Origin of the sequence: Dongia sp. (assembly GCF_041909655.1) — a bacterium.
In the GTDB taxonomy this organism is placed as follows: Bacteria; Pseudomonadota; Alphaproteobacteria; order Dongiales; family Dongiaceae; genus Dongia.
Genome location: NZ_JAYRDA010000005.1, coordinates 277,058 through 334,161, shown reverse-complemented (window position 1 = coordinate 334,161; position 57,104 = coordinate 277,058). Strand labels below are relative to the sequence as shown.

Annotated in this window: 50 protein-coding genes and 1 tRNA gene (1 of these 51 cut by a window edge); 36 read left to right on the top strand and 15 right to left on the bottom strand. The window is 61.5% G+C overall.

Annotation, left to right across the window (positions count from 1 at the left end; all coding sequences use genetic code 11):
* Positions 1–20: 20 nt before the first annotated feature.
* A complete protein-coding gene (locus ACE3PR_RS12685; RefSeq protein WP_374372411.1) occupies positions 21–1,469 on the bottom strand; it encodes an MFS transporter in 1,449 nt (482 codons plus the stop codon).
* A gap of 266 nt (positions 1,470–1,735) precedes the next feature.
* Between ACE3PR_RS12685 and ACE3PR_RS12680 the strand changes: the two genes are divergently transcribed.
* Both ACE3PR_RS12680 and ACE3PR_RS12675 read left to right on the top strand, forming a co-directional pair.
* The gene (locus ACE3PR_RS12680; protein ID WP_374372409.1) at positions 1,736–2,089 is read left to right on the top strand and encodes a cupin domain-containing protein; all 354 of its coding nucleotides are present in this window, start codon (positions 1,736–1,738) and stop codon (positions 2,087–2,089) included.
* Between the two features lie 61 nt (positions 2,090–2,150).
* A complete protein-coding gene (locus ACE3PR_RS12675) occupies positions 2,151–3,353 on the top strand; it encodes an EAL domain-containing protein (protein ID WP_374372407.1) in 1,203 nt (400 codons plus the stop codon).
* 7 nt (positions 3,354–3,360) lie between these two features.
* Here the strand turns inward: ACE3PR_RS12675 and ACE3PR_RS12670 are convergent, their stop codons facing one another.
* The 4 genes from ACE3PR_RS12670 to ACE3PR_RS12655 form a co-directional block, all read right to left on the bottom strand.
* Positions 3,361–3,726: a DUF983 domain-containing protein gene (locus tag ACE3PR_RS12670; RefSeq protein WP_374372404.1), complete on the bottom strand. Its 366-nt coding sequence runs from the start codon at positions 3,724–3,726 to the stop codon at positions 3,361–3,363.
* Positions 3,727–3,813: 87 nt separating this feature from the next.
* The gene (locus ACE3PR_RS12665; RefSeq protein ID WP_374372402.1) at positions 3,814–5,214 is read right to left on the bottom strand and encodes an amidase; all 1,401 of its coding nucleotides are present in this window, start codon (positions 5,212–5,214) and stop codon (positions 3,814–3,816) included.
* Between the two features lie 32 nt (positions 5,215–5,246).
* On the bottom strand, positions 5,247–6,341 hold the full coding sequence (locus tag ACE3PR_RS12660; protein WP_374372399.1) for an extracellular solute-binding protein: 1,095 nt from the start codon (positions 6,339–6,341) through the stop codon (positions 5,247–5,249).
* A gap of 77 nt (positions 6,342–6,418) precedes the next feature.
* On the bottom strand, positions 6,419–7,915 hold the full coding sequence (locus tag ACE3PR_RS12655) for a CoA-acylating methylmalonate-semialdehyde dehydrogenase (protein ID WP_374372397.1): 1,497 nt from the start codon (positions 7,913–7,915) through the stop codon (positions 6,419–6,421).
* 305 nt (positions 7,916–8,220) lie between these two features.
* Here ACE3PR_RS12655 and ACE3PR_RS12650 point away from each other — a divergent pair, with 305 nt between their 5' ends.
* From ACE3PR_RS12650 to ACE3PR_RS12640, 3 genes are all read left to right on the top strand, one after another.
* Positions 8,221–10,038, top strand: a complete 1,818-nt coding sequence (locus ACE3PR_RS12650) for a sugar-transfer associated ATP-grasp domain-containing protein (RefSeq protein ID WP_374372395.1) — start codon at positions 8,221–8,223, stop codon at positions 10,036–10,038.
* Positions 10,039–10,197: 159 nt separating this feature from the next.
* Positions 10,198–11,061: a lysophospholipid acyltransferase family protein gene (locus ACE3PR_RS12645; protein ID WP_374372393.1), complete on the top strand. Its 864-nt coding sequence runs from the start codon at positions 10,198–10,200 to the stop codon at positions 11,059–11,061.
* 15 nt (positions 11,062–11,076) lie between these two features.
* Positions 11,077–11,406, top strand: coding sequence for a hypothetical protein (locus ACE3PR_RS12640; RefSeq protein ID WP_374372391.1), 330 nt, complete (start codon positions 11,077–11,079; stop codon positions 11,404–11,406).
* A gap of 18 nt (positions 11,407–11,424) precedes the next feature.
* Here ACE3PR_RS12640 and ACE3PR_RS12635 read toward each other — a convergent pair whose 3' ends face one another.
* Positions 11,425–12,924 carry a PAS domain S-box protein gene (locus ACE3PR_RS12635; protein WP_374372389.1) on the bottom strand — a complete coding sequence of 500 codons (1,500 nt, stop codon included), beginning with the start codon at positions 12,922–12,924 and terminating at the stop codon, positions 11,425–11,427.
* Between the two features lie 214 nt (positions 12,925–13,138).
* Here ACE3PR_RS12635 and ACE3PR_RS12630 point away from each other — a divergent pair, with 214 nt between their 5' ends.
* Entirely contained in the window at positions 13,139–14,362 is a 1,224-nt protein-coding gene (locus tag ACE3PR_RS12630; protein ID WP_374372386.1) for an amidase, read from the top strand.
* On the opposite strand, the gene ACE3PR_RS12625 is transcribed toward ACE3PR_RS12630, so the two are convergent.
* Entirely contained in the window at positions 14,359–14,874 is a 516-nt protein-coding gene (locus tag ACE3PR_RS12625) for an adenine phosphoribosyltransferase (protein WP_374372384.1), read from the bottom strand. The two genes, ACE3PR_RS12630 and ACE3PR_RS12625, sit on opposite strands and share 4 nt — an antisense overlap.
* Before the next feature lie 98 nt (positions 14,875–14,972).
* Here ACE3PR_RS12625 and ACE3PR_RS12620 point away from each other — a divergent pair, with 98 nt between their 5' ends.
* From ACE3PR_RS12620 to ACE3PR_RS12580, 9 genes are all read left to right on the top strand, one after another.
* A complete protein-coding gene (locus ACE3PR_RS12620; RefSeq protein WP_374372382.1) occupies positions 14,973–15,482 on the top strand; it encodes an Lrp/AsnC family transcriptional regulator in 510 nt (169 codons plus the stop codon).
* Positions 15,483–15,708: 226 nt separating this feature from the next.
* On the top strand, positions 15,709–16,965 hold the full coding sequence (locus ACE3PR_RS12615; RefSeq protein WP_374372380.1) for a type III PLP-dependent enzyme: 1,257 nt from the start codon (positions 15,709–15,711) through the stop codon (positions 16,963–16,965).
* A 77-nt stretch (positions 16,966–17,042) separates the two neighbouring features.
* A complete protein-coding gene (locus ACE3PR_RS12610) occupies positions 17,043–18,170 on the top strand; it encodes an ABC transporter permease (RefSeq protein WP_374372378.1) in 1,128 nt (375 codons plus the stop codon).
* A 6-nt stretch (positions 18,171–18,176) separates the two neighbouring features.
* Positions 18,177–18,947 (top strand): ABC transporter ATP-binding protein, encoded by a 771-nt coding sequence (locus ACE3PR_RS12605; RefSeq protein ID WP_374372376.1) that lies wholly within the window; start codon positions 18,177–18,179, stop codon positions 18,945–18,947.
* A gap of 60 nt (positions 18,948–19,007) precedes the next feature.
* A complete protein-coding gene (locus ACE3PR_RS12600; protein ID WP_374372374.1) occupies positions 19,008–19,946 on the top strand; it encodes an MlaD family protein in 939 nt (312 codons plus the stop codon).
* Positions 19,943–20,572 carry an ABC-type transport auxiliary lipoprotein family protein gene (locus ACE3PR_RS12595; RefSeq protein ID WP_374372371.1) on the top strand — a complete coding sequence of 210 codons (630 nt, stop codon included), beginning with the start codon at positions 19,943–19,945 and terminating at the stop codon, positions 20,570–20,572. Before ACE3PR_RS12600 ends, ACE3PR_RS12595 begins: the two co-directional genes overlap by 4 nt.
* A 29-nt stretch (positions 20,573–20,601) precedes the next feature.
* The gene (locus ACE3PR_RS12590; RefSeq protein ID WP_374372369.1) at positions 20,602–21,924 is read left to right on the top strand and encodes an aspartate aminotransferase family protein; all 1,323 of its coding nucleotides are present in this window, start codon (positions 20,602–20,604) and stop codon (positions 21,922–21,924) included.
* A 124-nt stretch (positions 21,925–22,048) separates the two neighbouring features.
* Positions 22,049–23,155, top strand: a complete 1,107-nt coding sequence (locus ACE3PR_RS12585) for a DUF2336 domain-containing protein (RefSeq protein WP_374372366.1) — start codon at positions 22,049–22,051, stop codon at positions 23,153–23,155.
* Positions 23,152–23,430 carry a hypothetical protein gene (locus ACE3PR_RS12580; protein ID WP_374372364.1) on the top strand — a complete coding sequence of 93 codons (279 nt, stop codon included), beginning with the start codon at positions 23,152–23,154 and terminating at the stop codon, positions 23,428–23,430. Before ACE3PR_RS12585 ends, ACE3PR_RS12580 begins: the two co-directional genes overlap by 4 nt.
* A gap of 13 nt (positions 23,431–23,443) precedes the next feature.
* Here ACE3PR_RS12580 and ACE3PR_RS12575 read toward each other — a convergent pair whose 3' ends face one another.
* Positions 23,444–25,285 carry a PHA/PHB synthase family protein gene (locus tag ACE3PR_RS12575; RefSeq protein ID WP_374372362.1) on the bottom strand — a complete coding sequence of 614 codons (1,842 nt, stop codon included), beginning with the start codon at positions 25,283–25,285 and terminating at the stop codon, positions 23,444–23,446.
* Between the two features lie 206 nt (positions 25,286–25,491).
* On the opposite strand from ACE3PR_RS12575, the gene ACE3PR_RS12570 reads away from it, so the two are divergent.
* Complete coding sequence (locus ACE3PR_RS12570) at positions 25,492–25,827, top strand: BON domain-containing protein (protein ID WP_374372360.1); 336 nt, start codon at positions 25,492–25,494, stop codon at positions 25,825–25,827.
* 35 nt (positions 25,828–25,862) lie between these two features.
* Here ACE3PR_RS12570 and ACE3PR_RS12565 read toward each other — a convergent pair.
* A tRNA-Pro gene (locus tag ACE3PR_RS12565) sits at positions 25,863–25,939 on the bottom strand.
* A 146-nt stretch (positions 25,940–26,085) separates the two neighbouring features.
* Positions 26,086–27,108, bottom strand: coding sequence for a polyprenyl synthetase family protein (locus ACE3PR_RS12560; RefSeq protein WP_374372358.1), 1,023 nt, complete (start codon positions 27,106–27,108; stop codon positions 26,086–26,088).
* A gap of 163 nt (positions 27,109–27,271) precedes the next feature.
* Between ACE3PR_RS12560 and ACE3PR_RS12555 the strand changes: the two genes are divergently transcribed.
* The 10 genes from ACE3PR_RS12555 (at position 27,272) to ACE3PR_RS12510 (ending at position 37,524) form a co-directional block, all read left to right on the top strand.
* The gene (locus ACE3PR_RS12555; protein ID WP_374372356.1) at positions 27,272–27,499 is read left to right on the top strand and encodes a DUF2007 domain-containing protein; all 228 of its coding nucleotides are present in this window, start codon (positions 27,272–27,274) and stop codon (positions 27,497–27,499) included.
* Entirely contained in the window at positions 27,496–28,242 is a 747-nt protein-coding gene (locus ACE3PR_RS12550) for a tRNA1(Val) (adenine(37)-N6)-methyltransferase (RefSeq protein WP_374372354.1), read from the top strand. The genes ACE3PR_RS12555 and ACE3PR_RS12550 overlap by 4 nt, the downstream gene beginning before the upstream one ends.
* 49 nt (positions 28,243–28,291) lie before the next feature.
* A complete protein-coding gene (locus tag ACE3PR_RS12545; RefSeq protein WP_374372352.1) occupies positions 28,292–28,525 on the top strand; it encodes a hypothetical protein in 234 nt (77 codons plus the stop codon).
* Positions 28,526–28,699: 174 nt separating this feature from the next.
* A complete protein-coding gene (locus tag ACE3PR_RS12540; RefSeq protein WP_374372350.1) occupies positions 28,700–29,581 on the top strand; it encodes a glycine--tRNA ligase subunit alpha in 882 nt (293 codons plus the stop codon).
* Between the two features lie 5 nt (positions 29,582–29,586).
* On the top strand, positions 29,587–31,701 hold the full coding sequence (glyS, locus tag ACE3PR_RS12535) for a glycine--tRNA ligase subunit beta (protein WP_374372347.1): 2,115 nt from the start codon (positions 29,587–29,589) through the stop codon (positions 31,699–31,701).
* A gap of 8 nt (positions 31,702–31,709) precedes the next feature.
* The gene (gene ppdK, locus ACE3PR_RS12530) at positions 31,710–34,397 is read left to right on the top strand and encodes a pyruvate, phosphate dikinase (RefSeq protein ID WP_374372345.1); all 2,688 of its coding nucleotides are present in this window, start codon (positions 31,710–31,712) and stop codon (positions 34,395–34,397) included.
* Positions 34,394–35,335 (top strand): ArgK/MeaB family GTPase, encoded by a 942-nt coding sequence (locus tag ACE3PR_RS12525; RefSeq protein WP_374372343.1) that lies wholly within the window; start codon positions 34,394–34,396, stop codon positions 35,333–35,335. Before ppdK ends, ACE3PR_RS12525 begins: the two co-directional genes overlap by 4 nt.
* A gap of 7 nt (positions 35,336–35,342) precedes the next feature.
* Complete coding sequence (locus tag ACE3PR_RS12520; protein WP_374372341.1) at positions 35,343–35,951, top strand: CDP-alcohol phosphatidyltransferase family protein; 609 nt, start codon at positions 35,343–35,345, stop codon at positions 35,949–35,951.
* A complete protein-coding gene (locus tag ACE3PR_RS12515) occupies positions 35,948–36,874 on the top strand; it encodes a phosphatidate cytidylyltransferase (RefSeq protein ID WP_374372338.1) in 927 nt (308 codons plus the stop codon). Before ACE3PR_RS12520 ends, ACE3PR_RS12515 begins: the two co-directional genes overlap by 4 nt.
* Before the next feature lie 2 nt (positions 36,875–36,876).
* Positions 36,877–37,524: a lysophospholipid acyltransferase family protein gene (locus ACE3PR_RS12510; protein ID WP_374372336.1), complete on the top strand. Its 648-nt coding sequence runs from the start codon at positions 36,877–36,879 to the stop codon at positions 37,522–37,524.
* On the opposite strand, the gene ACE3PR_RS12505 is transcribed toward ACE3PR_RS12510, so the two are convergent.
* The 3 genes from ACE3PR_RS12505 to ACE3PR_RS12495 all read right to left on the bottom strand — a co-directional run bounded on the left by ACE3PR_RS12505 (position 37,521) and on the right by ACE3PR_RS12495 (position 40,079).
* Complete coding sequence (locus ACE3PR_RS12505) at positions 37,521–38,024, bottom strand: cupin domain-containing protein (RefSeq protein ID WP_374372334.1); 504 nt, start codon at positions 38,022–38,024, stop codon at positions 37,521–37,523. The two genes, ACE3PR_RS12510 and ACE3PR_RS12505, sit on opposite strands and share 4 nt — an antisense overlap.
* Positions 37,988–39,103: a P1 family peptidase gene (locus ACE3PR_RS12500; RefSeq protein ID WP_374372332.1), complete on the bottom strand. Its 1,116-nt coding sequence runs from the start codon at positions 39,101–39,103 to the stop codon at positions 37,988–37,990. The genes ACE3PR_RS12505 and ACE3PR_RS12500 overlap by 37 nt, the downstream gene beginning before the upstream one ends.
* 67 nt (positions 39,104–39,170) lie before the next feature.
* On the bottom strand, positions 39,171–40,079 hold the full coding sequence (locus tag ACE3PR_RS12495) for a folate-binding protein YgfZ (protein ID WP_374372330.1): 909 nt from the start codon (positions 40,077–40,079) through the stop codon (positions 39,171–39,173).
* 77 nt (positions 40,080–40,156) lie between these two features.
* Here ACE3PR_RS12495 and ACE3PR_RS12490 point away from each other — a divergent pair, with 77 nt between their 5' ends.
* On the top strand, positions 40,157–41,248 hold the full coding sequence (locus ACE3PR_RS12490) for an ATP-dependent 6-phosphofructokinase (RefSeq protein WP_374372328.1): 1,092 nt from the start codon (positions 40,157–40,159) through the stop codon (positions 41,246–41,248).
* Between the two features lies 1 nt (position 41,249).
* Complete coding sequence (locus ACE3PR_RS12485) at positions 41,250–41,744, top strand: TIGR02444 family protein (protein ID WP_374372326.1); 495 nt, start codon at positions 41,250–41,252, stop codon at positions 41,742–41,744.
* Positions 41,745–41,748: 4 nt separating this feature from the next.
* On the opposite strand, the gene ACE3PR_RS12480 is transcribed toward ACE3PR_RS12485, so the two are convergent.
* Positions 41,749–43,221, bottom strand: coding sequence for a sensor histidine kinase (locus tag ACE3PR_RS12480; protein WP_374372324.1), 1,473 nt, complete (start codon positions 43,219–43,221; stop codon positions 41,749–41,751).
* Positions 43,222–43,444: 223 nt separating this feature from the next.
* Here ACE3PR_RS12480 and ACE3PR_RS12475 point away from each other — a divergent pair, with 223 nt between their 5' ends.
* Positions 43,445–44,614, top strand: coding sequence for an MFS transporter (locus tag ACE3PR_RS12475; RefSeq protein ID WP_374372322.1), 1,170 nt, complete (start codon positions 43,445–43,447; stop codon positions 44,612–44,614).
* On the opposite strand, the gene ACE3PR_RS12470 is transcribed toward ACE3PR_RS12475, so the two are convergent.
* Positions 44,611–45,246 (bottom strand): UbiX family flavin prenyltransferase, encoded by a 636-nt coding sequence (locus ACE3PR_RS12470; RefSeq protein WP_374372320.1) that lies wholly within the window; start codon positions 45,244–45,246, stop codon positions 44,611–44,613. The genes ACE3PR_RS12475 and ACE3PR_RS12470 overlap by 4 nt on opposite strands.
* Positions 45,247–45,494: 248 nt before the next feature.
* Between ACE3PR_RS12470 and ACE3PR_RS12465 the strand changes: the two genes are divergently transcribed.
* The 7 genes from ACE3PR_RS12465 to ACE3PR_RS12435 all read left to right on the top strand — a co-directional run.
* A complete protein-coding gene (locus ACE3PR_RS12465; protein ID WP_374372317.1) occupies positions 45,495–45,665 on the top strand; it encodes a YdcH family protein in 171 nt (56 codons plus the stop codon).
* Between the two features lie 201 nt (positions 45,666–45,866).
* Positions 45,867–49,037 carry a type ISP restriction/modification enzyme gene (locus tag ACE3PR_RS12460; RefSeq protein WP_374372315.1) on the top strand — a complete coding sequence of 1,057 codons (3,171 nt, stop codon included), beginning with the start codon at positions 45,867–45,869 and terminating at the stop codon, positions 49,035–49,037.
* A 410-nt stretch (positions 49,038–49,447) separates the two neighbouring features.
* Positions 49,448–51,145 carry a 2-isopropylmalate synthase gene (leuA, locus tag ACE3PR_RS12455; protein WP_374372312.1) on the top strand — a complete coding sequence of 566 codons (1,698 nt, stop codon included), beginning with the start codon at positions 49,448–49,450 and terminating at the stop codon, positions 51,143–51,145.
* A 167-nt stretch (positions 51,146–51,312) separates the two neighbouring features.
* Positions 51,313–53,214: a propionyl-CoA synthetase gene (locus ACE3PR_RS12450; protein ID WP_374372310.1), complete on the top strand. Its 1,902-nt coding sequence runs from the start codon at positions 51,313–51,315 to the stop codon at positions 53,212–53,214.
* 130 nt (positions 53,215–53,344) lie between these two features.
* Positions 53,345–54,691, top strand: a complete 1,347-nt coding sequence (locus ACE3PR_RS12445; protein ID WP_374372308.1) for a S1C family serine protease — start codon at positions 53,345–53,347, stop codon at positions 54,689–54,691.
* 205 nt (positions 54,692–54,896) lie between these two features.
* Positions 54,897–55,742: a substrate-binding periplasmic protein gene (locus ACE3PR_RS12440; protein ID WP_374372306.1), complete on the top strand. Its 846-nt coding sequence runs from the start codon at positions 54,897–54,899 to the stop codon at positions 55,740–55,742.
* Positions 55,743–55,750: 8 nt separating this feature from the next.
* A protein-coding gene (locus ACE3PR_RS12435) for an HD domain-containing phosphohydrolase (RefSeq protein WP_374372304.1) crosses the window boundary here: on the top strand, positions 55,751–57,104 show its 5' portion. The gene runs 1,643 nt beyond the window's last position; the window shows 1,354 of its 2,997 coding nt (coding positions 1–1,354); it begins with the start codon at positions 55,751–55,753; its stop codon lies off the right edge, out of view.

The window sequence follows — 57,104 nt, the reverse complement described above, 5'->3', positions numbered from 1 at the left end:
CCTGTGAGGCGCCCCCTACTTTAGTCGGGAATTCCGGCTCCAGTGTTGCGCCGCAACAAAGAGACGAAGCGCAGCACGAAGAAGAATCCGCACAAGGGGGCCAGCACACCGAGGCCCAATACCCAGGTGACGGCATGAGCAACGTCTGCGGCGCGGAGATCGTCGGTGAGGCCCATGGCATTGGCGACGGCACCTGCCGCTGCGGCCCCGAAGGCGATGCCGAGCGAGCGCATGGTCGGGATCGAGGAGGCGGTGATGGATTCCTCGCCCGGCGTCGCATGGCGCATCGCGGCGGCGACGATGTGGAGATTGGAACTGCCGAGCCCGATGCCGACCAGGGTGTTGAGCAAAGTGAGCACCCAGGCCGGCTGGGAGGTGACGCCGATGGCAAGACCGGCGAGACCGATGACGCAGAGCAGCATGCCGCCGATCATGGCGGCATTCACCGCACCACCCTGCCACCGCGCGGTGAAGACGGAGGCACTGGTCCAGCCGATGGCGAGTGCTGCCATCATGTAGCCGGCGGCGATCGGCGTCTCGCCTTTCAATTCTTGCAGGGCCAACGGCAGGAAGACGCCGATCACGGTATGCGTCATCGAGGCGAGGAACATCGCCCAATAGGCACTGCCCGTCGTCGTCATCGGCGAGAGGGGCCTGCTGGGGAAGAGCCGGTTCTCGCCGGCACGATCGAGGATGAAGGTGCCGTAAACCAGCAAGAGGGCGAGGAGGATGAGCCCGGCGCGGGCCAGGGCGCTGCCGCCTTCGCTGGCGATGCCGATGCAGAGCACACCGGCGGTCAGCAGGCCCATGCGCCGGTAAGGGAAGCCGAAGGTGGCGGGCCTCTCCGGCTTGTCGGCCGGCAGGCGCCGCAAGGCCGCACCGAGGAAGATCAGCACGAAGGGCAGGTTGAACCAGAAGGCACCGCGCCAGAAATCCACGGCGGCAAAGGAGCCGCCCAAAGCGGGGCCGATCAGCGCCGCCACACCCCAGGTCGATGAAATGAGGGCGAGGATCGGCTTCTTCATCGCCTCGGGAAACAACTCGCCAACCATCGCCATGGAGCGCGACAACACGATACCGCCGCCGAAGCCCTGAACGGCGCGGGCGAGGATGAAGAGCGCCATGTTGGGGGCCAGCGCGCAACCGATCGAACCCGCCAGGAACAGGATAGCGCCGATGCAATAGGCCTGGCGGCCACCGCGGGCTCGGCGCAAGGGCGCGGTCGCCGCCGCCCCCACGATCGAGGCCACCATGTAGAGCATGGTCGACCAGGCGTAGAAATGCGCCCCGCCGAGATCGCGTACCACGTCGGGCATGATGGTGGAGACGACGAAGACGTCGACCGCATGCAGGCCGATGCCGAGATTGAGCATGACGACATAGAGGCCGCGGCCGCCGCCGAAAAGCTGGCGCCAGGATCCGGCGCCGGCTTCGGCCGGGCCTTGGCGCGCTGTAGGCGGGGTGGTCATGGGGAAATCCTTGCGGTCGGCATGAGGCGCGCGGCGAATGTAGGTCGGGCGGTGCTCCCCGTCAAAGCCCAGAAGCCCTTATTTTCTGGCGGGATTACACACTTTCGTGGGGTCTAGGGTGTGGCGGCGGAGCCGTATTGGTGGTAGACATCCAGATGGCGTTCATGATGAACAGCCGCGCGCCTTTGGGGGCATGGGTGCACGCGTTGGGACGCCATTATTTGCGGGTGCGACCGTCAGCAGGCCGCGCCTTGAAGGGGATGAACATGACAGCGAAATTGATCCGTTTCGGCAGCAACCCGCCAGCGGTCGAGAACGGCGTGCCCGGCAACATTGTCAGCGGCAATCCGGCCACGAAACTTCAGAACTACTACAGCGATCCCACCGGCCAGTTTTTCGCCGGGATCTGGGAATCGAGCCCGGGTAAATGGCGCGTGAATTACGGCGAGGAGGAATTCTGCGCGATCCTTGCCGGCAAGGCCATTCTGACCGATGCAGATGGTCACGCGGAGACCTTCGGCGTGGGCGATGCCTTCATCATTCCCAAGGGCTTTGTCGGCACCTGGGAGACGATCGAGGCGGTGCGCAAATGGTACGTCATTTTCGAGCCGAAGGCGTGAGTGCCATCCGTGGCATACGGCGCCCGGTGCCACATATCGCCTGCCATGGATTGGATTCTTCATGCGCGTGCTAGTGGTCGACGAGCAGATGGTGCCGCGCCGCATGGCGGCAAAGATGATCAAGGATTGCGGCGTCGCCGAAGTGCTTGAGGCGGAGAGTGCCGATATCGCTCTGGCCCTGCTGGAGGCCGATGAGAAATCGGTGGATCTGATCGTCACCGATCTGCGCTTCGATGGCGTGGCCGGTGCCGAGTTGGATGGCATCGCCTTCGTGCGCCGCGTTGCCGAACGCAGCCTGGCCAGCCAGGTGATCCTGGCCAGTGCCACCGAGGATTGCGTCGTGCGGTCAGTCGCGGCAATGGCGCGGGCGCTTGGCCTCGATGTGGCCGGCCATATCCGCAAGCCCATCGTACCGGAAACATTGCGGCCTTTGGTGCTGCGTCAGCTGGCGCGGCGGATGGCGGCGCCGCTGCTCCGCGCGCGGTCGGTCCATGTCACCGCCGAAGAACTGCGTCATGCGATCCATGCAAAGCAATTCGTGCCCTATTTCCAGCCTCGGGTGCGTTGCGAAGATGGCGCGGTCACCGCCGTGGAGGCGCTCATCCGCTGGCGGCATCCGGAGCGCGGCTTGATTCCACCGGGGGCCTTCATTCCCCTGGCAGATGCCAGCGGGCTGCTCGACGACATCACGGATGTGGTCCTGGAGAAGTCGATCACCTGGGCGCGCACATGGCGCGACATGGGCATCGATATTGCCGTCTCCGTCAATCTGACCGAAGGTTCGCTCTCGCGGCCAGATCTGCCGGCGCGCATCGCCGCCCTGGCGGATCAGCATGGGATCGCGCGGGACCGGGTCATATTGGAAGTAACGGAAGCGGATGCGCTGACGGAATCGCCTTATGCCATGGAGACGTTGGCGCGGCTGCGCATGAACGGATTCGGCCTGTCGATTGACGATTTCGGGACCGGCGTCGGCACGCTGGAGCAATTGATGAACACGCCTTTCACCGAGGCCAAGATCGATCAATCCCTGGTGACCGGCGTCTTCGGCCAACCGCAATTCCTGGGCGTGCTGGAATTCTCGCTGCGCCTGGCGCAGGAGCTCAATTTGAAGACGATCGCCGAAGGCATCGAAAGCAAGGCGGATTGGGATCTGCTATGCGAGATGGGCTGCGACGAAATGCAGGGCTTCTACGTCGCGCGCCCGATGCCGGGGGAAGAAATCGAGGGCTGGGCCCTGGGCTGGCACCGCCAGCCCTTGTAACGCGCCGTCAGTCAGAGCGGTTCGCACAATAGATCGCTGCCATCACGGTACCCTTGACATAGGGCAGCAGACCCAACGTCAAGATCAGCGTCGCCGGCAGCCAGATCGACAATTGGACCCAGGTCGGCGGATGGGCGTAGACCTCCAATCCAAGGAGGCCGCTGACCACGATATGTCCAACGATCGAGATGGTGAAATAGGCCGGCGCGTCGTCGGCGCGCAAGGGCTCGAAGGGCTGGGCGCAGGTGGCACAGGTTTCACGGATGGTCAGATAGCCGCGGAACATCGAACCCGTGCCGCAATGCGGACATTTGCGCCGCCAGCCGCGCAACAGCGCGGTCGTCAGGCTCGGTCGGTCGGCAAGGCTGGTCATCAAGATCGGCTCCTGTGCGGAAACTGCCGCTTAACATAGATCAATGCCGGGCAAGCTCCATGCGGCCCGATGTCGCCCTCACACCATTTACGCAGCCAGGGGCGGGCGGGTAAAGCCATGATTCTGCTCGAATGCACGTGCCGCATTGAGGACGGCACGGTCCCCATAGAGCGGCCCCACGATCTGGAGACCGACCGGCAAGCCATGCTTGCCGAGCCCGCACGGAACGCTGATCGCCGGCTGCCGGGTGAGATTGAAGGGATAGGTGAAGGGCGACCATTCGCTCCATTGCGCAAGGCCGGATCCGGGCGGCACGTCATGACCAGCGGCGAAGGCGCTGATCGGCATGGTCGGCGTCACCAGCAAATCGAAGCGCCGGTGAAACTGGTTCATCGCGACGCTCAAGGCTTCGCGCGCTTTGGTGGCGGCCAGATGATCCATCAATGAGAAGCGGCGCCCTTGGGCGACGATCTCGGCGAGGCCCGCGTCGAGTGCGGCAAGAGATTGTTCCGGATATTGGCTGACGAGAAAAGCGGCGCCGGCGAACCAGAGTGTCTGGAAGGTGGCGAGGCTCGATTTCAGCGGGGGCTCGATAACCTCTACTTTCGCGCCCAGGGTCTCAAAAGTGCGTGCCGCCTGGGCAACGCATTTGGCCACATCCGCGTCGACCGGTTCGCCGCAGAGCGAAGGGGCATAGGCAATGCGCCAGCCGGCGATATTGCCATTGAGGGTTTCGTGATAATCAGGGCGCTCGATCGGAAGCGTATAGCAATCGCGTCGATCGGGACGCGATATCACCGAGAGCATCAGTGCCGCATCGCCCACAGAACGCGCCATCGGTCCCACATTGGCGAGGGTGCCGAAAGGGGACAGGGGGTAGGCCGGTACACGCCCGAAACTCGCCTTGAAGCCGACGATGCCGGTGAAACTGGCCGGGATGCGCACCGAGCCGCCGCCATCGGTCCCGATATGCAGGGCGCCCATGCCCATGGCCGCGGCCACAGCGGCACCACCGCTGGAGCCGCCTGGTGTCGTCTCGGGATTCCAGGGATTGCGCGTAATGCCGGTGAGGGGTGAATCGGTAACACCTTTCCAGCCGAATTCCGGCGTCGTGGTTTTGCCGAGGATCACCGCACCTTGTTCCCGGAGACGCGCGACACTGGGGGCGTCCTCGTCCCAATCCTGCTCTCGATTTACAAGGCGCGAGCCGCGCAAGGTCGGCCAGTCACGTGTGAGAATCAGGTCCTTGATCGATACCGGGACACCGTCCACCAGCCCGAGCGGCTCGCCCCGATGCCACCGGGCTTCGGCGGCCTGCGCTGCCGCCAGCGCGCCATCGGCATCGACCAAGCTATAGGCGTTGAGCCGGTCGTTGTGCCGCTCGATCGCCTGCAAAGCCGCTTGAGTGGCCTCCAGGGGCGAGAGTTTGCCGCTGCGGTAGAGCGCGATCAATTCCTGCGCGGTCAGATAAGCAAGGTCGGTGTGCATCGGCGATTCTGCCCCACGTTGTGGCGGTCGATCTAGGTGCGCTCCAGCATGTCGGCGAATTCGGTGCGGGCCTTGTCGAAATTCTCGGCCCACCATTGGCTGTCGACCAGAACCTGCTGGCTCATATTCTCGGGCTGCGTCGGGTCGTAATCGCGCAGGCTCCGCGGCATGGCCGCCGTCGCCTCCGGATTGGCGGGGCCGACATGACGCAACCCGGTAAACTCGATCTGTCGGCCGGCATCCTGCATATGAGCGATTAGTTTGAAGGCATCGATGCCGGCGGGGTTGCCTTTTGGCACAACCCAGCAACCCGGATAGAGGATGCCGCCGGCCCAGGTGAAGCCGATCTTGCCTTCGCTTTCGCTGGCCAGGGCGACGGCGCGGGTATGCCACAGGCAAGCCATCGAGATGGTCTTGTCGCGGAACATCTGTTCGATCTGCTGGCCGCTTTCCCAGGTCTGCAAGAGCGGCCGCAAACGTGCGAGGCGGCCGACAGCGCGGTTGATGTCGATCGGATAGGGATTGGTGAGGCCGTCGCCCTCGGCCATCATGGCTGCCTCGAAGCCGCCATTCATCCAGCGATAGACAGCACGGCCGCCAGGAAAATTGCGGGTGTCGAAGAAATCCTGCCAGGTCATCGGCGGCCGGCCGGCAAAGCGTTCGCTGTCGAAGGCCAGCACATAGGAATAGGTGTAGCCTGTGGCGCCATGGCTGAAGTTGAACGGCCGCATGATGCGGCTGGCATCCACCGTCTTGTAATCCATGGCGCTGAGGTGTCCCGATTGGCCGAGGCGGATGGCGGTATAGCCATCGGCATCGCAAACATCCCAACTGACATTGCCGGAATCCACCATGGTGCGGATGGCACCTTCGGCCGGGCCCGTGCCGTCGAACAGGATCGTGGTACCGGTCGCGGCCTCATAGCTTTTGCCGAAGGCGCGGGTGAGGCTCTTGATCTCGTCCCCGCCCCAACTCGCAAAGACCAGTTCCTTGGCCTGGGTTGCGGCGACGGTGGGCATCAGCGCGGTACCCGCGCCGGCGCCCAAGGCGGTCATGAATGCGCGGCGCGACCACCCGCGGCTCTGGGCCAGGGAAACGGCATCGGCGAGAAAGGGCGAGAGGGGCATTCGGGATGTCCAAAACGAAACGACCGGATCGGTGTAACCGATCCGGTCGCGGAGTCAAAGCGATATGGATTGCGGGCTTACTTCATCGTCGGCATGACGAATTCGGCGCCCGAACGGATACCGGTCGGCCAGCGCGCGGTGATGGTCTTCAGCTTCGTGAAGAAGCGGATGCCCTCCATGCCGTGCATGTGGTGATCGCCGAACAGCGAGCGCTTCCAGCCGCCGAAGCTGTTGAAGGCCATCGGCACGGGAATGGGAACGTTGATGCCGACCATGCCGACCTTGATCTTGGAGGCGAAGTCACGTGCGGCGTCGCCGTCGCGGGTGAAGATCGCCGTGCCGTTGCCATATTCATGATCGTTGATCAGCTTCACGGCGCTGGCGTAATCGGGCACGCGCACGACCGAGAGGACCGGGCCGAAGATCTCTTCCTTGTAGATCTTCATGTCCGGCGTCACCTGATCGAACAGGCAGCCGCCCAGGAAATAGCCGTTCTCATAGCCCTGCAGTTTCAGGGTGCGGCCGTCGACCACCAGCTTGGCGCCTTCCTTGACACCCTGGTCCACGTAACCTTTGACCTTCTCGAAATGCTGCTTGGTGACGAGCGGACCCATTTCGGCATCCGGATCGGTCCCCGGGGCCACCTTCATGCCACGTACGCGCGGGCTCAGCTTTTCGATCAGGGTATCGCCAACCTTGTCGCCGACAGCCACCGCAATCGAGATCGCCATGCAGCGCTCGCCGGCCGAGCCGTAGCCGGCACCCATGAGAGCGTCGGTCGCCTGGTCCATATCGGCATCCGGCATGACGATCATGTGGTTCTTGGCGCCGCCAAGGGCCTGCACGCGCTTACCGTGCGCGGTGCCCGTTGTGTAGATATATTCGGCGATGGCCGTGGAGCCGACGAAGCTTACCGCTTCGATGCCGGGATGGGTGAGGATTGCGTCCACGGCGGTCTTGTCGCCATGGACGACGTTGAACACGCCATCGGGGAGCCCAGCCTTCTTCAGCAGGTCGGCCACCATGTTGGAAACCGACGGATCACGTTCCGAGGGCTTCAGGATGAAGCAATTGCCGGCAACGAGTGCCATCGGAAACATCCACATGGGCACCATGGCCGGGAAGTTGAACGGCGTGATGCCGGCCACCACGCCCAAGGGCTGACGCACCGACCAGCTGTCGACATTGGTGCCGACATTCTCGCAGAATTCGCCTTTGAGAAGCTGCGGGGCGGCGCAGGCAAATTCGATCACTTCGAGGCCGCGGGTGAACTCGCCCTTGGCGTCGGAGAGAACCTTGCCGTGCTCGGCGGTGATCATCGCGACGATCTTGTCAGTGTTCGCTTCGGCGAGCTGCTTGAACTTGAACATGATGCGGGCGCGGGTCAGCGGCGGGGTCGCGGCCCAGGCCGGGAAGGCGGCGGCGGCATTCTTGACCGCGGCGTCAATCTCGGCCTCGCTGGCCAAAGCCACCTTGGCCTGGATTTCGCCGGTGGCGGGGTTGAACACGTCCGAAAAACGGCCCGAATTGCCGGCCACTTCCTTGCCGCCGATGAAATGATTGATGGTCCGCATGTGCTGCCTTCTCCCCGCCAGTCAGAATTTGCCTCGGCCCATCGGGCAGAAGGCGATTTCAAGATTCGGCGCATATAAAAGCAGTGTTGAGGTGTGGTCAAGATGTTAATCACCACGCTCAATATTCTGATCAAGCCGCGCTGGTTGCTCACTCCCGCGCATCATCTCGGTCTCTCCGATCTGCCACTTCTATCAGGGACTTGTTAGTGTCAGGGACTTGTTAGAGTCGATGTGAGAAGTTCTCCGCCGCCCGAGCAATCGGTTTGAAGCGCGTTTGCCCTGCCCAAGAGAGACAAGATCACCCCATGAAATTCGTAAGTTCCCAACGCATGGTCTCTCTCTTGCTGAGCGTGACGACGCTGGTCGCGCTTTACGTCGCGTTCCGGCCAGTGCCCGGCAATAGTTGGGTTTTGGATTCTCTGACCGGGATTGTCGCCGCCGCGACCGCTGTCGCTATTTGCGCGAGACTGGCACTGGTCACCCCGAGCAAGCTGGCGCACCAATACTGGCGGGTGGTGCTGCTTCTTCTGGCAATCGTCTCGATCAGCCAGTTCGTCGAACCCATACTAAATCAAATCGAGAAAAAATTCGGTCTTGATGGCGCGAGCGGCTATCTGGCCTTGGCGGCAGCCCTTGCGGTCCTGTGGTTGATTGCACGCCTCGATCCACTTCCGGTCGCGAGCCGCCGTGTGCTGTGGGGCGCTTTCTGCCTGCAGGTCGCCGGAACAATCATTGGCCAATGGGGTGATGGACAAGGTGCCGGTGACGATCTCGCCCCATGGCTCGTCGTCGCGGATTTTTTCCGCCTGATGGCGATGCAGGTCTATCTGCTGGGTGCGGTTTTGTTCGTCTCCTATCTGCGCCGGCAGATGTTCGTAACCAGCCGGCGCCCGAGCGATGTGGGCGATGTGGCGCGCTATCTGTTCGTCACGTCGCGGCTGTTCCAGCAGCACCGCTATCCTCGCATCCGAAATTTCGCCGCCCCTGGAGGTCATCTGGGCCTGGGGATTGCGCGCTTCTTTGCCTGGTTCATTCCCATGGGCCGGCGCGTCCGCGATCGCTTTCGACGCAGCCTGTGGCAGCAATTCCGCGACATCTGTGTGCTTGGATTCCGCCATGGGCTCGATGCTCAGGCCTATTACATGTTCGAGTTCTACCGGGCGGTCCCACGGTCGCGAGCCTCGGGCTATCTGACGCGATACGAGACCAAGAATGGCCTGTTCAAGGTCTTGAACTGGCAGGTTCCGAAAATTGGCCGGCGCACGCCGTTGGGCGACAAGCTGATAATGGAACAGCTCTGTACGCGACATGGAGTTCCATGCGTGCCGAATCTGGTCGTGGCCGAAGGTGGAAGGATACAGTTTAAGATCGACCAACCGGCCGCGCTGGAACGGGATCTGTTCCTTAAGCCGCGGCAATTGAAGGGCGCTCGCGGCACGGAACTGATCCGGTTTTCGGGTAATGCGTTCATCCGTGAAGATGGCGAGGTTCTGTCACATGATGGCTTGATGCAGCATGTGGCGAGGCGCTCGCAGGAAGCTCCGATCCTGGTGCAGCCCCGCATCGTCAATCATCCGGGTCTTGCCGACCTTGCCGAACAATCGCTGTTGCCGATTCGAGTCCTGACCTGCCTCGATGCGGATGGAAATCCGGTGATCACCCATGGCATGCTGCGTGTCTTGTGCAAGCTCGAACCGAGCTGGCCGACCGATATCGAGCTTGGTGCGCCCGTGGATCTGGAAACTGGCATTCTGGGCGAGATGACCGGCGACAAGCCCGAAATGGCTTTCGAATGGTATGCTGATCACCCCATTACCAAAGCCGGGATTGTCGGTCGGCAAGTGCCACATTGGGACGAGGTGCGCTCCATCGCCCTGGCAGCGCATGCGATATGCAAGGATCGGCTGCTGATCGGCTGGGATATCGCGATCGGTCCGACTGGCGCGGTGCTCCTTGAGGGAAATTCCTATCCTGACGTGGATTTTCCCCAGCGTGTGCATCGATGTGCGATCGGTGATTCGCCTTTGGGCCCGCTGCTGTTCGCGCGCGTGGTCGATCTTGAGCGGCGGATTGCGAATGATACGTTGCTCCGCGATCGAGATTTTCCAAAAACAGACAACTGAGGAGAGGCAATTCTGTCTGATCTCTCGGAACAACCGCCAGTCCCCGCCGATGCCGGGCCGGCGGGCAGCGACCGGATCACGCATCGAGCGCGCAAGCTATCGGCGCGGCCGGCCTGGCAATTCTCCGATATTCTGACAGCATTGGGATTGGCAGCGCTCGTGCTGCCTGCCTGGCTGCTGCCGGAACGCCTTTGGGGGCCGCTGTGGCGCGGGATCGCGCGCATTCCCGTCTTCACCAACCGGCGTGCGATCGCACGGAGCGCCGATACCATTCAGGCAGCTTTGGGTGAGGTGGATCGTCGGCGTGCGGAAGGAATCGCGCGCGACTTGAGGGCGGCGATCTACGAAATGCGCATGCAGGATCTGCGCGCATGGCGGCCCGGGGGATGGCGCCCGCGCATGGTGCTGGAAGGCGAGCAGCATTTGAAGGATGCCCTTGCCCTGGGGAAGGGCGCCGTGCTGTGGCTGGCGCCCTTCGTGTTCAACAGCGGCCCGACCAAGATCGCGATTCACGAGAAAGGCTATCGCGTTTCGCATTTGAGCAGCCCGCAGCACGGCTTCTCCGAAACGCGTTTCGGCGTTTCCTATCTCAATCGCGTTCGCTGCATCCCTGAGGATCGTTACCTGGCCGAGCGTGTCGTGTTCGACCGGCATGCACCGGCTAGTGCGATGCGACGCCTGATGCGCGCGGTGAAGAGTGGCAATGTCGCCTCGATCGTTGCCGCGTCGACCGAAGGCAGCGATCTGGTCAAAGGGCCGATTTTCGGCGGGCGGCTGCCCGTCGCAATCGGTGCTCCTCGACTGGCCGGATTGACGGGGGCGCCGATGCTGCCGGTGTTTACCGTGCGCGACCCGGCGCTTGGATTTCGGGTCATTGTCGAGCCACCGATCGTGCTAGACTTACATCTTGCCGCGGACGAGCGGGTGGTGGCTGCGGCGGCCGAGTTTCTGCGCCGCAGCGAGCCATGGGTGCGGCGCTACCCCGAGCAATGGCGCGCTTGGAGCAAATGGCGCCGAGCATAGGGCGGGGAGAGAATCATGCCATTGCGCGCGCAGCGATTTGGGGCCGGGGCGTTTACCGCGATGGCCTTCGCCCTTGCCATCGGAACATCAGGGCATTCCGTGCGCGCCGAAGAGCCCCAGGGCGAGGTCGATGCCGAGCGCCTTCTGGGCGAAGGCATGGCGACCCTGCTGCGCGGATTGGAGTTGCTGTTGAAATCGGTACCGCAATACGCGCCGCCGGAGGTGATGCCAAACGGCGACATCATCATCCGCCGCCTGCATCCGGAGGAAGATGAGGACGGCGAGGAGACGGCGCCGGACGATCGGCCCAATGATGCACCGCAGGAAGACAGCACCGAGACCTAGATCTCGGCGTGCTCCAGTTTACATGGCGCGAACGGTGGCGAGGAAGTGATCGACCCGTTCTTCCAGGTTGCCCGCCTGTTCGGCCAGGGTTGAGGCGATGCTGAGCATCTCGCCTGACGAGCGACCCGTGGCTTCCGCCGCCTGGCTGACACCGGTGATATTGACGGCGACTTCGCGCGTGGCGGCCGATTGCTCTTCCACCGCGCTGGAAATCGAGGTGCTGATTCCGCTCACTTGAGAGATGATCTGGCCGATCTCGCGGATGCTGCCGGCGGTGGTCTGACTGGCCTCCTGGATGCTGCGAATCTGCTGAGCGATTTCCTCGGTGGCGCGGCTGGTCTGGTTGGCAAGCGACTTTACTTCCGACGCGACCACGGCGAATCCCTTGCCGGCCTCGCCGGCGCGGGCTGCCTCGATGGTGGCGTTGAGGGCAAGGAGATTGGTCTGTCCCGCGATGGAGGTGATCATTTCGGTGACAGCGCCGATCTTCTCCGCAGCGTTCACCAGCGTGGCGACCATTGCTTCGGAACTGCGCGTGCGTTCGACGGCACCGTTGACGATGTTGCCGGATTCCGAGGTCTGGCGCGCGATTTCACCGACCGATGCCGACAATTCTTCGGTCGCGGTCGCCACAGTGGCGGTCTGGTGATTGGTCTGTTCGGCGGAAACGGCAAGAGCCTGCGCCGTTCCCTTCATCTGTTCCGCCGCGGCGGCCAGGGATTGAACCAGCGATTTCACGTTCACTTCGAAATCACTGGCGAGAGCCGCGTTCTCCTGTTTGCGCCTGGAGAGGTCGGTGGCGAATTTCACCACCTTGTAGGGATGGCCCTTGGCATCGAAGATCGGGTTATAGGAGGCTTCGATCCAGACTTCCTTGCCACCCTTGCCGATGCGCCGGTACTGCCCGGCCTGGAACTCGCCCCGGCGCAGCTTTTCCCAGAATTCGCGATATTCCACCGAATTGCGGTAGCCGGGATCGACGAACATGCTGTGCTTCTGGCCCTTGATCTCCTCCAGGCGGTAACCGAGTACATCGAGGAAGTTCTGATTGGCGTCGAGGATGGTGCCATCGAGATTGAACTGAATGACCGCCTGCGAGCGCTGCAGCGCTTCGATCTGGCCGAGAAGGTCGGCGGCGGCATTCTTCTTCTCGGTGATGTCGATGGCGTATTTGACGACCTTCGTCACACGGCCACGGCTGTCGACGATCGGGTTGTAGCTGGCTTCGATCCAGATCTGCCGGCCGCCTTTGGCCAGGCGCGGGAACTCCGCCGCCTGGAATTCGCCGCGACGCAGCTTGTCCCAGAAAAGCCGGTAGGTATCGCTGTCGCGGTCGGCGGCGTCGACGAACATGCTGTGATGCCGGCCTTTGATTTCCGCCAGGCTATAGCCCATCGCGCTCAGGAAATTGGCGTTGGCGGTGATGATCGTGCCATCCGGCTTGAATTCAATGACGGCCTGCGATCGATCGAGCGCCGACAGTATAGCGGCCTTGTCGCCATGGCTGATCCCAAACATTGTCGTCTCCACACGGTTCGAACTGGATAAGGTACGGTGTCGAAACAGCAAGCGCGGAGCGCAGTTTGGCCCACCTAAAATGTGCCGGATTGCTTGTTCGATGTAGGCGATACGCGATATCTGACAGGTGGATCAGTGTGGGTATAGTAATTCTAGAGTAGATTCACACATAAGTGTATCTACTCTAGAATCGGCGGCAAAGGGCGGATAGAGCATGACCAACAAGGAAGTCGTAACCGGCGCGGCGCGTCTCATTGAGTTGGGGGCTTTGGCGCCGGAGGGCGATTTCGCGCTGGCACCCACCGGCAAGGGCGTTCTCGACGGAACGACCTTCGCGATCAAGGATCTGTTCGATGTCGCCGGGCGCGTCACCGGCTGCGGCAATCCGGATTGGCGGCGAACTCACGAGCCGGCAAGGCAGCATGCAGCGGTGGTAGCGAGGCTATTGGAAGCGGGAGCCCGCGCCATCGGCAAGACCATTACGGATGAACTGGCGTTCAGCCTCAACGGTCAGAACTTCCATTACGGGACCCCCCGCAATTCGGCGGTACCCGAGCGCATCCCCGGGGGATCGTCGGCGGGCTCCGCTGCCGCCGTGGCGGGGCATGCCTGCGACTTCGCTTTAGGCACGGATACTGGCGGTTCGGTCCGTATTCCGGCTGCACTCAACGGCATCTTCGGCATTCGCCCCAGCCACGACGCGGTCGACGAAACGGGCTGCATGACTCTGGCCGAGAGCAATGACACGGTGGGCTGGTTCGCGCGCGATGCCGAGATGCTGCGCCGGGTGGGCGAGGTGTTGTTGCCGGTGGATATCGGTGGATCGACCACGTTCGGTGAGGTCTATCTGCCGCGCGATGCCTGGGCGCTGGCGCGGGATGCGGTCGCCGCGGCTTTGCAGCCGGCCCGCGACCGCGCGGTGGCCGCGATCGGCCCGGCCATCGGGATCACCTTGGCGACTGAGGCCGGCGGCCTTGCTACATGGCGCCAAACTTTCGGTTTTTTGCAGATGCGCGAGATCTGGGCCCAGCACGGCGCCTGGGTCGAGGAGACCAGGCCGCATTTCGGACCTGAGATCGCCGAGCGATTCGCTCTATCAAAAGAGACGGCTGCGGAACCGATGGGTGAGGCGGCGCAATTCCGCGAGACGATCACGCGGCGCCTCGACGATATGCTTTCCACCGGCGGAGTTCTGATTATACCGACCGCCGCCGACATCGCGCCGCTGAAATCCCTGAGCGCCGCCGATTCCGCGGCATTCCGCGCCAGCACGCTGTGCCTGACCTGCATCGCCGGACTGGCGCGCCTGCCCCAGGTGACGTTGCCGGTCGGCCGGGTCGATGGTGCTCCCATCGGTTTGTCGCTGATCGCCCGCAAGGGGCGCGACCGGGCGCTGCTGGAACTGGCCGCGCGTCTGGCGCCGCTGATCTGTCGTTAGCTGTCGTAGCTAAGGAGGGTATGGGTCGGGACCTTGAGGCGGTCTCGACCGTTGAGGAAGGTGAGCTCGATCAGGCAGCCGATGGCGGCCACTTCGGCCCCAACCTTCTCCAGCAGGGTGACGGCGGCGGCCATGGTGCCGCCGGTTGCCAGCAAATCATCGAGTACGATGACGCGCTGCCCGGTGGTAATCGCCTCGGCCTGGATCTCGATCACGTCCTGGCCGTATTCCAGATCATAGGCATGGCGGATCACTTCGCCCGGCAGCTTGCCGCGCTTGCGGATCATCACGAAGCCGGTCCCCAGCCGGTCGGCGAGGGGGGCTGCCACCAGGAAGCCGCGGGATTCGATGCCGACCAGCAGGTCCGGTTTGTAGGGCGCCAGGGTTTCCGTGAGCCGGTTGAGCGCCTCGTGCCAGGCCTCGGCATGGGCCAGCAGGGTCGAAATGTCATAAAAAAGGATGCCGGGCTTGGGAAAATCCGGTACGTGGCGAATATGCTTCTTCAGGTCCATTGGGGCTCTGCGGGCGAAAGGTGAGGGTGGCATCGGGTGGCCGAATAGCGCTAGGCCTATGGCTGTATAAGGTATCGAATCGGGCGGGGAAAGGGCGGATGGGCATGCGCAAGTCGCAGCGAGTGGACAAGGTCGACCTCAAGATTCTGACGGCGCTGCAATCGGCGGGCCGTATCAGCAACCTGGAACTGGCCGCCAAGGTGGGCCTCTCGGCCAGTCCCTGCCATGCCCGCCATCGCCAGATGGAGAAGCAGAAGATCATCCGCGGCTACCGGGCCGATATCGACCTCGGCAAGGTCGCAGATCATGTCGAGATCCTTTCCTTCGTGACGCTTCACAAACACGGGCGGGGCCAGCAGGGCGCCTTCGAGCAGCTGATCGAGGACACGCCCCAGGCGATCGCCTGCTACCAGATCTCGGGCAATTTCGACTACATCGTCCATTTCGTCTGCCGGTCGGTCGGCGATTACGTGACCCTCCACAACGCGCTGATCGAGCAGGATCCCAACATCGCTTCGGTCACCACCAACGTGATCATGTCTGAAACCAAGAAATTCGCCGGCTATCCGCTGAAGGAATTGATTGAGCCGGTGGAAGCGGCGTCATAGTAAAGGAATAGTAAATCAGGAAATTCTGCTTCTGCAGGACCCCTGACTGCGCAGAAATTCTGCGATCCGGCCGATCAAAAATCACAAATCCCGTGAATCCGTGCCTATCTTCTGCCTTGCCAAGACAGGCAGATCGCTGCGTCGGAAGCACCCTCACGGGTCCTCCCACGCGGCGATTTTTCTTTTTCCGGGGTTTTGCCCCCTTAAGCGCCGAAGGTTGCAGCCAATGACGAAGATTGCCACAGCCCGCGTGAAGGCTTCCCAGCCGCGACGAAGCCGAGATCTCCAGACCAGCCCGGTGCGCGCCCAATTGGCACCGCAGGCGGTGATCGCCAACGATGCCGGGCCGCGGCCCGAGCGCGCGCTGCAATTCCTCGCCGAGCACAAGCCGGCGACACCCTGCCTGGTGGTCGACCTTGACGTGGTCGAGCGGAAATACGCGGCGCTGCAAGCGGCCTTGCCACAGGCGGAGATCTTCTATGCCGTGAAGGCCAACCCGGCGCCGGAGATTCTCGGCCGTCTGACCGCTGCCGGCTCTTCCTTCGACACAGCCTCGTCCGGCGAAATTCGCGCGGCGCTGGCCGCTGGCGCGACGCCCAACCGTGTGTCATTCGGCAACACCATCAAGAAGCCGTCCGATATTGCCTGGGCGCATGCCGAAGGCATCGACCTCTTTGCCTTCGACGCGATCGAGGAATTGCGCAAGATCGCCGCCCATGCTCCGGGTGCGCAGGTCTATTGCCGCATTCTGGTCGAAGCCGAAGGCGCCTTGTGGCCGCTTAACCGGAAATTCGGCTGCGTCCCCGACATGGCGGTCGATCTCCTGATCGAAGCGCGGGCACTCGGCCTGAAGCCGGTCGGCGTCTCGTTCCATGTCGGTTCGCAGCAACTCGATCCCGCGCAATGGGACCGCGCGATCGCGGCTGCCAAAGGTGTTTTCGCGCGCTGCGCGGAAGCGGGCGTCGTCTTGCGCATGATCGACCTTGGTGGTGGCTTTCCGGCCGAATACGCGCCCGGTGTTGCCGGCATCGAGGCCTATGGCGCGGCGATTGCCGACGCTCTGAACACGCATTTCGGTGCCGAATGGCCTCGCCTGATCATCGAGCCCGGCCGCTACATGGTGGCCGATGCCGGTGTCATCGAAGCGGAAGTGCTGCTGGTCTCGCGGAAATCCGCCGAGGAAGAGCGGCGTTGGGTCTATCTGGATATCGGCCGTTTCGGCGGTCTGGCCGAGACCGAGGGTGAGGCGATCCGGTACCGGGTAGAAGCCCTGGATACCGTCGCCGCCGCCACCGGCCCGGTGATTCTGGCGGGTCCCACCTGCGATTCCGCCGATATCCTCTACGACAAGGCGAACTATCGCCTGCCGCTGGATCTCAAGGCGGGCGACCGGGTCCGGCTGCATTCGACCGGGGCCTATACGACGACCTATTCGGCGATCAATTTCAACGGCTTCGATCCCTTGAAGGCCTATTTTATTTGATCAGCGCCGGGTGATAGCGTTGTTGCCGACGTAAAGCGGGCTGCTAGACTGCAGCCCGCTTTGCATTTGAGGTATCTATGTCCGACCCCGGCTGGGTCAAATTCGCCGTCAGCGGCAATGTCGCCACCTGGTCGTTCGGTGGCGCCTGGACCATCGACCATGCCGCCAAGCTGTCCCGCGACCTGGCAGAGGCTGGTGCGCCCGGCAGTGGCGCGGCGGTCTTCGATCTCGGCAACCTGCAGCAATTGGATACCTCCGGCGCCTGGCTGATCACGCGGCTGGGGCGGGCGATGGACGCCGCCGGCATCAAGGTCGAAACACGGGCCGGGGATCCGGATCTCGCCGCCTTGTTGCAGCGTGTGGCGGAAACCCGCGACGTCCTGCCGGCGCATCCCCGCCGCCGCAATCTTAGCGACAAAATCGCCGAACTTGGCGCGGGGGTCGAAACGATCCTGCTGGACTCGCGCGATCTCGTCGCCTTTCTGGGCGCGCTGGTCCTGGCCCTGGGGCGTTTGTCTCTCACACCCTGGAAGCTGCGCTGGAACGCGATCTTTTCGCACCTGGAACAGACCGGCCTCAACGCCTTGCCGATCGTGGGCTTGATCAACATGCTGGTGGGCGTCGTGCTGGCCTTCCAGGGTGCCGATCAATTGGCGCGCTTCGGCGCGCAGACCTTCACCATCAACATGCTGGGCATTTCGGTCTTGCGCGAGATGGCGGTGCTGCTGACCGCGATTGTGGTTGCCGGCCGGTCTGGTTCCGCCTTTACCGCGCAGATCGGCACCATGCAGGTGAATGAAGAGGTCGATGCGCTGCGCACGATCGGCCTCAATCCGATGGATGTGCTGGTGGTGCCGCGCGTCATCGCGCTGGTCATTGCCCTGCCGCTGCTGACCTTCTTTGCCGACATGATGGGATTGCTGGGTGGCGGCCTGATGTGCGTCGTGTTGCTCGACATTTCGTTCCAGCAATATCTCAGCCTGCTCAATCAGGCGATTACCACCGACCAGTTTTGGGTCGGCATGTCGAAGGCGCCGTTCTTTGCGGTCCTGATCGCACTCGTGGGATGCTTCGAGGGCCTGCGCGTGAGCGGCAGTGCCGAAAGTGTCGGCCGGCTCACAACGCGTTCGGTGGTGGAGTCGATTTTCCTGGTGATCATCGTCGATGCGCTGTTTTCCGTCATGTTCTCCTATCTCGAGATCTGACGCGCCATGGCCAGCAATCCAGAGATCGCCATTTCACTGCGCGGCATCGTCAACCGCTTCGGCACGCAGGTCGTGCATGACGGGCTGGACCTCGATATCCGCAAGGGCGAGGTGATCGGCATCGTCGGCGGGTCAGGTACCGGAAAGTCGGTGTTGATGCGGACCGTCATCGGTCTCAATAGGCCGGCGGCAGGAACGATCACCGTGCTGGGTTCCCGCATGGATCAATTAAGCGACAAGGAGCGCATGAAGATCGAGGCGCGATGGGGCGTCCTTTTTCAGAACGGCGCCCTGTTCAGTTCTCTGACCGTCGCGGAGAACGTGCAGGCGCCGATGCGCGAACATACCGATTTGCCTGAAGACCTGATGGACGAATTGGCGGCGCTCAAGATCCGGCTGGCCGGCCTGCCGGCGGATGCCGGGGCAAAATACCCCTCGCAGCTATCGGGCGGCATGAAGAAGCGCGCCGGAATCGCCCGTGCGCTGGCGCTCGACCCGGATATCCTGTTCCTGGACGAGCCTACGGCGGGTCTCGACCCGATCGGCGCCGCCGAATTCGACGAGCTGATCAAGAACCTGCAGCGGAGCCTGGGTCTCACCGTTGTCATGATCACCCATGATCTGGACTCTCTGGTGGCGATCTGCGACCGTATCGGCGTTCTTATCGACCGACGCATTCGGGTTGGCACTTTGGCCGAGCATCTTAAGGACGAGCATCCGTGGATCAGGCAGTATTTTCACGGCAAGCGGGCACGCGCGGCCGGCATCGGCGCCTGACCGGCAGGCGCGGGCATCAAACGATAGACGAACGAACGGATTACGAGGCAATACGGCATCATGGAAACGCAAGCACGACATTTGGCGGTGGGCAGCTTTGTGCTGTTGCTGATGGCGGGCGTCTTCGTCTTTGTGCTGTGGGTGGCCAAGTTCCAGGGGCAGACCGTCTATGATTCCTACTATGCACGCTTTTCCGGATCGGTGTCGCAGCTCCGCGTCAATACGTCGGTGAATTTCGGCGGCATTCCAGTCGGGCGGGTCACCGACGTGCGCATCGATCCCGAAGACAGCGCGCTCGCGCGCGTCGATTTCGAGGTGCGCCGCGGCACACCGATCCGGGTCGATTCCCGCGCCACGCTGGAAATGCAGAGCATTGCCGGCGGTGTCGGTCTGGCGGTCAGTCGCGGCAGTTCGGAGGCGGATCTGTTGCCTCCGAACAGCGAAGTGACAGCGGCGCAATCGGCGCTGGAGCGCCTGACACGGCAGGCCCCGGATATTCTGGCCAAGGTCGACGGCATCGCGAACCATCTCAACGAGATGCTTTCGCCGGCCAATCGACAGGCGCTGAGCGATACGCTGAGCAATCTGCGCGATCTGTCGCAGGGCCTTAAAGAACGGACGCCGCAGATCGATGCTTTCCTGACCGATAGCGATCAGGCGGTGAGGGAAATTGCTGCCGCCGGCGCCGAATTTCGCAAGCTCGCGGAGGATCTGCAGGTGAGCCTCGGGCCGGCCACCAAAGAGGCACAACAGGCGATGAAAGCATTCGGCGACATGTCACGCTCGTTCGAAGCCACCTCCGCCGAGATGGCTGCCCTGCTGGCGGAGAACCGTGAGCCTTTGCGGCAGTTCTCCGGCACGGCGCTTTATGAGGCGACCGATCTCCTGGCGCAGATGCGCGAACTGGTCGCCTCCATGGCGCGGATCACCCAGGAGATCGAACGTGATCCGGCCCGTTTCTTTTTGTCCGATCGTAGCAAAGGCGTTGTCGCCCCATGATCCCAATGCGACCCACCCTCACCACGCGCCGGCATGCGCTGGTCCTGCTGGCCGGTTCGGCAGTGCTGGCTGGTTGCGGCGTTATTCCGGAAGTCAATGTACCGCTCAATCTTTATTCGCTGTCGCCGGACGTAGCACCGATCCAAAACCCGCCCACGCTCGATTGGCAATTGGTGGTGGCGACACCTGCCGCGGGTGCGGATCTCGGCACCAACCGCATAGCCCTTAGCCGTGCCGTCAATCGCATCGAATATTTCGCAGAAGGTGTGTGGTCAGACGCGGCGCCGGCTCTGGTGCAATCCAAGTTGATCGAAGCGTTCGAAAGCGCTGTGCCGGATCTTGCCGTGGGCCGCGATGCCGCGGGCCTCAAACCCGACTTCATCCTGCAATCCGATCTGCGCGACTTCCAGGCGGAATATTCGGGCGCCAGTGCCGAAGCGGTGGTGAAGATTGCGGCACGCCTGGTCAAGATGCCGGAGCGGCGCATCATGGGCACGATCACGGCCCAAGCACGACGCCCGGCCGCTGGCGGTGGCTTGCCGGGAATCGTGACCGCCTTTGAAGCCGCCCTCGGCGACGTGTTCGCACAACTCATCCCAGGCGTTCTCGCCGCCGCCAAGTCCTGATCCCGTTTCAAGAGAGTGATTTCCGCATCATGAGCCATGTTCTTCATCGCGATCTCAAGCACGCCTTGCCCAAGGCTGTGAAAGGCGAGGGCGCCTATATCTTCGACAGTACCGGCAAAAAATATCTGGATGCGTCCGGCGGCCCGGCCGTTTCCTGTCTCGGCCATTCGCACCCCAAGGTCATCGAAGCGGTGCGGCGGCAGGTCGGCGAGATCGCCTTTGCCTATTCCGCCTTCTTTACGCATGACGCGATCGAGCAACTGGCCGACAAGCTGGTCTCGCAGGCGCCAGCCGGCCTCACGCGCGCCTTCTTCGTCTCCGGTGGTTCGGAGGCAAGCGAAGCGGCGATGAAACTGGCACGGCAATACTTCCTTGAAATCGGTCAGCCGCAGCGGCGGCATTTCATTGCCCGCGAGCGCTCCTATCACGGCAATACCCTGGGCGCCTTGTCGCTCGGTCATGACTTTGCACGGCGCCAGACTTATGAGCCGTTGCTGCTGCCGGTGACGCATATCGCGCCCTGCTATGAATATCGCGAGCGCCGCGCGGATGAATCGGTGGAAGCCTATGGCCGCCGCGTCGCCGACGAATTGGAGACAGCGATCCTCAAGATCGGGCCCGATCAGGTGGCGGCGTTCTTCGCCGAGCCGGTCGCAGGTTCGTCTCTGGGCTGTGCCGAACCGGTGCCGGGTTATCTCGCGCGGCTGCGCGAGATCTGCGACCGCTATGGCGTGCTGCTGGTGTTCGACGAGGTGATGTGCGGCATGGGCCGTACCGGCCATCTTTTCACCTGCGCCGAGGACAATGTCGTGCCCGACATCCTGACCATGGCCAAGGGGCTGGGTGCGGGCTACCAGCCGATCGGGGCCTTCCTGGCCCATGACAAGATCGTGCGGGCGCTGGAAGATGGGTCGGGGCAGTTGAAGCACGGCCATACCTATGCCGGCCATACCATGGCCTGTGCTGCAGCTTTGGCGGTCCAGGAGGTGTTTCAGGAGGAAAATCTCATCCCTCGCGTGCGCGATCTCGGCGCCAAATTGCGGGCGCGCCTGGACGATTCCTTTGGCCAGCACCCGCATATCGGTGATATCCGCGGTCGTGGCCTGTTCATCGGCCTGGAAATGGTGGCCGATCGGGAGACGAAGCAAGCCTTTGATCCCGGCGAAAAAAAATGGCTGAAACTGCGGCAGGCGGCGATGTCGGTGGGCCTCATCTGCTATCCGGCCGGGGGCTGCATAGATGGTCGCAGCGGGGACCATATCCTGCTGGCGCCGCCTTTCAATCTGGCTGATTCCCAATTGGACGAGATCGTCGACAAGCTGGGCCAGGCGCTGAAACTCACCGTCGGGTAACCCGCTAAGTGTGTGATTGCGCAAAATTTTAAATGTCGACGGGTTTTGGCGTTATCGGTACTTTAACCAATAGGCCTTTACCTGATCGGCAGATGAGTGCCGCTGGATTCTGGAGATTGCGCCGATGGCTGGGATGCTGACGGAAGCCGATGTTCGCAAGTTGATGACCGATCCGTCGCCCGACGCCCGCGTCGAGACGGCGGAAAAGCTGTCGAAGGCCTTCTATGGCGGCGAACTGTCCGACAAAGAGCGTACTCTCGCGGCAGAGATTTTCCGCATCATGGTGCTCGATGCCGAAGTGCGTGTGCGCGAGGCCCTTTCGATCAATCTGAAAGCCAGTCCGGCCCTCCCGAGGGACGTGGCACTCAACCTCGCCAAGGATGTGGAATCCGTGGCGTTGCCGGTGCTCGAATTTTCCACCGTGCTGGACGATTCCGATCTCATCGATATCGTGCGTTCGTCGGGTGCGGAAAAGCAGGTCGCAGTCGCGCGGCGCGCCAATGTGTCCAACGATCTCGCCAACGCGCTCATCGATCATGGCCGCGCCGGCAAGGTGGTGGCGACCCTGGTCAACAATCCCGGCGCCGATCTCAAGGACATCGATCTTGAAAAGGCTTTTGCGAAGCACGGCACCGATTCATCGGTCTCCAATTCGCTGGTGAGCCGTCACAACCTGCCGCTCACGGTCGCGGAAAAGATCGTGGCGCGCGTCTCCGAAGCCTTGCGCGAGCATTTGCTGTCGCATCGCGAGATTTCGGCCGAAATGGCTGCCGATCTGGTGTTGCAGGCGCGAGAGCGGGCGACCGCCGGCCTGCTGCCGCCCGGCGTCAAGTCGGCCGATGTGGTTGAATTGGTCAAGCAGTTGCGCGACAACCAGCGCCTGACGCCCTCGCTCATTCTGCGCACGCTGTGCACGGGTGATATTACCTTCTTCGAGGCGAGCCTGGCCGTGTTGGCCAACATGCCGATCGTCAGTGCCTGCGTTCTCATCCATGACGAAGGCAAGCTCGGCCTGCAATCGATCTATCAGCGCACGCCGCTGCCCGCCAATCTGTTCCCGGCCTTCCGCGTTGCCTTCGATGTGGCGCGCGAGATGGAATATGACGGCGGCGACAATGATCGCCAACGCTTCTCGGCCCGCGTCATCGAACGCGTGCTCACGCAATTCGAGGATATCGGCAACGACAACCTCGAATATCTGATGAAGAAGCTGAAACAGCTCGCCGCATGAAGCATCTATACGGTTTGCTGGTAGCGGCAACGCTGTTCATCAGCGCGCCTGCATCGGCCTGTGACCAGCAGGAAGCGGTCGACCTCATGGTCAAGCTTTCGACCGCCTTGGGGCAGAAGGCCGGTGCCGCTCAGACGGAAGAGGAAAGTCTCGCCGTCGCGGCGGCAAATGCACGGGTCAATGAGGCCGGCGAAGCCCTGGCTGCCGGCGACACCGACAAAGCCTGCGAAATCTACCGTGCCGTGGCTGCGCAAGAAGGCATCAGCCTGGAGTGATCTGGGCCACCCATCAGCGTTGCAGGACATAGCGACCGGGCGCTGGGCCCAGAGAGGCGCCCATCGCCGGCGGCTTCACCTTGGCGCCGGAATGGGCTGCCAGCCAGGCCTGCCATTCCGGCCACCAGGATCCTTCCTTTTCCGGCGTGGCCGCGACCCAGCTTTCCGGATCCTGATAGCGCGCACCAGCCGCCTTGGTGGCGACGCGGTAATGCCGACCATCCTTGCCCGGCGGGCTGACGATACCGGCATTGTGGCCGCCGCTGGCGAGCAGGAAGGTGACGTCGGTCGCGGGATGGAAGGTGATCTTGTGGACCGAGACCCAGGGCGCCACATGATCCCGCTCGGTGCCGATCGCGAAAATGGGTGCACGGATATCGGCGAGATTGACGGGTCGCCCTTCCACCATGTGCTGGCCGCGCGCGAGATTGTTGTTGAGGAACATGCCGCGCAGATATTCCGAATGCATGCGATAGGGCATGCGTGTCGCATCGGCGTTCCAGGCCATGAGGTCGCTCATCGCCGGCTGCTGACCCAGCAGATAGAGTCGCAAAACCTGCGACCAGATGAGGTCGTTGGAGCGAAGCAACTGAAAGGCGCCGGCCATCTGCTTGGTGTCGAGATAGCCCTGTTCCCACATCATGTCTTCCAGGAAGCGAACCTGGCTGTCGTCGATGAAGAGCGAAAGTTCGCCGGCCTCGGTGAAGTCGACCTGCGCCGCCATCAAGGTGATCGAGTTGAGGCGCCGGTCGTTGTCACGCGCCATCGCCGCAGCCGCGGTGGCGAGCAGGGTACCGCCCAGGCAATAGCCCGCCGCATTGATCGGGCGTTTGGGGAAGGCCGCGGAAACGTGATCGAGCGCGGCCATGAGGCCGATCCGCCGGTAATCGTCATAGGAAAGGTCGCGGTCACCCGCGTCCGGATTCTTCCAGGAGATCATGAAAACGGTATGGCCGCGCTCGACCAGATATTTCACCAGTGAGTTCCGCGGCGAGAGATCGAGGATGTAGTATTTCATGATCCAGGCCGGGACGATCAGGATCGGGTCGGCGAAGACCTTGGGGGTTTGCGGTGTGTATTGGATGAGTTCGATGAGGTCGTTGCGATAAACCACCTCGCCGGGGGTCACGGCGACATTCTCTCCCGGCGTGAACTGCTCGCTACCGGTCGGCAATTTGCCGGCGATCTGGCGCTCCCAATCGGCCATGAATTGCTGGGCGCCGCGCTGCAGATTGGCACCGCCTTCGCGGAATGTGGTGGCCAGAACTTCCGGGTTGGTGGCGATGAAATTGGCAGGCGAGAAGACGTCGAGGATCTGCCGCGCGACGAAGGAAACCATGTCCTGGTGATGTGGGGAGACGCCGGGCACGTCATTGGTCGCGTTGTGCCACCATTGCTGCGTCAGCAGGAAGGATTGGTGCAGCAGGTTGAAGGGCCAGTCATGCCATTCCGGCGCGCTGAAGCGCTTGTCCTGCGGCAGGGGCGCGATGCAATCGGCGGCATCCTTGCCCTTCAAGGCACAGGTCTGTGCGTAATGCGCCAGGCGCAACGTCTTGCGAACAGCCTTCTGCAACAATTGCGCCTGCTTGCCGGGAGAGATGGCGAGGTGCACCGCCCAATCGCCATAGGCTTCCAGGAGCGAGGCGGGTGACAGCCCGGCGGTGAGGCGCGCCAGGGCGGCATGTACTTGCCGGTCGAGGGTTTCGCCGCTGACCGATCCCCAAAGAGCGTCATGTTGTGGCGCCTCATGCGCCAGCGCGGCGGGCGGCTGAGATGGCACCCGCTGTTCAACCGGCGCGGCCGTCTTGCGGCGGGTTTTGGTACGGAGGCGGGCTTCGCTGGTCATAGCCGTCATTCGACCTTTCTAGCGGTCACATGTCTGGCGTCGTTCCCAAGATGGAACTGCCAAGGCCCCGGAACAAATGAATTTGTTGCGCTGCGTCAATCTGCCCAGTCAGCCGCCAATCCCTCTCCGCCGGAACAATTGCAGCCAAGGAATGTTGTATCCACCGAGCCGGGTGTTCAGCGCCGCGGCATTTTTTGATGTGCAGACAGGAGTTGATGATGCGGAAATTCGGAAAATCGATGCGTTTTGCCCTGCCGGTTTTGGTGGCGCTGTCGATGGGTGGCGCAGTCGGTGCCTGCTCGGTGACGTCGGGGCGTGAGTCGGGCGAGGAATATGCCGACAACGCGGCGATCACGGCCAAGGTGAAGACGGCCCTTGCCGATCAGGGCGGGCTGTCGCTGTTCAGCCGGGTCAGTGTCGAGACCATGAATGAGGTCGTGCAGCTCAGCGGTTTCGTCGCGAGCTATGACGACAAGATGCGCGCTGGCGAGATTGCCCGCGATGTGGAGGGCGTGCGGTCGGTACAGAACGATCTGGTGGTTCAGCCCTAAGCGGGACGTGGCGGGTCGGGGATGGGGCAGAGAATTGGTCGGAGTGAGAGGATTCGAACCTCCGGCCCCTACGTCCCGAACGTAGTGCTCTACCAGGCTGAGCTACACTCCGACCGGATCGCCACGGGTCCTGGAAACTCCCGGGCGGCAGAAACGCGCTGCCTTATAGCCGTTGGCCCACCAGCGTGCAAGTCCGCCTTTACCGGATCGGTTATTTTTTGGCCGAGCTCAAACCCTTGAGGAGCCAGTGTTTTAGGGTCAGAAGCCACGGTCGATGCAGAAATCGACCACCTCGATGAGGGCGCGCTTTTCCGGGCTATCCGGGAAAATGCCGAGGGCGTCACGGGCGATGGCGCCGTAATGGGCGGCACGGGCCACGGTGTCCTTCAGCGTGCCGTGCCGTTCCATCAACTGAATGGCGTGGCGAAGATCGGCATCGTCCTGTTCGACCTGTTCGAGCGTCCGTTGCCAGAAGGCGCGTTCCTCGGCATCGCCGCGCAGATAAGCGAGGATGACGGGAAGGGTGATTTTGCCTTCGCGGAAATCGTCACCCACGGTCTTGCCCAGGGCTTCCTGCTTGGCGGAGTAATCGAGGGCATCGTCGATCAACTGGAAGGCGATACCGAGATTGAGGCCGAACGTGTCGAGGGCGTGCTCTTCGACCTTGGGTCGCTCGGCAACCACGGCGCCCACTTCACAGGCGGCGGCGAAGAGGGCGGCGGTCTTGCCCTTGATGACCTCGAGATAGGCTTGTTCGGTGGTGGTGGTGTCGTTGCTGGTCATCAACTGCAACACCTCGCCCTCGGCGATGATCGCGGAGGCGCCGGAGAGAATCTCGAGGACACGCAGCGAGCCGTCCTGCACCATCAACTGGAAGGCGCGGCTGAACAAGAAATCGCCCACCAGAACCGAAGCCTTGTTGCCCCAGACGACATTGGCCGAGGCCTCGCCACGGCGCAGCGCGCTTTCATCCACCACATCGTCATGGAGCAGGGTCGCGGTGTGGATGAACTCGACACAGGCGGCCAGACCCGCGGCACGGGGGCCGCGATAGCCGCACATCCTGGCGCTGGCCAGGGTGAGGAGCGGGCGCAGGCGCTTGCCGCCGGCGGCGATGATATGGCCGGCCAATTGCGGGATGAGCTGAACGTCGCTCTGCATGTGCTGGAGGATCAGCTGATTGACATGGGCGAGGTCGGCGCTCACCAGCTGCGTCAGCCGGTCGAGGGCGTCACCACCACTTTTTTCACGCCCGGTTTCCAGATTGACGATGACAGCCACGATCCTGATCCCTATCGATAAAGCGATAAAACCTTGAGCGGAAAGCGCTCTTGCCCGAGCATAACCCTTAAGATGGCTCGGTCAAGCATCGGGCGCCGCCGGAAGTGGCTGGGATGTGCTGCCGATTGCGACATTTCGGCGCGGGGAAAAAGAGGGGAAATAGGTGAAAGAACTGATCCGCAGCAACGATCCGGTTAGGCTGTCCTTCCTGACGGCCCTGCTGGCGGATGCCGGAATAGGGGCGCTGCTGCTCGACACCCATAGCAGCATCATGCAGGGGAGCATCGGCATTCTGGAACAGCGCCTGATGGTGGCGGACGACGATCTGGAGCCAGCCCGTCGGCTGCTGATCGAGGCGGCGCAGGTGGCCGCGGATTACGTCTGGCGATGAGTTCCGAACAACCCTTGCCAATCAGCCTGGATCAGATTCTGGGCGGGCGCCTCACCTTGGCGCAGCCGCGTGACGGCTATCGCGCGGCGATCGATCCGGTGCTGCTGGCAGCCGCCGTTCCGGCCGCAGCCGGTGAACGTGTGCTTGATCTCGGCTGCGGCGTCGGTACGGCCGGCCTTTGCGTCGTGCGGCGGGTCGAGGGCTGTCACGTCATGGGGATCGATGTTCAGCCGGCGTTGATAGAACTGGCACAACGCAATGCGCGGGACAACGCGCTGGCCGATCGCGCCACGTTTCATGTCGGCGATGTGCTGCATCTCACGGAGCCGGCGTTTGATCATGTACTTGCCAATCCACCTTATCTGGAACGGGCGCGGGCTTCCGTCTCGCCCAATCCGATCAAGGCGCTCGCCAATGTGGAAGGCGATGCGATGCTCAAGGATTGGGTGGTGGCGGCGAGCACGGCGGTGAAACCCGGGGGCAGCATCACCTTCATCCACCGCGCCGACCGCGCCGAGGAATTGCGGGCAGAGATGGGGCGCGGGCTGGGCCGCCTCCATCTGCGTCCCTTGCTGCCGAAAGAGGGGATGCCGGCAAAACGGATATTGCTGCAGGGTATCCGGGGCGCCCCGGCGGGTTTCGAGATTCTGCCGCCCCTGGTGCTGCATGAAGCGTCGGGTGGGTTTACCGAGGCCGCCGAGGCGATCCTGCGCCGGGCGGCGGCTTTTTCCATGATGCCTTGAACCCATGATGTCTTGACCGGGCCCGGCCGGCGGCCTACATCATCAGCCAATGTTCGGATTGCCCACCCTTCCCAAACTTATCCTCATTGCCGCCGTGATCGCGGTGATCTGGTACTTTTTCCGGCGCACCCAGGCGGTGAAGCGGAATGAAGGCGCCGGCGGTGCTGCCGGCCCGGCGCAGAACGCGCCTAAGAATGCCAAGCCGATCGAGGACATGGTGCAGTGCAAGTCCTGCGGCGCCTATTTCCCGGCCAAGACCGGCTGCTCCTGCGGGCGCTCCTAGGTCACCCGCACTTTTCCGTTAAGTCACACAAATTCGGCAGTTTCAGGGGCTTTCCAGCGGGCCCGGTCCGCCCGCGCGGCTTGATTATCCCCGGCCGCGCCAGTATGTTGCGCCGCACCAAGACGCCGGCGTCTGAAGCCGGGAGATCACCGAAATTTGGGGGAAAAGCCGATCATGGCGGCGCGGTCTAATCCCGAGACCTGTTTCCAGGCACTCATTCTGAAGCTGCAAAGCTATTGGGCGGCCCAAGGCTGCGTGATCCTGCAACCCTATGACATGGAAGTGGGCGCCGGGACGTTCCATTGGGCGACCACCCTGCGGGCGCTCGGACCGAAGCCCTGGCGCGCCGCCTATGTCCAGGCCTCGCGCCGCCCCAAGGATGGCCGCTATGGCGAGAACCCGAACCGGCTGCAGCATTATTACCAGTTCCAGGTGATCCTGAAGCCGTCGCCGGCCGAGAGCCAGGATCTCTATCTGGGGTCCCTGAAAGCCATCGGCATCGATCCGCTGCAGCACGACATCCGCTTCGTCGAGGACGATTGGGAAAGCCCGACCCTGGGTGCTTGGGGTCTCGGTTGGGAAGTCTGGTGCGACGGCATGGAAGTCAGCCAGTTCACCTATTTCCAGCAGGTGGGCGGATTGGAATGCGATCCCGTCTCGACCGAGCTCACCTACGGCCTTGAGCGTCTCGCCATGTATGTGCAGGGGGTCGAGAGCATCTACGACCTCGATTACAATGGCCACGGCATGACCTATGGCGATGTGTTCCTGCAATCGGAGCAGGAGCATTCGGCGTTCAACTTCGAACGCGCCGATACCGAGCGCCTGTTCCGCCATTTCGCCGATGCCGAAAAGGAATGTGCTGCATTGTTGGGCGGCAACAAGGCATTGCCTCTGCCGGCCTATGACCAGGCCCTGAAAGCCAGCCACTTATTCAATCTTCTCGACGCGCGCGGCGTCATCTCGGTGACGGAGCGTCAGGCCTATATCGGCCGTGTGCGTAATCTGGCCAAGGCTTGCTGCGAAGCGTGGGAAGCCACGCAGAAGGCGGGCTGACGATCATGGCCGAATTGCTCCTGGAACTCTTCTCCGAAGAAATCCCCGCCCGCATGCAGGCGCGGGCCGCGGAGGATCTACAGCGTCTCGTGACCGAGAAGTTGAAGGCCGCCGGACTCACTTTCACATCGGCGAAATCCTTCGTGACGCCGCGCCGCCTGGCGCTCGTGGTCGACGGCTTGCCGCTTCAGTCGGCGGACGAGGTGAAAGAAGAGAAGGGCCCAAAGGTTGGGTCGCCTCAGCAGGCGATTGACGGCTTCCTCAAGAAGCACGGCCTGAGTTCACTTGATCAGTGTGAGAAGCGTGACACCGGCAAGGGTGAATTCTACTTCGCGGTGATTGAGAAGAAGGGCGCCACGACTTCCACTGTTGTCGATCAGTTTATCGATAGCGTGTTAATGGACTTTGCATGGCCGAAGTCGATGCGATGGGCTGGCAACGATTTCCGCTGGGTCCGTCCTTTGCATAGCATCATGCTGATATTTGACGGCAAACCTTCGAGCCGATCGGAATTTGAGCTGGGCACTGTTCAAAACAAGGATCGTGGAAAAGTATCGATCGGTGACAAGAGCAAGGGGCATCGCTTCCTGTCGCCGGGAGAAATCACCGTGTCCTCCTTCGCCGATTACCAGGCGAAGCTGAAGGCAGCGAAGGTCATTCTCGACCAGGCGGAGCGCAAGGCCAGCATCAAGGCGCAGGCTGAGAAGATTGCCGCCGAAGCCGGCCTCACCGTAAAGCCGGATGACGGGCTGCTGGAGGAAGTAACCGGCCTTGTTGAATGGCCCACCGTCCTCATGGGCAAGATCGATGACGAATTCATGTCGGTGCCCCATGAGGTGCTGACAACCTCGATGCGGGTCAATCAGAAATACTTCGCGCTGCTGGGCAAGGACGGCAAGCTGGCGCCGCGCTTCCTGGTGACGGCGAATATCGAGGCGAATGACGGCGGCAAGGCCATCGTTCATGGCAATGAGCGTGTGCTGCGGGCGCGCCTGTCGGACGCCAAGTTTTTCTGGGATCAGGATCTCAAAACGACCCTGGCCGAGCGCGTGCCGGCGCTCGATCCCATAACTTATCATGCCAAATTGGGCTCGGTCGGCGACAAGGTGCGGCGCGTGAAAGCGCTGTCGCGCGAGGTCGCGAAATATGTGCCTGGCTGCGAAGCGGGGCTTGCCAACCAGGCAGCGGCGCTTGCCAAGGCGGATCTGGTTTCCGGCATGGTCGGCGAGTTCCCGGAACTACAGGGCATCATGGGGCGTTATTACGCCCGAGCCGAGAAACTGCCCGAAGAAGTCGCCGATGCCATCGCCGATCATTACAAACCGCTGGGGCCGAACGATTCCTGTCCGAGGGCGCCGGTGAGCGTCGCCGTGGCGCTCGCCGACAAGATCGACACCCTGACCGGTTTCTTCGCCATCGACGAGAAGCCGACCGGGTCGAAGGACCCGTTCGCGCTGCGCCGCGCGGCGCTGGGCATCATCCGCCTTATCCTCGAGAACAAGCTGCGGCTGCCCCTGCGCGAGGTTCTGGCTGCCGCCTATCGCGGCTATCAGGGCGTTGCCGGTTTCGGCGACAGCGTGCCCAAGGAAGTTTCCGCCGACCTCATGGAATTCTTCGCCGACCGGTTGAAGGTCGCGCTGAAGGAGCAGGGCGTGCGGCATGATCTCGTGGCCGCCGTATTCGCGCTGGGTGACGAAGACGATCTTACCCGCCTCCTGGCGCGTGTCGAGGCGTTGAAGGCATTGATCGACAGCGCCGACGGCGCCAACCTTCTTGCCGGCTACAAGCGGGCCGCCAATATCCTGCGCATCGAAGAGAAGAAGGATGGCGTGGCCTATGCCGATGCGCCCGATGCGGTCTGGCTGAAGCTGGATGAAGAGAAGGCGCTGCATCAGGCGCTGGGCCTTACCGGCAAGGCGGTGACCGAGGCGATCGGCAAGGAAGATTTCGGCAAGGCGATGGTGGCGCTGGCCGGGCTGCGTGCGCCGGTCGATGCCTTCTTCGACAAGGTCACGGTCAATGCCGACGAGAAGGAGCTTCGCGGCAACCGTCTGCGCTTGCTCAACGCCATTCGCGCTACGTTCAATCAGGTCGCAGATTTTTCAAGGATCGAAGGATGAGCATAACCATGACGAAGTGGGTCTATCATTTCGGTGGCGGTTCGGCGGAAGGTCGGGCCGATATGCGTAACCTCCTGGGCGGCAAGGGCGCCAATCTCGCCGAGATGTCGTCCCTCGGCCTGCCGGTGCCGCCGGGCTTTACGGCGACGACCGAGGTCTGCACGCATTATTATGCCAATGCCAAGAACTACCCAAAGGAACTGACGACACAGGTCGAAGCCGGTGTCGCCCATATCGAAAAGATCGTGGGGCTGAAGTTTGGCGATCCCAAGGCGCCGTTGCTGGTCTCGGTGCGCTCGGGTGCGCGTGTTTCCATGCCGGGCATGATGGATACCGTGCTCAATCTGGGCCTCACCGACGAGACGGTGAAGGGCCTCGCCGCCTTGTCGGGCGATGCGCGCTTTGCTTATGATTCCTATCGCCGCTTCATCCAGATGTTCGGCAATGTCGTGCTCGGCGTCGAGCATCACAATTTCGAGGACATCCTGGATTTCCACAAGCAAGACAAGGGCGCCAATCTCGATACCGAATTGACTGCCGAGGATTGGCAGAAGGTCATCGCCGATTACAAGGCGAAGGTCGAAGAGGAATTGGGGAAGCCCTTCCCGCAGGACCCCAAGGAACAGCTCTGGGCTGCGATCGGTGCCGTTTTCGGCAGCTGGAACATCCCGCGTGCCATCACCTATCGCAAGATCAACAGCATCCCCGAGGATTGGGGCACCGCCGTCAACGTGCAGGCGATGGTGTTCGGCAATATGGGCGAGGATTGCGCGACCGGCGTCGCCTTCACCCGCAACCCCTCGACCGGCGGCAATGAGTTCTACGGCGAATATCTGATCAATGCCCAGGGCGAGGACGTGGTGGCGGGTATCCGCACGCCGCAGCACCTCACCATAGCCGGCAAGAAGGCCAACAACTCGACCCTGCCGGCGATGGAAGAGACCATGCCGGAAGTGTTCCAACAGCTTGTCGCGGTGCGCGCGCAGCTCGAGAAGCACTATACCGATATGCAGGACATCGAGTTCACGGTGCAGCAGGGCAAACTCTATATGCTGCAGACCCGGAACGGCAAGCGCACGGCGCAGGCGGCGTTGAAGATCGCGGTCGATCTCTGCAATGAAGGCTTGATCGACAAGAAGACGGCGGTGGCGCGGATCGATCCCGCCTCGCTCGATCAATTGCTGCATCCGCGCCTTGATCCGAAGGCGAAGAAGAACGTCGTGGCGACCGGTCTGCCGGCCAGCCCCGGCGCTGCCTCGGGCAAGGCCGTCTTCACGGCGGACGATGCCGAGGACCGCGCCGCCAAGGGCGAGAAGGTCATCCTCGTGCGCGTCGAGACCTCGCCGGAAGACATTCACGGCATGAACGCCGCGGTCGGCATCCTCACCACGCGCGGCGGCATGACCAGCCACGCCGCCGTGGTGGCGCGCGGCATGGGCCGGCCCTGCGTCTCCGGCGCCGGCGATCTCCGCGTCGACGCGGCGCAGAAGACCATTGTCGTCCGCGGCCAGAAGATCGCCGAGGGCGACATCATCACTATCGACGGCGGTACCGGCGAGGTCATGCTGGGAGCGGTCGAAACCATCGATCCGGAACTCTCGGGCGATTTCTCGACGCTGATGGGCTGGGCCGACGACTTCCGCAAGCTGAAGATCCGCACCAATGCCGAAACGCCACTGGATGCCCGCACCGCGCGGCAATTCGGCGCCGAGGGCATCGGCCTCTGTCGGACCGAGCATATGTTCTTCGACGGCACCCGCATCATCGCCATGCGCGAGATGATCATGGCGGAGGATGTCGCCGGCCGGAAGAAAGCCCTGGCGAAGATACTGCCCATGCAGCGCCAGGATTTCGTCGAGCTCTTCCACATCATGAAGGGCCTGCCGGTCACGATCCGTCTCCTCGATCCGCCGCTCCATGAATTCCTGCCGCACAGCAAGGAAGAAATGGCGGAAGTGGCTGCCGCCGCTGGCATTACCGTGGATGCGGTTGCCTATCGTGCCGCACAGCTCCATGAATCCAATCCGATGCTGGGGCATCGCGGCTGCCGCCTCGGCATCACCTATCCCGAAATCTACGAGATGCAGGCCCGTGCCATTTTCGAGGCGGCGGCCGAGGTGAAGGCGAAGCTGGGCGATACGGCGGAACCGGAAATCATGATCCCGCTGGTCGGCATTCCCAAGGAACTGACGCTGATGAAGGCGATCATCGACCGGGTTGCCGGCGAGGTCGCCAAGGAATCGGGCCACAAGATCGAGTATTCGGTCGGCACCATGATCGAATTGCCGCGCGCCGCCTTGCTGGCGGGCGAGATCGCCAAGGAGGCTGCCTTCTTCAGCTTTGGCACCAACGATCTGACGCAGACCACCTATGGCCTCAGCCGCGACGATGCCGCACGCTTCATCCAATCCTATGAACGCCAGGGCATCATCGAACGCGATCCCTTCATCACGCTCGATACGGAAGGCGTTGGGGAATTGGTGCGGATCGCCACCGAGCGTGGCCGCAAGACCCGCCCGGATATCAAGCTCGGCATTTGCGGCGAACATGGCGGCGATCCGGCTTCGATCCATTTCTGTGCGCAGGTCGGGCTCAATTACGTCTCCTGCTCGCCCTATCGCGTGCCGATCGCGAAACTGGCGGCGGCCCAGGCGGCGCTCACTGGCGATCAATCCGGCCGCAAGGGCGAGGGGTGACAGCCGGCAAATCGCTGGCTGAGCTGCGCGCCGGCGGCAAACCGGCGCTTGCCCGCGCTTTGGCGCGACTGGAATCGAGCCCCGACGATGCCGGTATGACGGCCTTGCTGGATGCCGCCTATGTGACCCCCACGGCGCAGGTGATCGGACTCACCGGGCCGCCCGGTGTCGGCAAATCGACCTTGGCAGGTGCGTTGATCCAGGCCTATCGGCGGGTGGGCAAGACCGTCGCGGTCATTGCCATTGATCCTTCGTCAAAACGTTCCGGCGGTGCGCTGCTGGGCGACCGGACACGGCTGCGGACCGATCCCGACGACAACGGTATCTTCGTCCGTTCGATGGCGGCGCGGGATCAACTGGGCGGGTTGGCCGAGATCACCTATGCCGCCATGGTGCTGATGCGCGCGCTCTATGATGTGGTGCTGATCGAGACCGTGGGCGTCGGGCAATCGGAGACCGATATTGCGCTCGCCGCCGATACGGTTCTCTTCTGCGTGCAGCCAGGCTCGGGTGATGCGCTCCAGTTCATGAAAGCGGGCATCGTCGAAATTCCCGACATCATCGCCGTCACCAAGGGCGATCTCGGGCGCGCGGCCACCCGGGCGCAAGCGGATGTGAAGGGCGCCCTGGGCCTTACCGAAGGGCGGCAGGATGCGGCGGATTGGTCCGTGCCGGTTCTCATCGTCTCGGCCAATGCCGCGGAAGGCGTCGACAAGCTGGTGGCGGCGATCGGGGAGCATGCAGCCTGGCTTGGTGCCGATGGCCGGTTGTCGGTCAAGCGCGCGGCCCAGGCCGGCGCCTGGACCCAAGCCGCGATCAAGGAACGCTGGGGACGGGAAGGATTGCGGCGCCTATCCCATTTATCCTCTGGCAGCGTGACGGACCTCACACGAGAAACGCCGTTTCAGGCCTTGGCGGGATTCGCGCGCCAGCTATAGTGGCGCCATGCCATCCATATACGATCTCAAGCCGCGCTTCGTGGCCCTGCTGAAGCCGCTGGCCGCCCGGCTCGCCCAAGGCGGCGCCACCGCCAATATCGTCACCTTGGCGGCGATGGCGGATTCCATCATCGTCGGCCTGGTGCTGGCGATCTGGCCGGATGTCACCTGGCTGTGGCTGATCCTGCCGGTCTTCCTGTTCCTGCGCATGGCGGCGAATGCCATCGACGGCATCCTCGCCCGCGAGTTCGGGATGAAGTCGCGCCTGGGTGCCATCCTCAACGAAGTGGGCGACGTGGTTTCCGACGCAGCACTTTATCTGCCCTTCGCCTTGCTGCCGGGCGTCAATCCGATCTGGGTAGTCCTGGCCGTCATCCTTGCCATCATCGGCGAAATGACCGGCATTCTTGGCCAGGTGATCGGCGCCAGCCGCCGTTATGACGGCCCGATGGGGAAAAGCGACCGCGCGGTTATCTTCGGCATCCTCGGCTTTGCCATCGGCATCGGCGCGCCGGTCGGCGCCTGGATCAATTGGATCATGATCGCGATTTGCGCGCTGGGGCTGGTCACCATCCTGAACCGGGCAAGACAGGCACTCAAAGAGACTCCACGATGAGCTATCTCCACATGACTCCCAATGTCGCCATCGCCGTGGCGGCTGTGCTGGGCCTGCTGCTGATTGCCACCGCGATCGCCTGGCCGCAGCGGCACAAGAAGGAAGAATTGTGGCTCCGCACGCGCACCTGGTGGGTGATCGTGCTGCTGATCGCGGCTTCGATTGCACTTCCCTCCTGGGTGCCGGTCGCACTCTTCGGCCTCATCAGCTTTCTGGCCTTCAAGGAATTCGTGACGCTCATGCCGACGCGGCGCGCGGATCACCGCGTGCTGTTCTGGGCCTATCTCGCGATTCCGATCCAGTACTACTGGGTGTCGGTCGGCTGGTATGGCGTCTTCATCATCTTCATCCCGGTCTACATGTTCCTGGCATTGCCGCTGCGCATGGTGATCGCCGGCGAGACGCAGGGTTTCATCAAGGCGGCGGGCACCTTGCATTGGGGCCTTATGGTGACGGTCTTCTCGCTGAGCCATGCGGCCTTCCTGCTTGCCCTGCCGCAGGAGGTCAATCCGCTGGCAGGTGGCGATGGTTTGCTGCTCTATCTGCTGCTCCTCACCGAGATCAACGATGTGGGGCAATATTGTACCGGCAAGCTCTTCGGCAAGCACAAGGCGGTGCCGAAGGTCAGTCCCAACAAGACCATCGAGGGTTTGCTGGGCGGCGTCATCATCACGACATTGGTGGCAGTGATCGCGGCACCTTACCTCACGCCGCTCCATTGGCATCAGGCGGCGATCATCGGTTGCGTACTCGCGCTGGCGGGATTTGCCGGTGACGTCACTGTCTCGGCAGTGAAGCGGGATCTGAAGCTGAAGGATAGCGGATCTCTGCTGCCTGGCCATGGTGGTGTGCTCGACCGGGTGGATAGCCTCACCTTTACCGCGCCGCTCTTTTTCCACATGATCTATTATCTGCATTATTGATCATGCACGGGATCCTGCGCCGTCTTTTCGCCTTGCTGGTGCTGCGGCCAATCGCCGTGCTGATGCTGGGTCTTACCTTGCATGGGCGCCAAAATTTGCCGAAGGCGGGGCCGGCGATCATCATCGCCAATCACAACAGCCATCTGGATACGCTGGTCCTGCTGTCGCTGATGCCGCTCCGCCTCATCGACAAGGTGCGGCCGGTGGCGGCGGCGGATTATTTTCTGAAGAATCCAGTCCTCGCCTGGTTCAGCCTGCACATTCTCAATATCCTGCCGCTGGAGCGCGGCAATGCCGTGCGCGGGGAAGATCCGCTGGCGGAGAGTGCCGCAGCGCTGGAACGGGGTGAGATACTCATTGTCTTCCCGGAAGGCTCGCGCGGCAGCGCCGAGGTGATGGGAAAATTCAAGGGCGGCGTCGCGCGCTTGAAGGAGCGTTTTCCGGTTGTGCCGGTGATTCCGGTCTTTCTGCAAGGTGCCGGCAAAGCTCTGCCGCGCGGCGAGATCGTGCTGGTGCCGGTGGTGGTCGATGCGGTAGTGGGCATGCCCATCGCCTGGCACGGGAACCGCGCGCAGTTCACATTGGATATGGAAGCAGCCGTGCGCGGGCTGGGGGCGCATCTGCCGAAGGTGTTCGACGACGGCGATTAATCCGTCAGTTTTTCGATCCAACCGCGATGTTGCGGGTACGCCGAAAGAAGCGTACCGCGCGCGCCCAGTTCGAAATCCGCGAAATCGAAACCGGGGGCGACGGTGCAGCCGGTCAGGGCATAGGCACTGCCCGGCGCAGGGATAGCGCCGAACCAATGGCCGGCGGGGACGACATGCTGCGGCACCTGGCCTTGCCCGAAATCGCGGCCAAGGGTCGTTTCCGTCAGCTGTCCGTCGGGGGCGATGGCAATGATCGCGAGCGGATCGCCCTTATAGAAGTGCCATATTTCGTCCGATTTGATCCGGTGCAGCTTCGACCGATCACCAGTACGCAGCAGGTAAAAGATCGCCGTCGATACCGCACGGCTGCCATGGAAGCGGGGCGGCAATCCGGTATCGGGGATCGTCTCATTTGCGCGATAGGTCTCGCGGTAGAACCCGCCCTCGGGATGCGGGACGAGATTCAGTCGGGCGACAAGTTCGTCAACCTCTTCGAGCATAAAGCGCCACCTTTCCGGGCATAAAGCGCCACGGCTTCCTTCAACAAGTCATGCGGCACGGCATGAGCGGTGCGGCCCTTATAGCCCGTCATGGTCTCGGCGGCGCAGAGCGCGTTCCAGATCGCTTCCTCGGTCGCCTCGGCTGCTGCCTGGAACAGTGGCGTGCATTCCTCCATGCCCAGCATCCGCACATCGGCCATTTTTGATTTCAGCGCCACGCGGTTGCCAGTCGAGAAGGCGAGGAAGATGTCGCCTGAGCCATTGGAGCCGATGCCACCCACCCAGGCGAGGCCTGTCGTCGCTCGGCGGGCGAGACGTTGGCATTGGATCGGTAGCAAGGGCGCGTCGGTCGCGAGGATGACGATGATCGAGCCTTGTTCTTCCTTGCGCTCGGCATGGGCCGACGCGATGACATCGGTATCGAGTTCGAGGCCCACCGGCGCATGCCCGCAACGCAGTAGCGACCGCCTGCCATAATTGGATTGCACCAGCGCGCCCACGGTCCAGCCGCCGTCTGCGTCGGAGAGGCGACGTGAGGCCGTGCCGGTGCCACCTTTGAACTCATGGGTGATCATGCCGGTGCCGCCGCCGATATTGCCCTCAGCGATCATGCCGCCCTTGGCGCTGTCGAGCGCTTCGATCGCCATGTCGAGGGTGACCGGAAAGGTTTCGGCATCGGAGAGCCAGCCGTCCCAGGTCTCGGCCGCCACGGGCAGGTGCCAGGCCTGGTCGATGCCCTTGCGCGCGGCATGGACGCAGATCGCATCGCGCGCGATGCCGGTCGCATGGGTATTGGTGATGGTGATGGGAGCGGCGAGCAAGCCCTGCTCGTTCAGCCAATGGCTGCCGGTCATCTCGCCATTGCCGTTGAAGGAATGGATCCCGGCGAACATGAAATCAGTATAGATGTCATCCGCCGGCCACAAAGCCGTGACGCCCGTGCGCACCACATGCGGCTGGTCGCGGATCAGGGTCGAATAGCCGACGCGGATGCCGGCGACGTCGGTAATGGCGTTGAGCGGCCCCGGCGGCAATTGTCCGAGTGTGATGCCGAGATCCCTGAGCCGAGCCTTCGCCATGATGTTCCCCTGTTTGTGTCTCAGGGGAGATTAGGCGAGACCAGCGCGCAAGCTCAAGCCATCTCCCTCAGGCCATCTCCGGCAACTTCATCCAGTTCGGAACACTGGCCGTGACTCGGGTGCCGTTTGCATCGACGCCATTCTCGCTGAGCGCATCGAGATGTTCCAAGCGGATGAGGGCGAGGCCGCGTTGGCCGTCGCTGGCACGGATTTCACCAGCATCCTTGCCGTCGAGCAGGAGGTCCGTACCGGGGGGCAGGGTGGGACCATCGAATTTGACCGGCAGCAGGCGCTTCCGGACAAGGCCGCGATACTTGGTGCGGGCTGTCAGTTCCTGGCCCATATAGCAACCCTTCTGCCAATCGACGCCGTTCATCTCGTCGAAGCCGGATTCAAGCAGGATAGATTTGTCGGGGATGAGATCCTCGCTTCCTTCCGGCACGCCGAGACCGTAGCGCCATTGACGGAAGGCGCCTGAGGGTGCCGCCTCGAATCCAAGCGCCAGCATGGCCTGTTCGGCACTGGCGCGCGGCAGGAAGGCGCGGGCGCCGATGGCGGCGAGGCGCGGATCGGTCAAGACGATGCCGCCATCCAACGCCTTGGCGGCGCCCGGCTCGGCGTTCAAGCCGAGGCGTGCGAGGGTGTCGCCGCCGAACAGATTGACGACAACAAATTCTGCGTCGAGATCCTCCAGCGTCACCTGGGAGCGTAGCTTGAACATTTTGAGACGCTTCAGGAGATCAGCGCGGCGGCCACTCTCGGCATCGAGGAGATAGCGTGTGCCGTTGCCAACCAGCATCAGGTCGTAGGCGAATTTGCCCTGGGGCGTCAGCAAGGCGGCGAAGACCGCCTGCGTGTCGCTGATGCGCTTGGTGTCGTTGCTGATCAATCCCTGCAGGAACTCCGCGCGGTCCTCGCCGCCCACGGCGATCACGGCACGGGTTGGATTGAACTCGAAAAAAGCCTTGTCTGTCATGTGGCTATGCGCTTCTCTGAAAACTCTATGCTAATAGTTGGAAGCGCTGCTCAAAAAGGCAAGGGAGAAGTCTCTGCATGGCGGTCAAGCGAATCGGCATTCTGACCAGTGGCGGCGATTGCGCCGGCCTCAACGCCGTCATTCGTGGGGTTTATGCCCATGCCAAGGGGCATTTCGGCTGGGACGTCGTGGGCATCCACAATGGCACGGCAGGCCTGCTGGCCCGCCCGGTCGAGGCGACCGAGCTCGATGACCGGGTGCTGGGTTCCGACATGCTGCGTCAGGGCGGCACGATTCTGGGCACCACCAACAAGGGCGATCCCTTCGATTTCCCGATGGATGATGGGCGCAGGATCGATCGATCCGCCGAGGTCATCGACGGCTATCGCGACCTCAAGCTCGACGCGCTCATCGGGATCGGCGGCGATGGGTCGATGGCGATCCTGCGGCGCCTGGCGCAGCAGGGCGGCATCAATCTGGTGACCGTGCCGAAGACCATCGACAACGATCTCGGCGCCACCGAGGTATCGATCGGCTTCGAGACGGCGGTGCAGACGGCCACGGAAGCGCTCGATCATCTGCAGCCGACGGCGGCCAGCCACAGCCGCGTCATGGTCTTGGAAGTGATGGGGCGCGATGCCGGCCATATCGCTCTTTCGGCTGGGATCGCGGGTGGCGCCGATATCATCCTCATCCCCGAAATCCCCTATCGATTTGCGGCGATCGAACAGAAGCTCGCCGCCTTGCGCAAACGCGGGCGCAATTTCGCCCTTATCATCGTCGCCGAGGCCGTCAGGACCGAGGATGGCCAGTCGATCACGGCGGTCCATAGCGGCGGCGGCAAAGGCGTGAAGACATATGGCGGTATCGGCCACTACATCGGCGAGGAAATCGCCCAGCGCAGCGGCGCCGAAACGCGGGTGACCGTGCTGGGCCATGTGCAGCGGGGCGGCACGCCAGAGCCCAAAGACCGACTGCTGGGCTCAGCCTTCGGCGTGCATGCGGTCGATCTGATTGCAGCCGGTAAATTCGACCGCATGGTTGCCTGGCGCGAGCGTGAAGTGGTCGACGTCCCGATTGAATCGGCGATCGAAGGTTATCAGGCGGTCGATCCCAAGGGTACCCTGGTCAAGACAGCGCGCGGGGTAGGGATCAGCTTTGGCGATTAGATTGAGCCCGGAAGATTTCTGGTCGTTCAGCCTGGCGCTTTATTGCCGGGCGCCCGTGGCACAGGCCTGCTTGTCCTTGCAAGACCGGCGCGGCGCCGATGTCAATCTGCTCCTGGCAATCTGCTGGCTGGCGGCACGGGGATATGAAGCCAGTGTCGATGCCCTGCCGGCGGCCATGGCGGCCGCCGATCCCTGGAATGAGGCCATCCTGAAGCCATTGCGATCAACTCGCCGCCGTCTCGGTGCGGATTTTTCCGATATCGCACAGGCGGATCAGCAATCCATCAAGCACGGCATCTTGTCGGTCGAACTGGAATGCGAGCGCGTGGCGCAGCAGAAGATTGCCGCTGCGCTGGAGCCCTATGCGATAGAGCTAAGCCATGCGCCGGTGCGCGATCTAGCGGCCACGGGAATCGACCGCTATCTCGCACAAATCATCGGCGTGCCGGACGAGCAGGACCGGGCTGATGCCGCCGCGATCCTGGCACAGCTTTGACGGATTATTCCGCAGCGCCGCGGGCGAGCTTTGGGCTTGATAGGATGGGGTGCCGGGCGTGATCCAAAGCTTGTGCGGATTGGCGATCCTCGGTCAAAAGCCGATCTGGCGGCAGCAGCATGGTGACCGTGGTGCCCACCCCGAGCGAGCTGGCGACATGGAGGCGGCCGCCGTGGAGTTCCAGCAACAGCTTTGAAATCGGCAGACCGAGGCCCGTGCTGGTCTGGCCGGTATCATTCTTGAGCGCGGTCATGCGCTTGAGATGGTCCTGGCTTTCCAGGCGATGGAAGGGGATCGTGACCCGGTCGATCTCGGTCTTCGACATGCCGATTCCGCTGTCGCTCACGCTGATCGCAAGGCCGCCATCGATGCCGCGCTCGGCGCTGACGACGACGCGGTTGCCGGCGGTGGTGAACTTGACCGCATTGGCAAGCAGGTTGCCCAGAACCTGTCGAAGTTTACCGTAATCGCCATGGAGTGGCGGCAAGTCGGTGGCCACATCGGCGTTGACGAGGATCTCATCGGCCAGTGCCGCCGGAATGATCTCTTCGACCGCTTCGACGACCAGCTTGGTTATGTCGACGGTTTCTTCCGTCAGCTCGATATCGCCGGCTTCAAGTTGGGAAAGATCGAATACCTGCGTCACGAAATTCAGCAGATGCCGGCCGCGGTCGTGAATGTGCCCGACATATTCCTGATATTGCGGATTGCCGACCGGGCCCAGCACCTGGAGCTTCATCATCTCGGAATAGCCGATGACGGTATTCAGGGGCGTGCGCAATTCATGGCTCATATTGCCAAGGAAGCGGGTCTTGGCACGGTTGGCCATCTCGGCGCGATCTTTCGCGATGGAGAGGTTTTTGATGAGGTTCTCGTTGCCGAGGAGGAGGGCGACGTTGTCCCTGAAACCGTCATTGAGATGCCGCGCCATGGACCACAGCAGCAATCCCCAGAAGACGACGAAGGCGCCGATGAGCCAGCTCGGCTCGCCCTCGAACCAGATGAGATTGATGCCGAAGGGGGCGAGGGCAGGGATGGTGAAGGCAGCAAAGGCGATGAGACTGTTGGTATAGCCGGCGATCGCGGAGGCGGAGAGGGCCGCCATCATGAAAGCGGCGACCAGCCGGCTGTGGTCCGGCCCCATGCTGGTGATGAGAAGGACCGACGAACCCCAGAGCATCCCGGCGACACCGGAGCCGGTCGCGAAGGCATAAACCCAATACCTGGCCTCGCCGACGCTGCGAGGCCGGGACAGATAAAGCTTGGCAAGTGCGAAGCGCAGCATGGTCCAGCCGAACAAAGTGCCGGCCCAGAGCAGCAGATGGAAATGATCGGCGCTGGTCCAAAGCGAGATGGTCAGCAGAAACATGGCGCCGAGATTGGCGATGAGAAGGGGGCGCGTGCGCCGGTAGAGGCTGGAGATCAGCTCCGCCTCGATTTCGCTTTTCGTCACCTTTGCCATCGTGGTTGGTGCCATGTCGGCCAGATGCTCCACGTGCCAGTCCCGTCTTCCGGCATTGCTTACGCGCAGGCTGACGATGCTGGATTAATGAACGGCTAAAAACTTAGGAATTCCCTTGATTAAGGCCAATAAATATCACAATGGTGATGGCTCTAGGCGGGTGTATACAGTTCCGGTAAGTTGGCTGCGGCGCGTGGGCCATCGGAGCTTGAGCGCGGATTGACGTTTGGGGCCCACCATGAATCACGATCTGGTCGCATCGGGACCCACTCCCCGGCAGCGCCACCTCGCCTTGCTCGGCCTCTATGCCAGCATTTTCGCCTTCAGCGTTTCATTCGGCGGCCTCGTCCCCTGGATGGCGCTGGACATGGAGGCGCGCGGCGTCGATGCCACCGTGATCGGGCTGGTGGCGGCCGCGCATCCGCTGGGCGTCTTGCTGATGGCCCCGTTCACGCAGCGCATCGTGCGGCGTTTTGGCAGCGGCAATGCCATGGTCTGGTGCACATTGATCGCGGTCGTGACCCTCGTTCCTCTGGCCGTCTCGGATTCCGTCGCTTTATGGCTCATCCTGCGTTTTGTGAGCGGCCTCGCTGGCAGCGTGCCCTGGGTCGTCACGGAAACCTGGATCAACGTGGCGGCGACGGACCGCAATCGCGGCCGGGCCGTGGCGATCTATGCCGCCATCATGGCGGCCGGTTTCGCGGCAGGACCCATCTTGCTGCATTGGGCGGCGGTCATCGACATCTCGCCGCTGCCGCTGTTCATTCTGCTGCAGGTTCTGTCGCTGATCATCATTTATGCGCTGCGGCGCCGGGCGCCGGATTTGGAAGATAGCGGTGGCGCCAATTTGCGCGGCGTATTCCTGGCACTGCCAGCCTTGTTGTCGGCGGCTTTCGTCTCCGGCGCCCTCGATGCCGCCTTCTTCAGCTTCCTGCCGATCTGGGGATTGCGGGCCGGACTGGATGCGGATTTCGCCCTGATGCTGCTCAGCATCTTCATCGCCGGCAATGTCATCCTCCAGTTTCCGATCGGTTGGCTGGCGGATCGCGTCGGGCCCCTGCCGGTTCTGCTGGGCTGCGGCGGCGCATGCATTCTGGCACCGACCATCATTCTGCTGGGTTTGTCCGCCTTTCCGTTTCTGCTGGCTATCGTGGCCTTTGTCTGGGGCGGATGCGTCTGGGGCACCTATTCCGTGGCACTGGTGTCGATGGGGCGGCGGTTCTCCGGCGGCTATCTGGTGGTGATCAATGCCGGCTTCGTCATGGTCTACACTTTCGCCAATATCGCCGCGCCACCTCTGGCGGGTGTTGCGATCGACCTGTGGAACCCGCATGGGCTGATGCTGGTGGCGCTGCTGGTGGCGGCCAGTTTCACGCTTCTCGTTGCGCTGCGCCGCAAGGAATTCTAGCGGCCGCGCTTCTTCGCATTCTTGTCCCAGCGCGTGACCTGGTCGAGATGCAGGCCGAAGAGGTCGAGCACGCGCCCGAGGCTCTGATCCACCATCTCGCCGATCGATTGCGGCTGGGCGTACATGGCCGGCACCGGCGGCGCGATGATGCCGCCCATTTCGGTGACACTCGCCATGTTGCGGATGTGGCCCAGATGCAGCGGCGTTTCGCGCAGCATCAGGACGAGGCGCCGGCGTTCTTTCAGCACGACATCGGCCGCGCGCGCGATCAGCGTCGGCGTGACGCCGCTCGCGATCTCGGCGAGAGACTTGGCAGAGCAGGGGGCCACGATCATGCCGAGCGTCAGGAACGATCCCGAGGAAATGGGTGCGGCTAGATCCTCGTTGGCGTGGCAGTAATCGGCAAGCGCTTTCACAGCGGCCACCTTGTGGCTGGTCTCGTAAGCGAGCGTCACTTCGGCCGAGCGCGACATCACCAGATGAGTCTCGATCATCGTGCCTTTGAGCAATTCTAAAAGGCGGATGCCATAGATGATGCCCGAGGCACCGGTGATGCCGATGATGAGCCGGGCCGGCGGGTGAGTCGTGCCTGCCCGTGAGCTTGTTTTTGGGGAATTCTTTTGCTTTGCCATTGGCTTGTCGTGCGGTGCTGAGGATGGTGATGAGACTAGATGACTCGTGGAGCGAAGGATGTGGGAATCTTTGGTCAGGGTCGCTTCATCAATTTGGGCATTTTTGCCGCCTAACCTTGAACCTCGCGGCTCACTGCCTCATTTACTTAGGAACAGGATTGGCGTTAGCATTCGCATCTACAGGGAACCAGCAAAGAGAGATCAGGATCAACGCAAATCCGAGTTCTGCAACGATGAGGGAGAAGGATATGGCGACGACTGCGCACGCGAATTCGCTCAAGTCAAAGCATGCCGATCTGGACGCGAAGATTGCCGATGAAGAACGGCGACCCCACCCGGATGAGGCCGCGCTCCACGAACTGAAGAAGCAGAAACTCCGAATCAAAGACGAACTGGCTTCCCTCGAACGGGTCCACTGAAGACCCTTTATCCTTATCACAGATAGATAACCGCCGTCGCAGGGTCCAAGCGGACCCTCCGGCGGTTATTTTATTTTTTATATCATATTGTTAGTATCAATTATCACTATTGGTAGCGATTCAGGCGTCGAATAACCGCTGGAGTGGGTTAAGAATCGTAGTTAATCTAGACAACAGACGTGATTTGGCATCTGGAATCTCATGAAATCGATCTTCGAGCGGTATCTGACCGCCCTGCGCAAAACCGCTCTCGATAGCAAAACCGAGCATACCGACCGGTCGGCCTTAGAGGCTTTGCTAGGGGAGTTTGCGAGCTTGTCGGGTCCTGGAGTTGCGGTGCAGCATGAGCCTAAGCGCATCGCAGCCAAGGGTGCACCGGATTTCAAGGTCAGCAAGAAGGGCTCAATCCTCGGCTATGTCGAGAACAAGGCGATCGGCGAGAATCTCGATCAGGTCATCAAGTCGGAGCAAATCAAGAAATATCGCTCCCTTTCCAGCAACATCCTGCTGACGGACTACCTGCAATTCGTCTGGCTCGACGACAAGGGTGTTCGCGGCCGTGAAACGCTTTGTTTTGCCAGCGATGTCGAGAATCACCGTTACAAACTGCGTGACGACAAGGTCGAAGCGGTCGGCGCGATCCTCAAAGGTTTTTTCTCCAGCCCGCCGCAGGGTATCGGCCGGGCACACGATCTGGCCTTGGCCCTTGCCACGCGGAGCCAGTTGTTGCGCGATTTTATGGATCAAGAACTCCACCGTCAGGAGAAGGTGCACCGCGAAGGTCGACTCTATGGGCTCTATCAGGTGTTCAAGGCGCAGGTGTTCCATGAACTGGAGCTGTCAGAATTCGCCGACGCCTTCGCGCAGATGCTGGCCTATGGGTTGTTCTTGGCCCGGCTCAATTCTGGGAAAGAGCCGGTAACGCTTACCAATGCGCGACAATTCGTACCCGGCTCCTTCGCGCTCATCCGGGAATTGGTTCAGTTTGTTGAAGATCTACAAGGCAGTGACTATGCCGAGATCCGCTGGGTGGTCGACGAGGTTCTGTCGATCGTCAATGGCCTCGACCTAGCCGCCATTCACAAGGACCTATCTTTCCGGAACCGCAAGGCCACCACCCGGAAGGTTCGTGCTCGAGACGAGGAGGAGCACCGCCTGTTTGAGCGCGATCCCTTCATCTATTTCTATGAAGATTTCCTGGGCAAATATGATGCCAAGATGAAGAAAGCACGGGGCGTCTATTACACCCCGCCACCCATCGTCAATTTCATTGTCCGTGCTGTCGACGACATTTTGAAGGAAACATTCGGGATCAAGACCGGCCTCGCCGATCACAAGCGGGTAACAGTGCTGGACTTCGCCTGCGGTACTGGGACTTTTCTGGTCGAGGTTCTGGAAAGAATCTTCGAGAATACCGGTGGGGCCGATTCCGCCAAGGCTAGCACGCTGGTGCGAGAGCATATCCTTAAAAACATCTATGGTTTCGAATACCTTCTTGCGCCCTATACCATCGCCCATTTGAAGCTCAGCCAATATCTGGCCGACAAGGATCACCCCCTGACCGGCGACGAGCGATTACAGGTATTCTTGACCAACACCCTGGAGCCAATCGAGCCACAGAGGAATCTCTTGCTGCCAGAATTGTCCGCAGAGACCGCTGAAGCACAAGCGGTGAAGGACAAGCCCATTCTGGTTATTACTGGTAACCCTCCCTATTCCGGGCATTCAAAGAATAAAGGGGAATGGATTACGGCCTCAATTGAAGCTTATCGAGAGGGATTTCCAGAACTCTCTAAGCCAGGGCAGGGCAAGTGGTTGCAGGACGACTATGTTAAATTCATCCGCTTCGCGCAAATGAAGATGGATGTAGTGGAAGAGGGGGTCGTTGGCATAATTACTAATCATTCCTGGTTGGATAATCCGACTTTTAGAGGAATGAGGAAATCTTTGTTGGATACCTTTGATCAAATTTACGTGCTTGATTTGCATGGTAGCGCGAAGAAGAAACAATCACCAGATGGTGACGAAGATCAAAACGTATTTGATATTGAGCAAGGCGTTTCAATTTCTCTTTTCATCAAAAAGAAAGACCTTGGAAAGGCAGTTTTACATTCGGATGTATGGGGATCGAGACTAGAAAAATATGTATCTTGCGCCGAGTCTAGTATAGCCAAGGTGAGGTGGACGGATTTGTCGCCAAGTTCACCCAGTTACCTATTCATACCTCGCAATATCGAATTGGCCTCTGAGTACGAGAAGAATTGGGCAGTATCGGAAATATTCTCGAGAAATGGCGACCCTGCACCTAGCTTGGTCACTACTCACGATCAATTTGCCATCTCATTTTCGCGTGACGAGGCTGTAGAAAAAGTTCGGTTGCTTCTTGCTACTGCATCGGAATCTGAGGCTCGCCAGATTTTTCGGCTGTGCTCGCAGAGTCAATGGAACTATCTGAATGCGAAGCAAGCGCTGGCGAAATTAGATGTCGAGGCGCTGGCAAAACCGATAACTTATCGACCGTTTGATGGACGGTGGACGATTTGGGATTCAAATGTCGCCGTTCATAGGCGCGAACGGGTCATGCGCCATATGATGTTTGACAACGTCGGACTTTTGACTTGCCGCCAGCTTGCTTCAAATGAATGGCTTCATGTGTTTGTGGCGCTTCAACCTACGGATGACTGCGTTGTCTCCAATCGTACTAAGGAGCGGGGATATTTGTTTCCCCTTTATCTTCACCGCTCCCCTGAAGGTGTGCGCAGGCCACGGGCGGATCTGTTTGGAGATGCGGATCCCTTCGGAGACTTCGATCGGGTAGAGAATGTTTCTCCTGCTTTCCGGGAGTGGTTGAACAATAGGTACGAGCACAATTATGCTCCAGAGGAGCTATTCGGTTACATTTATGGTGTTCTTCATGCACCGAGTTACCGAGCTCGTTTCGCCGAGTTTCTTCGTGGCGACTTTCCGCGAATTCCATTCCCGCAAAAGAGGACCCACTTCGATACACTGTCAAAGCTCGGATGGGATCTGGTGCAGAAACATCTGCTGCGCGACGTTCCGGCGTTGAAGCTCGGTGTCTATCGTGGCAAGGGTGACAACCAGGTGGAGAAGCCGCGCTATGTCGCGGCTGAGCAGGCGGTCTATATCAACGACCGTCAGCATTTCGCCCCGGTCCCGGCCGAGGTCTGGGATTTCCATATCGGCGGCTATCAGGTGATCGACAAGTACCTCAAATATCGTAAGGGACGCATGCTATCCCTGGACGAAATCAACAATGTTGAAAACATGGTGAACGTTCTCGCCTTTACCATCGCGCAGATGGAAAGGATCGACGCTGCATATCTGGCCGCTTTCGGGGATCCAGCCGGCTGAGGCGGCTCGATTTGGCGCTTTGAAGCAGTTTTATTGCCACTTGACCCGCCCGCCGGTGGCTGGTTAAGGTTTTGCCATGAGCAACCTGACGCAAATTCTGGCCCTTTCGCTTCGACTTACCGCCCCGGCGTGCTGAATCGCGCCGGCCGCGTGGGCTTTTGCCCTTCTGCCAGAATTGTGAACCTACCCGTCAGGGATTGCCGATGATCCGGAAAATCGTCATAAGCGACAGTGTGTTAGGGGTCCGTTGGAAGCCGCGCGCGAGCCTTTCCTCGCTTAGCTTCCGCCGTCGGTAGCATCGCGACCTCCCCCGGCCCGCTTGAGAGCGTGGACCAGGACGGGGAGACCGGCGGCGGCGCGAATAGTCGCTTCATCAATGACCCCAATGACCTATTCGAGGAATACCCGTCATGCGTATCGATCCCGCGACCAAGTACAAACCGTTTCAGCCGATCCCGCTGCCCGACCGACAATGGCCGGGGCGGGTCATCACCGAGGCGCCGATTTGGTGCTCTGTGGATCTCCGGGACGGCAACCAGGCCCTCATCGAGCCGATGGGGCCGGAGCGGAAGCTCCGCATGTTCCGGACACTGGTGAAGATGGGCTACAAGGAAATCGAGATCGGTTTCCCCTCGGCCAGCCAGACCGATTTCGATTTCTGCCGTGAGCTGATCGAGGGTGGCCATATTCCGGACGATGTCAGCATCCAGGTGCTGACCCAGGCGCGCGACCACCTCATCGCCCGGACCTATGAGGCGTTGCTCGGCGCCAAGCGGGCGATCGTCCATGTCTACAACTCGACCTCGACCCTGCAGCGGCGGGTGGTGTTCAACCAGGACATGAAGGGTATCAAGGAGATCGCCGTTCATGGCGCCACGCTTGTACGCGACATGGCCGCGAAACAGCCGGGCAATACCGATTTCACCTTTGAGTACAGCCCGGAGAGCTTCACCGGTACCGAGATCGATTACGCGATCGAGGTCTGCGAGGCGGTGATGGATGTCTGGCAGCCGACCAAGGCGAAGCGCTGCATCCTCAATTTGCCGGCAACCGTCGAGATGTCGACGCCCAACATCTATGCCGACCAGATCGAGTATTTCTGCCGCAACATGACCCGGCGCGAGGCGGCGATCATATCGCTGCATCCCCATAACGATCGGGGCACTGGCGTTGCCGCTGCGGAACTGGGTGTTCTGGCCGGCGCCGACCGCATCGAAGGCACCCTGTTCGGCAATGGCGAGCGCACGGGCAATGTCGATCTCGTCACCTTGGGTCTCAATTTGTTTACCCAGGGCATTGATCCTAAAATTGATTTTTCGGATATCAACGAACTGGTCCGTACCGCCGAGTACTGCAATCAATTGCCGGTACACCCACGCCATCCCTATGGCGGGGACCTCGTCTTCACGGCCTTTTCCGGATCGCACCAGGATGCGATCAAGAAGGGCTTCGCCGCGATGAAGCAGTCCAATAGCGGCGAATGGGCGGTTCCCTATCTGCCGATCGACCCCGCCGATGTCGGCCGGTCCTACGAAGCGGTGATCCGCATCAACAGCCAGTCGGGGAAGGGCGGCGTCGCCTATGTGCTGGAGACCGATTACGGCCTGCAATTGCCGCGGCGCCTGCAGATGGAGTTCAGCCAGGTCGTGCAGGACGCCGCCGACAAGACCGGTAAGGAGATTACCGCGAGTCAGATCTGGCAGGCCTTCAACGACGAATACCTGTCATTGGAACAGCCCTATGCCTTCGTCAACCATCAGACCCTGTCGGATTCCCATGCCAGCGAGATCCGCAATCTGACGGCGATCGTCCGCGAAAACGGCAAGGAAGTCACGATTTCAGGCCGAGGCAACGGCCCGATCGATGCTTTCATGGATGCCCTGCGGCGGCATTCCGGCATCCAGCTCAAGGTTGTGGATTACCGCGAGCATTCGGTCGGCGTCGGCAATGACGCCAATGCGGTGGCCTATCTTGAGACGCAATTGCCGGACGGCCGTTCGGTCTATGGCGTCGGCAAGGATTCCAACATCGTCACGGCCTCGCTGAAGGCGATCATCAGTGCCACCAACCGGGTGGCGGCAGGCAAGGTGCGCGAACTCGCGGCCTGACGGGTTAAATTGCCTGATTTTTGGGCCGCCTGGGCTGACGCTCAGGCGGCCTTTTTATTTTGCGACGATAAGACGCCTCGACCGCACAATATTGAACCTGCTATTTGTGTGGAAATGGTGAGAGCCGCCGAAGCGGCCAGCAGGATCAGGTTGGGAGACGGCAGATCATGTCAGGCGTTTTTGAGACCATTTACCGCCAGTCGATCGACGACAAGGAAACATTCTGGGCGAAGGCGGCCGAGGGCATCGACTGGGTCAAGGGCTGGGAACGCGTCCTCGATGACCGCAACCCGCCCTTCTATCGCTGGTTTCAGGGTGCCGAGATCAATACCGCCTATAACTGCCTGGACCGGCATGTGGCCAGCGGCCGGGGCGATCAGGTCGCAATCATCCATGACAGCCCTGTCACGCAAACGATCCGCAAGATCACCTATCGTGAGCTGACCGACCGGGTCGCACGCTTTGCCGGCGCCCTTGCCGGGCTTGGCGTCACCAAGGGCGACCGGGTCATCATCTACATGCCGATGGTACCCGAAGCCCTGATCGCGATGCTGGCAAGCGCAAGGCTAGGTGCCATCCATTCGGTCGTGTTCGGCGGCTTCGCCGCCAAGGAATTGGCCACCCGCATCGACGATTGCAAGCCGAAGGTCGTGGTCAGCGCTTCCTGCGGCATCGAGATCTCGCGTGTGATCGCCTACAAGCCGCTGCTCGATGCGGCGATCGATCTTGCCACCCACAAGCCGGCGCATTGTATCATCCTGCAGCGACCGATGGAGCAGGCGCGCCTGATCTCCGGACGGGATGTCGATTGGGCGGAAGCCGAAGCGAATGCGGCACCCCATGGCTGTGTGCCGGTCGCTGCGACGGATCCGCTCTATATCCTCTATACCTCCGGCACGACAGGGCAGCCGAAAGGGGTCGTCCGTGACAATGGCGGCCATGCCGTGGCGCTGCACTGGACCATGCGCAATATCTACAACATGAAACCGGGCGAGGTTTACTGGTCGGCCTCGGATGTGGGTTGGGTGGTGGGGCATTCCTATATCGTCTATGCGCCGCTGCTTTATGGCTGCACCACGGTTGTTTACGAAGGGAAGCCGGTGGGGACGCCGGATGCCGGGGCCTTCTGGCGCGTGATTTCGGAGCACAAGGTGGCGACCTTGTTCACAGCGCCCACAGCCTTCCGGGCGATCAAGCGCGACGATCCCCATGGCGAGCTCATCAAGAAGTACGACATCAGTTCCTTGCGCGCGCTGTTCCTGGCCGGAGAGCGCTCTGACCCGGCGACGCTGGAATGGGCCGAAGCGCAGCTCAAGGTTCCCGTGATCGATCACTGGTGGCAGACGGAAACCGGCTGGGCGATCGCCGCCAATTGCCTGGGCATCGAGCTTCTGCCGGTGAAGCACGGCTCGCCCACGCGTGCCGCCCCAGGTTGGGATGTGCGGGTCCTGGGGGATGACGGCCATCCGGCAAAGCCGGGCGAGATCGGCAACATCGTCTGCAAACTGCCGATGCCGCCGGGCGCTTTCCCGACCTTGTGGAATGCGCAAGAGCGCTATCTCAAGAGCTATATGAATACCTTTCCCGGTTACTATCAGACCTCGGATGCAGGCTTCATTGACGAAGACGGCTATGTCTCGATCATGGCGCGCACCGATGACATCATCAACGTGGCGGGCCATCGCCTCTCGACCGGTGGCATGGAAGAAGTGCTGGCGAGCCATCCCGATGTCGCCGAATGTGCCGTCATCGGCGCCCATGACGACCTCAAGGGGCAGGTGCCGTTGGGCTTCCTGGTCCTGAAGGCTGGCGTCGCCAAGCCCAGTGACAAGGTGGTCTCGGAAGTGGTGCAGCTGGTGCGGGACAAGATCGGGCCGGTGGCGGCCTTCAAGAGCGCCACCGTGGTGGACCGCCTGCCCAAGACCCGGTCCGGCAAGATCCTGCGCGGAACCATGCAGAAGATCGCCGACGGCAAGGATTATGCGATGCCGGCCACGATCGACGATCCGGCCATTCTGGGCGAGATCGAGGACGCCTTGCACGATATCGGCTTCGCCAAGAAAACCTGATACCGTAAAAAAAACCTGATACCGTAAAAGTCGCTATACCTATTTACATTTCCCCTTAAGGTTGCCATCCTGTTCCAGGCGGCACTCTTGGTGCTGCCGGCACATGGGCGATCCGTCTCTGGGGGAATGCATGAATCTGTCCGCAACCGCGCGGCTGGCGCGGTCGAGTGTTGTTCTGTCCTTGTCGTGTCTGCTGCTGATTGTCGCGGGCTGCAGCGGGACGAATGTCGTGCCAGTGGCTCAGTTGCCCAGTGTTGCCAAAGCCGGCGATACACTGGCACCGATTGAACTGGACCGTATCGTCTTCAATCTGGAACGCGGCCAACAGATCGGTACCTATCGCGGAAACATGGGCACGACTTGCGCCGGCAGCACGCTACCGCCAGATCCCATAAATTGGTGGATGGGGCGTGCGGTCATCAAGGATGACGATCTTGATGCCGCCTTTGGCAAGGAACTGCTCCGGGCGGGATACAATGTCGTTGGCGATCCGAACCAACTCTTTGCGGCCATGTCAGCCGGTGCCCAGCAAGCGGAATACCTGATTGGTGGCCGCGTGGATCATGTCCTGATGGAGGTCTGCGACGAGTATGATTACTGGACCCATCGCAGGCGAGGGACGCAGAGCGGCAAGGTCTCGATGGACGTGACGTGGCAGGTGTTTTCGACTTTGGAACGCAAGGTGGTTCTGGAAACCCGCTCAAGCGGATCGGCCATTTTGGAAACGGGAGTTCCGGACGGCGAGGTCGAATTGCTGATTCGGGGCGTGGCTGCCGCGGCGGCCAATCTCGCGGCAGATCGGAACTTTCATGCCGTGTTGCTGACCAAGTCATCCGTTCAGAAGAAAGCTGCGACCGTCGACGTATTTGCGCCTCAGCCGCCGATCCTGATTCCGCGTGTCTCCGCTTTCGAGGGTGGCGTGGCCGCCAATATGAGTCACATCCAGGCCGCGGTGGTGACGGTCCGTAGCGGCACTGGGCAGGGGTCGGGTTTCTTCGTAACGCCGGAATTGATTCTGACCAACGAACATGTGGTCGGCAAGGGCGCGCGCCACAAGATTCTGCTGATCGACGGCCGCGAGATTTACGCAACCACCCTCCGGCGCGAAGCGGGGCGGGACGTGGCTTTGCTGCAGGTGGAGCAGGGCGCCTTTCCACCCCTTCCGTTGCGGCTCTCCCTGCCGAACCTCGCTGAGGAAGTCTATGCCATCGGCTCACCGCTCGATGAAAGCCTTGCCGGCACGGTAACCAGAGGCATCGTCAGCCAGCTCCAGCGCGATCCACAGGGCTTGGAGCTGATTCAGGCGGATGTATCAATCCATCCCGGCAGCAGTGGCGGACCGCTTCTGGACGCCCAAGGCAATGTGATCGGCCTGTCGCAATCTGTCCTGACCGACGGGACGGACCATTCGATCGGCATCAATTTCTTCATTCCGATTGCAGATGCGCTACGATTCCTAAGCATTCGTCGGGAATAGGCCGCCCACACGAGAATGTACCGAGCGCGATATAGTTTTTCGCGCAATGGCCTCTCGGCAGAAACCCTTAGTTGTGTTAGGTTAATAACGAGAAGCGTCAGCAGGGCAATGGGCTGTCGCGAATTTCTGGCTTCGATCATCCACCAATCTTCTTCGCTGGATTGATGGATGAGCGGCTATTTATTCGTGGGCGCCGAACCTTGCAATGCAGATGATGACAGAGCAGCTTCGCTGGCTCACAGCTCGGATATCAAGCATCCGCATGGCCGTCGCGGGACTGATGATCTGTACATATGCCGGTGCTGCGACGGCGCTGGAGCCGGGGCGGGATTACGGCTGCACCACACCCATCAGAATCGGCGTTTATGAATTCGGCGCCTGGTACGCTCAGGGCAAAGGCGTGACGGTTGATCTGTTCGATGTGATCTCCGCCTATACGGGATGTACCTTCGAACTGGTAGAGCTACCTCGCGAAGATGTCTGGTTTGCGATGAGCAAGGGTGACATTGACGTCGTGCCAGGCAGTATCTGGACCAAAGAGCGTGCGAAACTGGCCCGCTTTGTTACCTATGTGAACGTTCCTAACTTGGCGATCATACGCCGCGATGGCCCGGATAGATCACAATCTCTGGACGCGTTCCTTGCCCAACGATCCGGAACAATCGGGCTGATCGACGGCTTTCTCTATGGCAGCTATTTCGATTTTCGCCTGCAGAGCACGCTCGGTGACGACCGTATTGTTGCGGCAACCAGCCCCGCAATTCTGTTCGAGCTCCTGCGCAGCGGCGCCGTGGAGTTGGTTCTCGCTCCATCGATTCACTACTTCTACTATGTCTCTGAAATGGAGCGGCAGGCGTCATTCGAAGTTCTCGACACGTCAAAAGCGGAGGCGCAGCAGAGCGGTTTTGCGCTTTCCCGGGCAAGGTTTTCCGGGCCGCAGGCGGACAATTGGATGAGGATGGTCGAGAAGCTGTTGCTCGATGGCACGATCCGTGAAGTGATCGGCCGACACCTGCCGCCGCGACTTGCCAATTCGATCATGACAAGGTGATCAGATTCATGAACGAGCCGGACAATAAAGCAAGGAATTCTGGGGGAAGCCGTCCGTTCACGCTCCCGCTTCACGTGCTGGCGGCAATTGGCGCGACCGCACTTCTGGCATTGTTAGTCGGGATTTTTACCTGGTCGGGTTATCGCGGCTCGCAGACCATGCTGCTTGCCGCCTCCGACGAAAGCAGCCGGTATATTCGCGAAGCCATCGCCGAGAAAGTCCAGCGCGTCCTCGCCCCGGCACGCAACCAACTGACCCTTCTGTCGCATAGTGCCCTTGCCTCGGCGGACAATGTGTCTCGCCGCCTTGACGAATTGCCGCTGGTTTTCGATGCGCTGGAAAGCGACCAGATCACTGATGCACTCTATGTCGGCTACCCCAGTGGCGAGTTCATCCTGTTTCGCCCCTTACGTGATCGGGCCGTGCGCGAAAAATTGAAGGCGCCTGACAACGCTTTTCTGCTGGTGCAATCGGTTTCGCTGGATGCGGTGGGGGCGATGGCAGGCGAGTTTCGCTTCTATGACCCCAATCGCCAGCTGATCGACGTGCAATTCATGCCGGATTATCGTTACGATCCCCGCGTGCGCCCGTGGTACCGTATGGCGGAGAAGACAAAGGGCTACATCTTTACCGAGCCCTATGTCTTCTTCACCACCAAATCTGTCGGCGCCACCATGGCACTGCAATCTGCCAACGGTGCCGTCGTCGCTGGCATCGACATTACGCTTGCCTCCATCGCCACGGAAATCTCTGGCCTGCGCACGACACCGTCAACGGAGCTGGTTCTGTTGGGTCCGGGCGGCCAGATTGTCGGCTATCACGATACCGACAAGATGACAAAGCCGCGGCAGGACGGTTCCTTGCGGCTTGTTTCACTGGATGAGATGGATGTGCCGGTATTGCGCGCCGCGAGCTCATATCTCGGCGGATTGGAAGCGAGCGTCGAAGTGGAGGCGGACGGCAGAGTCTGGCGCGTGAGTTTTCAGAGAATTCCCATCCAGGGAACAGACATGTTGACTCTGGTTTCGGCGATTCCGAATGACGAACTGTTCGCCGGTGCGCGGGAAGTAGTTCTCCGCCAGATGATCATTGCCGGCATTATTTTTCTGCTTTTCATACCCATTAGCTGGCTGGCCTCGCGGCAGTTGGTAAAGCCACTGAATCGCTTGGCGAAGGAAACCAAAGCGATTGCCGCCTTCGATTTCAGCCGCGATGCCAAAATCAGGACGATCGTCTCGGAAGTGGCAGATCTCGGTGGATCACTGGATATGATGAAAGGAACCATTCGCCGGTTCCTGGAAATCGGGCATGCCCTGACGGTGGAGCGGGAAGTGCAGCCGTTGCTCGACCGTGTGTTGCGCG

Excerpts from the sequence above, each read along its gene's own strand:
- ACE3PR_RS12685 (WP_374372411.1), bottom strand. The coding sequence starts at position 1,469 with ATGACCACCCCGCCTACAGCGCGCCAAGGCCCGGCCGAAGCCGGCGCC.
- ACE3PR_RS12680 (WP_374372409.1), top strand. The coding sequence starts at position 1,736 with ATGACAGCGAAATTGATCCGTTTCGGCAGCAACCCGCCAGCGGTCGAG.
- ACE3PR_RS12675 (WP_374372407.1), top strand. The coding sequence starts at position 2,151 with ATGCGCGTGCTAGTGGTCGACGAGCAGATGGTGCCGCGCCGCATGGCG.
- ACE3PR_RS12670 (WP_374372404.1), bottom strand. The coding sequence starts at position 3,726 with ATGACCAGCCTTGCCGACCGACCGAGCCTGACGACCGCGCTGTTGCGC.
- ACE3PR_RS12665 (WP_374372402.1), bottom strand. The coding sequence starts at position 5,214 with ATGCACACCGACCTTGCTTATCTGACCGCGCAGGAATTGATCGCGCTC.
- ACE3PR_RS12660 (WP_374372399.1), bottom strand. The coding sequence starts at position 6,341 with ATGCCCCTCTCGCCCTTTCTCGCCGATGCCGTTTCCCTGGCCCAGAGC.
- ACE3PR_RS12655 (WP_374372397.1), bottom strand. The coding sequence starts at position 7,915 with ATGCGGACCATCAATCATTTCATCGGCGGCAAGGAAGTGGCCGGCAAT.
- ACE3PR_RS12650 (WP_374372395.1), top strand. The coding sequence starts at position 8,221 with ATGAAATTCGTAAGTTCCCAACGCATGGTCTCTCTCTTGCTGAGCGTG.
- ACE3PR_RS12640 (WP_374372391.1), top strand. The coding sequence starts at position 11,077 with ATGCCATTGCGCGCGCAGCGATTTGGGGCCGGGGCGTTTACCGCGATG.
- ACE3PR_RS12635 (WP_374372389.1), bottom strand. The coding sequence starts at position 12,924 with ATGTTTGGGATCAGCCATGGCGACAAGGCCGCTATACTGTCGGCGCTC.
- ACE3PR_RS12630 (WP_374372386.1), top strand. The coding sequence starts at position 13,139 with ATGACCAACAAGGAAGTCGTAACCGGCGCGGCGCGTCTCATTGAGTTG.
- ACE3PR_RS12625 (WP_374372384.1), bottom strand. The coding sequence starts at position 14,874 with ATGGACCTGAAGAAGCATATTCGCCACGTACCGGATTTTCCCAAGCCC.
- ACE3PR_RS12620 (WP_374372382.1), top strand. The coding sequence starts at position 14,973 with ATGGGCATGCGCAAGTCGCAGCGAGTGGACAAGGTCGACCTCAAGATT.
- ACE3PR_RS12615 (WP_374372380.1), top strand. The coding sequence starts at position 15,709 with ATGACGAAGATTGCCACAGCCCGCGTGAAGGCTTCCCAGCCGCGACGA.
- ACE3PR_RS12610 (WP_374372378.1), top strand. The coding sequence starts at position 17,043 with ATGTCCGACCCCGGCTGGGTCAAATTCGCCGTCAGCGGCAATGTCGCC.
- ACE3PR_RS12605 (WP_374372376.1), top strand. The coding sequence starts at position 18,177 with ATGGCCAGCAATCCAGAGATCGCCATTTCACTGCGCGGCATCGTCAAC.
- ACE3PR_RS12600 (WP_374372374.1), top strand. The coding sequence starts at position 19,008 with ATGGAAACGCAAGCACGACATTTGGCGGTGGGCAGCTTTGTGCTGTTG.
- ACE3PR_RS12595 (WP_374372371.1), top strand. The coding sequence starts at position 19,943 with ATGATCCCAATGCGACCCACCCTCACCACGCGCCGGCATGCGCTGGTC.
- ACE3PR_RS12590 (WP_374372369.1), top strand. The coding sequence starts at position 20,602 with ATGAGCCATGTTCTTCATCGCGATCTCAAGCACGCCTTGCCCAAGGCT.
- ACE3PR_RS12585 (WP_374372366.1), top strand. The coding sequence starts at position 22,049 with ATGGCTGGGATGCTGACGGAAGCCGATGTTCGCAAGTTGATGACCGAT.
- ACE3PR_RS12580 (WP_374372364.1), top strand. The coding sequence starts at position 23,152 with ATGAAGCATCTATACGGTTTGCTGGTAGCGGCAACGCTGTTCATCAGC.
- ACE3PR_RS12575 (WP_374372362.1), bottom strand. The coding sequence starts at position 25,285 with ATGACGGCTATGACCAGCGAAGCCCGCCTCCGTACCAAAACCCGCCGC.
- ACE3PR_RS12570 (WP_374372360.1), top strand. The coding sequence starts at position 25,492 with ATGATGCGGAAATTCGGAAAATCGATGCGTTTTGCCCTGCCGGTTTTG.
- ACE3PR_RS12550 (WP_374372354.1), top strand. The coding sequence starts at position 27,496 with ATGAGTTCCGAACAACCCTTGCCAATCAGCCTGGATCAGATTCTGGGC.
- ACE3PR_RS12545 (WP_374372352.1), top strand. The coding sequence starts at position 28,292 with ATGTTCGGATTGCCCACCCTTCCCAAACTTATCCTCATTGCCGCCGTG.
- ACE3PR_RS12540 (WP_374372350.1), top strand. The coding sequence starts at position 28,700 with ATGGCGGCGCGGTCTAATCCCGAGACCTGTTTCCAGGCACTCATTCTG.
- glyS (WP_374372347.1), top strand. The coding sequence starts at position 29,587 with ATGGCCGAATTGCTCCTGGAACTCTTCTCCGAAGAAATCCCCGCCCGC.
- ppdK (WP_374372345.1), top strand. The coding sequence starts at position 31,710 with ATGACGAAGTGGGTCTATCATTTCGGTGGCGGTTCGGCGGAAGGTCGG.
- ACE3PR_RS12520 (WP_374372341.1), top strand. The coding sequence starts at position 35,343 with ATGCCATCCATATACGATCTCAAGCCGCGCTTCGTGGCCCTGCTGAAG.
- ACE3PR_RS12515 (WP_374372338.1), top strand. The coding sequence starts at position 35,948 with ATGAGCTATCTCCACATGACTCCCAATGTCGCCATCGCCGTGGCGGCT.
- ACE3PR_RS12510 (WP_374372336.1), top strand. The coding sequence starts at position 36,877 with ATGCACGGGATCCTGCGCCGTCTTTTCGCCTTGCTGGTGCTGCGGCCA.
- ACE3PR_RS12505 (WP_374372334.1), bottom strand. The coding sequence starts at position 38,024 with ATGCTCGAAGAGGTTGACGAACTTGTCGCCCGACTGAATCTCGTCCCG.
- ACE3PR_RS12500 (WP_374372332.1), bottom strand. The coding sequence starts at position 39,103 with ATGGCGAAGGCTCGGCTCAGGGATCTCGGCATCACACTCGGACAATTG.
- ACE3PR_RS12495 (WP_374372330.1), bottom strand. The coding sequence starts at position 40,079 with ATGACAGACAAGGCTTTTTTCGAGTTCAATCCAACCCGTGCCGTGATC.
- ACE3PR_RS12490 (WP_374372328.1), top strand. The coding sequence starts at position 40,157 with ATGGCGGTCAAGCGAATCGGCATTCTGACCAGTGGCGGCGATTGCGCC.
- ACE3PR_RS12480 (WP_374372324.1), bottom strand. The coding sequence starts at position 43,221 with ATGGCACCAACCACGATGGCAAAGGTGACGAAAAGCGAAATCGAGGCG.
- ACE3PR_RS12475 (WP_374372322.1), top strand. The coding sequence starts at position 43,445 with ATGAATCACGATCTGGTCGCATCGGGACCCACTCCCCGGCAGCGCCAC.
- ACE3PR_RS12470 (WP_374372320.1), bottom strand. The coding sequence starts at position 45,246 with ATGGCAAAGCAAAAGAATTCCCCAAAAACAAGCTCACGGGCAGGCACG.
- ACE3PR_RS12465 (WP_374372317.1), top strand. The coding sequence starts at position 45,495 with ATGGCGACGACTGCGCACGCGAATTCGCTCAAGTCAAAGCATGCCGAT.
- ACE3PR_RS12460 (WP_374372315.1), top strand. The coding sequence starts at position 45,867 with ATGAAATCGATCTTCGAGCGGTATCTGACCGCCCTGCGCAAAACCGCT.
- leuA (WP_374372312.1), top strand. The coding sequence starts at position 49,448 with ATGCGTATCGATCCCGCGACCAAGTACAAACCGTTTCAGCCGATCCCG.
- ACE3PR_RS12450 (WP_374372310.1), top strand. The coding sequence starts at position 51,313 with ATGTCAGGCGTTTTTGAGACCATTTACCGCCAGTCGATCGACGACAAG.
- ACE3PR_RS12445 (WP_374372308.1), top strand. The coding sequence starts at position 53,345 with ATGAATCTGTCCGCAACCGCGCGGCTGGCGCGGTCGAGTGTTGTTCTG.
- ACE3PR_RS12440 (WP_374372306.1), top strand. The coding sequence starts at position 54,897 with ATGCAGATGATGACAGAGCAGCTTCGCTGGCTCACAGCTCGGATATCA.